Origin of the sequence: Streptomyces sp. NBC_01723 (assembly GCF_036246005.1) — a bacterium.
Taxonomy (GTDB): Bacteria; Actinomycetota; Actinomycetes; order Streptomycetales; family Streptomycetaceae; genus Streptomyces.
In genome coordinates this window covers 1,072,945-1,129,970 of the sequence record NZ_CP109171.1, presented here as the reverse complement: position 1 = coordinate 1,129,970, position 57,026 = coordinate 1,072,945, and the positions used below count along the sequence as shown (strand labels likewise).

Here is a 57,026-nt window from a genome sequence, read left to right as displayed (position 1 = left end):
GAGAGCCCGATCTCCGCGCCGATCTCGGCGAAGGACGTCCTGGCGTTCGTCATCAGGGCGGTGACGATCTTCCGGTCGAGTTCGTCGAACGGAGTGGGCCTGCTGTTCATGCGGGCACTGTATCCAGCGGATACGTCCACGCCCGGCCCGTGTGCAGGCGTACGGATTACTCCTACACTCCAGCCTCATGCTGCGCGCCCTCGCTGTCGACGACGAACGCCCCACGCTCGAAGAACTCGTGTACCTGCTCAACGCCGATCCCCGCATCGGCGCGGCGGAGGGCGCGAGCGACGCGACCGAGGCGCTGCGCCGCATCAACCGGGCCCTGGAGTCGGGCCCCGACGGGCCGGACGCCATCGACGTCGTCTTCCTCGACATACAGATGCCCGGCCTCGACGGACTGGACCTCGCCCGGCTGCTGACCGGATTCGCGCGGCCGCCGCTGATCGTGTTCGTCACCGCGCACGAGGACTTCGCCGTGCAGGCCTTCGACCTGGAGGCGGTCGACTACGTCCTCAAACCCGTGCGCCGGGAACGGCTCGCCGAGGCGGTGCGCCGCGCCGTCGAGCAGCGCGGCGCGACGCTCCCCTCACCGCGGATACCCGTCCACGAACCCGACCCCGACCACATCACCGTGGAACTCGGCGGCGTCGCCCGCTTCGTCCCCGTCGACGACATCACCCACGCCGAGGCCCAGGGCGACTACGCCCGCCTGCACACCGACAAGGGCAGCCACCTCGTCCGCATCCCGCTGTCCACGCTGGAGGAACGCTGGCGGGCCCGCGGCTTCGTCCGCATCCACCGCCGCCACCTCGTCGCCCTGCGCCACATCGGGGAACTCCGCCTGGACGCCGGCACCGTCAGCGTCCTGGTGGGCACCGAGGAACTCCAGGTCAGCCGCCGCCACGCCCGCGAGCTGCGGGACCTGCTCATGCGGAGGCCGTGACCGTGCCCCAGGACCCCGGCGAGCGCCGCGTCACCGTCACCGGCCCGCCCAGGCGCACCCGGCGGGCCTCCGGCTACTACCGCCCGCGCACCGAGATCGACGAGCAGACCACTCTCGGCCACACCTACGTCCGCTCCCTCATGCGCAGCCAGCTGCGGGCCGGCCTCACCGCCCTCGCGGTCCTCGGCCTCCTCGTCGGACCGCTGCCCCTGCTCTTCGCGGCACTGCCCGACGCCCGCCGCCTGGAATGGGCCGTCCTCGGCTTCGGCCTGTACGCCCCGCTGGTCCTCCTCGCCCGCTGGTACGTGCGCCGCGCCGAGCGCAACGAACGGGACTTCGTACGCCTCGTCGAGGACCGATGAACTCCACCTACGCCATACCCGCGGTCGCCCTGGTCGTCGTGGCCACCGTCCTGGTCGGCGCCTTCGGCCTGCGCATCTCCCGCACCACCTCCGACTTCTACGTCGCCTCCCGCACCGTCGGACCGCGCCTGAACGCCGCCGCCATCAGCGGCGAGTACCTCTCCGCCGCCTCCTTCCTCGGCATCGCCGGCCTGGTCCTCGTCCAGGGCCCCGACATGCTCTGGTACCCGGTCGGCTACACGGCCGGCTACCTGGTCCTGCTGCTCTTCGTCGCGGCCCCGCTGCGCCGCTCCGGCGCCTACACCCTGCCCGACTTCGCCGAGGCGCGGCTCGCCTCCCAGGGGGTGCGACGGCTCGCGGGCGCCTTCGTCGTCGGCGTCGGCTGGCTGTACCTGCTGCCCCAGCTCCAGGGCGCCGGGCTGACCCTCACCGTGCTCAGCGGCGCGCCCGACTGGCTCGGCGGGGTGATCGTCGCCGTCGTCGTCACCGGTGTGGTCGCCGCCGGCGGCATGCGCAGCATCACCTTCGTCCAGGCCTTCCAGTACTGGCTGAAACTCACCGCCCTGCTCGTCCCCGCCCTCTTCCTGGTGCTCGCCTGGCAGGGCGACGGCGCGCCCGTCCGCGCCTTCGAGGAACCGGCCACCTTCCGCGAGCAGCGCTCTCTGCGGGTCGACGACAGCCTCACCCTCAAGCTCGACCGCCCGCTGGCCGTCACCGTCGACGGCACCGTGGACGGCCGCGCCCACGACGGCACCCGGCTGAGCCTGCCCACCGGCACCCACCGCATCGAGGCCGGCACCCGCCTCACCTTCGCCAAGGACACCCCGGTCCCGGCCGCCGGACGCGGCGCCGACGACGCCCTGTCGCCCTCCCGCGCCGAGAGCCGCACGGAACGCCCGCTGTACGCCACGTACGGCCTCATCCTCGCCACCTTCCTGGGCACCATGGGCCTGCCGCACGTCGTGGTGCGCTTCTACACCAGCCCGCACGGCGTCGCCGCCCGCCGTACCACCGTCGCCGTGCTCGGCCTGATCGGCGCCTTCTACCTGCTGCCGCCCGTCTACGGCGCCCTCGGCCGCCTCTACGCCCCCGAGCTGACCCTCACCGGCGACGCCGACGCCGCTGTCCTGCTGCTGCCCGACCGGATCATCGGGGGAGTGGGCGGCGACCTGCTCGGCGCGCTGGTCGCGGGCGGCGCCTTCGCCGCGTTCCTGTCCACCGCCTCGGGGCTGACCATGGCCGTCGCGGGTGTCCTCACCCAGGACGTGCTGCCGTCCCGGGCCGTGCCGCACTTCCGCCTCGGCACCCTCCTCGCCATGGCCGTGCCGCTGGCGGCGAGCGCGCTGGTCGGCGGACTGCCCGTCGCCGACGCCGTGGGCCTCGCCTTCGCCGTGTCGGCCTCGTCCTTCTGTCCGCTGCTCGTCCTCGGCATCTGGTGGCGCCGGCTGACCCCGCCCGGCGCCGCGGCCGGGATGCTGGTGGGCGGCGGCTCCGCCCTGCTCGCCGTCGCCGCCACCATGGGCGGCTTCCCGGGCGGCGGCGGGGCGCTGCACGCCCTGCTGGCCTGGCCGGCGCTCTGGTCGGTACCGCTGGGCTTCCTCACCATGGTGCTGGTCTCCCTGGCCACGCCGGGCCGGGTACCGGCCGGGACGGCGGCGATCCTGGCCCGCTTCCACCTGCCGGAGGAGCTGGGCGCGGAGGAGCTGCGCGGGGAGGGCCGCCCGGCGGACCCGCCGACCGCCGGCGGCCTGCCCTCGGGCGGTCATCAGGCGCCGCGCGAGGAGGCGACGCCATGAGCGGCTCCCTGGGCGGGTTCCTGGCGGGCCTCGCCGTGGCCCTGCTGCCCCTGCTGGCGGCGGGCTTCTGGCTGGGGCGGCGCACCGCCCGCCCGCAGAGCCTCGGCGGTCTGGGCACCCCGGTCGAGCACGCCACCTTCCAGACCCTGCACACCGCGTCCCTGGCCACGCCCCCGCTGCGGGCGGGCCTGACCGAGGAGACCGCCGGCAAGTCCGCCCGCAAGCTGCGCTCCCTGCTCGGCACGGACGCGCTGTGCCTGACCGACCTCAAGGAGGTCCTGGTCTGGGACGGTGTGGGCGGCCATCACCGCACGGAGATCATGGAACGCCTCGCCGGGCCGCTGGAGACCGGCCGCGGTGAGGCGTTCCCGCTGACCTGCGACATCCCCGACTGTTCGGTGCGCTGGGCGGTGGTCGCCCCGCTCACCGTCGACGACCGGGTGCACGGCGCCCTGGTCGCCTGCGCGCCCCGCGAGTCCGCCGTCCTGGTCCGGGCCGCCGGGGAGGTCGCCCGCTGGGTCTCCGTCCAGCTGGAGCTGGCCGACCTCGACCAGTCCCGCACCCGGCTCATCGAGGCCGAGATCAAGGCGCTGCGGGCGCAGATCTCCCCGCACTTCATCTTCAACTCGCTCGCGGTGATCGCGTCCTTCGTCCGCACCGATCCGGAGCGCGCCCGGGAGCTGCTGCTGGAGTTCGCCGACTTCACCCGCTACTCGTTCCGGCGGCACGGCGACTTCACCACCCTCGCCGACGAGCTGCACGCCATCGACCACTACCTGGCGCTGGTGCGGGCACGCTTCGGCGACCGGCTCGCCGTCACCCTCCAGGTCGCCCCCGAGGTGCTGCCGGTCGCCCTGCCCTTCCTGTGCCTCCAGCCGCTCGTCGAGAACGCCGTCAAGCACGGTCTGGAGGGCAAGGCGGACCGCTGCCGCATCCAGATCACCGCGCAGGACGCGGGCGCCGAGGCCCTGGTCGTCATCGAGGACGACGGTGCCGGCATGGACCCGGGCCTGCTGCGCCGCATCCTCGCGCGCGAGGTCAGCCCGTCGGGAGGCATCGGTCTTTCCAACGTCGACGACCGTCTCCGCCAGGTCTACGGAGACGACCACGGCCTCGTCATCGAGACGGCCGTCGGCGCGGGCATGAAGATCACCGTCCGGCTGCCGAAGTACCAGCCGGGCGTGCACTCGGCGGGCCGGCTGGGCCGCGAGTGAGGGGGCGGGAGCTCCGCGGGCTCAGGCGCTGCGGGTGGCCACCATCCCCAGGGTGAGCAGTCCCAGCACGACCCAGCCGAACCACAGCCAGCCGTTGCTTCCGAGCGCCACCGTGTAGGCCGTCACCGCGACGAGGCCGCCGATGGTGAGCGCCCCCATCGTCTTCGTCGAACTGTCCGTGGAACCGGGCATCGCAACACCCTCCTCGTGGTCCGTTGCCTTCCATGGTGCCCCGGTTCTGCCTCCATGGAGCACGGACCACGGGATATCGGCCCGATCCCCTTCAGCCGCCGCGTGTGTTCAGCGAGGCCAGATAGGCGTTGTAGGCCGCCAGCTCCTTGTCGCCGTCCCGGTCGGCGGCCCGGTCGGTACGGCGGGCCTGGCGCTGCTCGGAGGCGTACCACTGGAAGACCAGGGCCAGCAGGACCAGCACGGACGGGACCTCGCTGAAGGCCCAGGCGATGCCGCCCGCCGCGTTCTGGTCGGAGAGCGCGTCGATGCCGAGTGACGCGGGCGGGTTCTCGAACGTCTTCACCATCGGCGACGATCCCATCATCAGCGCGATGCCGAAGAACGCGTGGAACGGCATCCCCGCGAACAGCTCCAGCATCCGCATGAGGTAGCCGGGCCGGTGCGGGCCCGGGTCCACGCCCATGATCGGCCAGAAGAACACCAGCCCGACGGCGAGGAAGTGCACCATCATCGCGATGTGCCCGGCCCGGGAGCCCATCAGGAAGTCGAAGAGGGGGGTGAAGTACAGGGCGTACAGGCTGGCGATGAACAGCGGGATGGTGAACGCGGCGTGCGTGATGATCCGCATGTAGCGGCTGTGCAGCAGCATCAGCAGCAGCTCGCGGGGACCCTTGCTGCCGCGGGCCGCCGGCGGCAGCGCCCGCAGGGCCAGCGTGATCGGGGCGCCGAGCAGGATCAGGATCGGCGAGACCATACTGATGATCATGTGCTGCACCATGTGCACGCTGAACATGACCATGCCGTAGTCGTTGAGCCTGGTGCACATCATGAGCACGATGCTCAGCACACCGATGACGAAGGCCACGGTCCGGCCGACCGGCCACTTGTCACCGCGCCGCACCAGCCGCGCCACACCCCAGCCGTACAGCGCCAGTCCCAGCAGGCAGGCGATCAGGAAGAACGGGTCCGCCGACCAGGCGAGCCCTCGCCCCAGCGTGAACGGCGGCAGATCCATCGTCATGCCGTGCCCGCTGTGATCCATCCGCCGGCTCCTGATTCGTGGGGGTTGAACGCCGTCTGTCCGAAGCAAGACTAGAACCGCCCCCGGCGACTTCCGTCACCGGGGGCGGCACAGCAACCCGTCAGGGGCGCGGGGCTGTATCGACATGCGGCTCCGCCGCGTGAGCGCGAGCAACCACACACGACGCGCAGCCCGCGACGAGCCGGCGGACCCGAGCTCTCAGCGGCGCCCGGCAGTCAGAGCACGCACTCCGCCTCCGCGTACCGCGCATCCGGCACCGTCTTCAACGACTCGACCGCGTCAACGAGAGGCACCATCGCGATGTCCGTCCCGCGCAGGGCCGTCATCATCCCGAACTCCCCACGGTGCACGGCCTCCACCGCGTGCCACCCGAACCGCGTCGCCAGCACCCGGTCGTACGCCGTCGGCGTACCCCCGCGCTGCACGTGTCCGAGGATCACCGGCCGGGCCTCCTTGCCGAGCCGCTCCTCCAGCTCGATCGAGAGCTGGCGGGCGATCCCGGCGAAGCGCTCGTGCCCGTAGACGTCCTTGCCGCCCTCGTCGAAGTCCATGGTGCCGGCCTTCGGCTTGGCGCCCTCCGCGGCCACCACGATCGCGAAACGCTTGCCCGCCGAGAACCGCTCGCCGACCTTCGCGGTCAACTCGTCGATGTCGAAGGGCCGCTCCGGGACGACCACGGCGTGGGCGCCGGCCGCCATGCCCGAGTGCAGCGCGATCCAGCCGGTGTGACGGCCCATGACCTCCACGATCAGCACGCGCTGATGGGACTCGGCGGTGGTCTTCAGCCGGTCCAGGGCCTCGGTCGCCACGGTCACGGCGGTGTCGAAGCCGAACGTCACATCGGTGACCGCTATGTCGTTGTCGATGGTCTTGGGCACGCCGACGATGGGCAGGCCGTTGTCCGACAGCAGGCGGGCCGCCTTCAGGGTGCCCTCGCCGCCGATCGGGATGATCGCGTCCAGGCCGAGTTCCTCGACGTGGCCGCGGGCGCGCTCCACGCCGTCCCGCAGGTGCTCGGGGCGGACCCGGGAGGAGCCGAGGATGGTGCCGCCGCGGGCCAGGATGCCGCCCACCGCGTCGAGGTCGAGCTTCAGGTAGTCGCACTCCAGGAGGCCCTTCCAGCCGTCCCGGAAGCCGATGACCTCGTCGCCGTGGTCGACGACGGCGCGGTGCACGACGGACCGGATGACGGCGTTCAGGCCGGGGCAGTCGCCGCCGGACGTGAGGACACCAATGCGCATAGCCCGAAATACCTTCTCAAACGTGGCACGGGTCCGGACCGCGCTGTCCGGCTCGATCCCCGCCACCCTAGCGGCATCGGGGGCCGGGACCGAACCACGCGTCCGCCTACTGGACCTCTCCGCTCACCTGTGCGGACGACCCATCAGACGGGCCCGCCGAGGAGGATCAGGCAGGCTGCTGCGCCGCGGCGATGCGCTCGTTGCGGAGCGCCTCGTACCAGCGGTCGTCCGTCGGCGGCAGCGCGTTCACGTCGAGGGCCAGCTTGAGCAGCAGGTCCGCGATCTGCGGGTTGCGCGCCAGCACCGGGCCGTGCATGTACGTACCGAAGACCGTGTCGTTGTACGCGCCCTCGGTGCCGTCGCCCGTGCCGTTGCCGTTGCCGAAGCGGACCTGGGAGAGCGGGCGCGCGGTGGGGCCGAGGTGGGTGACGCCCTGGTGGTTCTCGAAGCCGGTCAGGGGCGGCAGCCCGAGGCGCGGGTCGATGTCGGCGAGGACGTCGCCGACGCAGCGGGCGCCCTCGCCCCGCGTCGAGACCACGTCGAGCAGTCCGAGGCCCGGCTCCCGCTGGCCCAGGTCGTTGATGAACTCGTGGCCCAGGATCTGGTAGCCGGCGCAGACGGAGAACACGATCGCGCCGTTCTCCACGGCCCGGTGCAGGCCGCCGTCGCGGCGCAGCCGCTCGGCGGCGAGCCGCTGTGGACGGTCCTCGCCGCCGCCGATCAGGTAGATGTCGCCGGAGGTCGGGATCTGCTGGTCGCTGCGCACGTCGAGCCGGGCCACGTCGAGGCCGCGCTGGCGGGCCCGGCGCTCCACCACGAGGGCGTTGCCCTGGTCGCCGTACGTGCTGAGCAGGTCCGGGTAGATCCAGACGATCCGCAGTTGGTTGTCGCTCACGAAAGTCCCCTGAAGTCTCGCGGTCAGTTGCCGACGCGGCGGCGCAGGTCCTGGAAGGCGGTGTAGTTGGCGATGACCTCGATCCGGCCGGGCGGGCACATCTGCACCGCCTGGTCGAGGTCCTCGCACACCTGGAACTGCTGGTTGGCGACCTCAAGGCGCACCGCGAGGTCCAGCTTGCGGTCGCCGATCACGCAGATCGGGTGGCCGGTCAGCCGGGTGTAGTCCACGTCCCACAGCCAGGAGGTGTCGGTGCCGTCGGCCCCGCGCGCGTTCACCGAGAGGATCACCGGCGTGGGCGGCGGGTCGATCAGGGAGAAGGTCTCCAGCCAGCCCGCCGGGTTCTTGGCGAGCAGCAGACGCAGGTCGCGGCCCTGGAACTGCACCACGTCGTAGCGTCCGGCGACCGCCTGCACCTGGTACATGCGCTCCAGGGCGACCTGCGGCGGCACGCCGAAGACGGCGGCGACGGCGGCCGACGAGGCGGCGTTGGCCTTGTTGGCGCGGCCCGGCAGCTGGAGGTGGATCGGCCAGGCGGAGCCGTGCGGGTCGAGGACGTGGTCGCCGGAGAGCGCCCAGCTCGGCGTGGGGCGGCGGAAGCCGCACTCGCCGCAGAACCAGTCGTCGCCGGGACGCTGCATCACGCCGCCGCACGCCGGGCAGGACCAGGCGTCGTCCTTCCACATCTGGCCGGCGGCGACCCAGATCACGTTGGGGGAGGAGGACGCCGCCCACACCACCAGCGGGTCGTCGGCGTTGGCGACGACCACGGCCTTCGAGCCGGTCAGGCCCTCACGCCAGTTCTCGGCGAGCATGCGGGTCTCCGCGGCGCGGTCGAGCTGGTCGCGGGAGAGGTTGAGGAGGGCGATGCACTTCGGCTCGGTGGCCTGGGCGACGCCGACGAGGTACTTCTCGTCGACCTCGATGACGCCGTAGCGGGCGTCCGAGCCGGCCGCGAGGGCCGAGGTGATGCCGGCCGGCATGTTGGCGCCGAGCGCGTTGGAGACGACCGGTCCCGCCGCGCGCAGTGCCTCGGCGATCAGCCGGGTGGTGGTGGTCTTGCCGTTGGTCGCCGAGACCAGGGTCACGTCCAGGTGCTGGGCGAGCCGGGCGAGGAGGTCCGGATCGAGTCTCAGCGCGACCTTGCCGCCGATCACCGAACCACTGCCGCGCCCCGCGGCGCGCGAAGCCGCCGCGACCGCCTTGCCCGCGGTCACGGCGATCTTGGCCCGGGGCGAGAGCGGGTCCGAGTTGCCTGCCATCAGTTCTCGATCCTCCTTGCGTACGCGCCGCGCCTGAAGCCTGACGGCCACGTGGTGTGGACCTCAGCCTATCGAGATCCGTTCGCACTCCCGAATCGCGGCACCGGCCACGGGGCTCCGGCGGTGGGCGCGACCCGCCGGGGGACACAGGGACCTTACTCTTGCCGCCATGCGACACGGCTCCATCCCGGGCGCCCACGGGCGCGTCCGTCCCCTCGGCCTCCTCGGCGATCCCGTCCTGCACGCCCCGTGCGAGGAGGTGACGGACTTCGGTCCGGAACTCGCGGGGCTCGTGGAGGACTTGTTCGCGACCATGTACGCCGCCCACGGCGTGGGCCTGGCCGCGAACCAGATCGGCACGGGGCTGCGCGTCTTCGTCTACGACTGTCCGGACGACGAGGACGAGCGCCACCTCGGCCACCTGGTGAACCCGCGGCTCGTCGAGACCGGCGGGGTGGTGGCGCGCGGCCCGGAGGGCTGTCTGTCGCTGCCGGGGCTGGAGGCCGGGACCGAGCGGCACGACGAGGCCGTCGTGACGGGGCTCACGGTGACCGGGGACCCCGTCACCGTGCGTGGCACCGGTTTCTTCGCGCGGTGCCTCCAGCACGAGTGCGATCACCTGGAGGGGCGGGTGTACTCCGAGCGCCTGTCGGGGTGGCGGCGCCGGAGGCTGGCGCGGCAGGTGGCGCGTGCCACCTGGCACCGCTGAGCGCGCGGGGCCGGGGGAGCGCGGGTCGGGGGGCCGTCAGAAGCCCGGCCCGCCGGCCTTGTCCCCGGCGGCCGCCAGCCGGCCCCACAGCAGGTCGGCCAGGGTGCTCACCAACTCCGCCCGGGAGCAGGGGCGTTCGCCCAGCCACCAGTCGCCCGCGGCGTGCATCATGCCGACGATGCCGTGCCCCCACACCCGGGCCAACTGCTGGGTACCGGGGCCGACGTCGAGGCGTTCCTCGATGACCTGGGCCAGTTCCTCGCCCATCCTGCGCAGCAGCGGGGCCGAGTGCTTGCCGACGTCGAATCCCTGGTCGGCCTGGTCGGCCGGGGTGGCGATGCCCTCCGCCGGATGCATCAGGAAGCGGTACACCTGCGGGCGGGCCTCGATGGCCGCCAGATAGGTGTCCAGGGTGGCCTCGACGCGTTGCCGCCGCTCCGCCGGGGCGTCCAGGGCGGCCCGCAGCGAGGCGAGGAGGGCGTCGGTGTGCCGGACGGCGAGGGCGGCGTACAGTCCGCCCTTGTCCCCGAAGTGGCGGTAGAGGATCGGCTTGGTGATGCCGGCCTCGGCGGCGATGGCGTTCATCGAGGCCTGTGGACCGTCGCGCAGCACCACCCGGTCGGCGGCCTCGAGCAGCTCGCGCCGTCTGCGGTCGGCGGACCGCTGCTGGTCGGTCCGCTGTGTGGTGTCCATGTGCTCTCCCCACCCGTGCTGTTTCGGTGACGCCGTCGCAAACTAACACCCACGGGGCGCCCGGCATCGAACGGGAGGGCGACGGGGCCTCGGGAGTTGACTTTTCCTACCGACCGGTAACAGACTCGGGTTACCGCAAGTAACACGCACGTGGGTCACTGGAGGGGACATGGCCGAGTTCACCATGGAGCTGAGCGACGAACAGAAGGAGGTCCGGGACTGGCTGCACGGCTTCGCGGCCGACGTCATCCGCCCCGCGGCCGCCGAATGGGACGAGCGTGAGGAGACTCCCTGGCCGGTCATCCAGGAGGCCGCCAAGGTCGGCATCTACTCCCTCGACTTCTACGCACAGCAGTACTTCGACTCCACCGGCCTCGGCATCCCCATGGCCATGGAGGAGCTGTTCTGGGGCGACGCCGGCATCGCCCTGTCCATCGTCGGGACCGGTCTCGCCGCCGTCGGTGTCCTCGCCAACGGCACCGAGGAGCAGATCGGCACCTGGATCCCCCAGATGTACGGCGACGTGAACGACGTGAAGGTCGCCGCCTTCTGCTCCTCCGAGCCGGACGCCGGCTCCGACGTGGCCTCCATGCGCACGCGCGCCGTGTACGACGAGGCCAAGGACGAGTGGGTGCTCAACGGCACCAAGACCTGGGCGACCAACGGCGGCATCGCCAACGTCCACGTCGTCGTCGCGGTCGTGGACCCGGAGCTGGGCTCCAAGGGGCACGCCTCCTTCATCGTCCCGCCGGCCACCCCCGGCCTGTCCCAGGGCCAGAAGTTCAAGAAGCACGGCATCCGCGCCTCGCACACCGCCGAGGTGGTCCTGGACAACGTGCGCGTCCCCGGCTCCTGCCTGCTCGGCGGCAAGGAGAAGCTGGACGCCCGGCTGGCCCGCGCGCGGGAGAAGGCCAAGCAGGGCGGTGAGCGCGTCAAGAACGCCGCGATGGCCACGTTCGAGGCCTCGCGACCGGCCGTCGGCGCCATGGCGGTGGGTACCGCCCGCGCCGCGTACGAGGAGGCGCTGGAGTACGCACGCACCCGTGAGCAGTTCGGGCGGCCGATCATCGACAACCAGGGCGTCGCCTTCCAGCTCGCCGACATGCGGACGTCCATCGACGCGGCCCGGCTGCTGGTGTGGCGGGCCTCATGGATGGCGATCAACGGCAAGCCGTTCACGGCGGCCGAGGGGTCGATGTCCAAGCTGTTCGCGAGCGAGACGGCGAAGAAGGTGACCGCGCAGGCGGTCCAGATCCTGGGCGGCAACGGGTACACGCGGGAGTACCCCGTGGAGCGGATGCACCGGGACGCCGCGATCTACACCATCTTCGAGGGGACGAGCGAGATCCAGCGGCTCGTCATCGCGCGGACGCTGGCGGGGGTGCCGATCCGGTAGCGCCCGGGGGGCGGGCCGGAGCCCGGTGATCTCTCGCCGGGCCGGTCCGTTCCGGGGAGCGGCGTCAGGAGGACGGGCCGCTGCTGTGGGCGATGCACGCCACGTCGATCCGGTCGGCCAGCTTGGCCAGCTCGATGGTGAGCGCCGCGACCGTGTCCTCGTCCAGACTCACCTCGCCCGCCTCCACCAGCCGCAGCCACCGCCCGCCCACCGTGCGCAGCAGCTTGCTCACGTCGGACGCGGCGACCTGCAGGGTGCCGCGGTCGTCGACGATCAGAGGCAGGGTCACTTCGCGGTTCACAAAGGGGATCGTAGTCGCGGAAGGCTCACGCTCCGTGCCATACCGTGGTGATGTTGCAGAACTCCCGGATTCCGTGCCCGGACAGCTCACGCCCGTAGCCCGACCGCTTGACCCCGCCGAACGGGAACGCCGGATGGGACGCGGTCATCCCGTTGACGTACACGCCACCCGCCTCCAGGTCCCGTACGAAGCGGTCCACGTCGGCGTCGTCGCGGGTCCAGACGTTGGAACTGAGCCCGAAGTCCGAGTCGTTGGCGATCAGCACCGCCTCGTCCAGGTCCGCCACCCGGTACAGCGTGGCGACGGGGCCGAAGGCCTCCTCGCGGTGGATGCGCATCTCGCGCGTCACGTCGGCCAGCACGGTCGGCGGGTAGTACCAGCCCGGGCCCTCGGGGCGTTCGCCCCCGCACAGCACCGTCGCGCCGGCCCGCTTCGCGTCGTCGACCAGCTCCACCACGTCGTTCAGGCCCTGCTCGCTGGAGAGCGGCCCGACCTCGGTCTCCTCGTCCAGCGGGTCGCCGACCTTCAGCGCCCTCATGCCCGCGGTGAAGCGTTCCACGAACGCGTCGTACACGTCCGTGTGCACGATGAACCGCTTGGCGGCGATGCAGGACTGCCCGGCGTTCTGCGTGCGCGCGGTGACGGCGACCTCGGCGGCCCGGTCCACGTCGGCGGACGGCATGACGACGAAGGGGTCGCTGCCGCCCAGCTCCAGCACCGTCTTCTTGATCATCTCGCCGGCGGTGGCGGCGACCGCGCGGCCGGCCGGCTCGCTGCCGGTGAGGGTGGCGGCCCGCACCCGCTCGTCGCGCAGGACGCCGTCGACGGCCGCGGAGCCGATCAGCAGGGTCTGGAAGCAGCCCTCGGCAAAGCCCGCCCGGTGGAACAGGTCCTCCAGGTACAGGGCGGTCTGCGGCACGTTCGAGGCGTGCTTGAGCAGCCCCACGTTGCCCGCCATCAGCGCGGGCGCCGCGAACCGGATCACCTGCCAGAGCGGGAAGTTCCACGGCATCACCGCGAGCACCGGGCCCAGCGGCCGGTAGCGGACCAGGGCCCGGGAGGCGCCGGAGTCCTTCACGTCGGACTCCGCGGGCTCCTCGTCGGCGAGCAGGGCGGCCGCGTGGTCGGCGTACCAGCGCATCGCCTTGGCGCACTTGGCGGCCTCCGCGCGGGCCTGCTTGACCGGCTTGCCCATCTCGGTCGTGATGACCTTGCCGATCTCCTCCTGGTCCGCCTCCAGGAGATCGGCGGCCCGGTGCATGAGCCGGGCGCGCTCGTCGAGCGCCGTCGTCCGGTACGTGCGGAAGGTGGCCTCCGCGAGCTGGATCCGGCGCTCGATCTCCTCCTCGCCCATGGCCTCGTACGTCCTGAGCGTCTCGCCGTTCGCCGGATTCACCGTCGCGATGGGCATGACCGACCTCCCTGGGTGGTGGCTCGTGCTTCGACCCTGGCGCGTGGCGGGGGGTGCCGCAACGCGGACGGGTCCGGTGCGGGCTTTCCGCACCGCGTCGCCTCTTGTCAGTGCGAGTGCTCAGCCAGCCGGTCGAGAAACGCGGCCTGCGCCGTCACGATCACCTCGCGCGCCCGCTCCACCGGGAACCAGGCGACCCGGTCCAGCTCGGGGAACTCCTGGGTCCGGCCCGACCGCGGCGGCCACTCCATACGGAAGGTGCCGGGTACGACCGTCGCCGGGTCGAGGTCGGCCTCGACGGCCCAGACCGTGACGACCTTCCCGCCCGCCTGCCGCACCTCGCCGAGCGGGACGGCCGCACCGTCGGGCGGCGGCAGCCCCAGCTCCTCCTGGAACTCCCGCCGGGCCGCGTCCCAGGCCGGTTCCGCGGGATCGTACTCGCCCTTGGGGACCGTCCACGCGCCGGTCTCGCGGCGGGCGTAGAACGGGCCGCCCATGTGCCCGAGGAGCACCTGGAGTCCCCCTCCGGGGCCGCGGCGGTGCAGCAGCAGGCCCGCGCTGCGCCTCACGGGGCGACGCCCGGGTGGGCGGCGAGCAGGGTGTCCACGGTGTCCGCCTCCTCGGGGCGCTTGTCCTCGCGGTAGCGGACCACGCGGGCGAAGCGGAGGGTGACGCCGGCCGGGTAGCGGGTGGAGCGCTGGAGGCCGTCGTAGGCGATCTCGACGACGAGTTCGGGGCGTACGGTCACGCCCCAGGGGTGTTCCTCGACGGCCAGCTGCCCGAGGCGCTCGGTCTGCCAGGCCAGCAGCGCGTCCGTCATGCCCTTGAAGGTCTTGCCGAGCATCGCGAACGAGCCGTCGGCCGTGCGGGCGCCCAGGTGGAGGTTGGACAGCTTGCCGGTGCGGCGGCCGTGGCCCCACTCGGCGGCGAGCACGACCAGGTCGAGCGTGTGGACGGGCTTGACCTTCAGCCAGGACGCGCCGCGGCGGCCCGCGCTGTAGGCGGCGTCCAGTCCCTTGACGACGACGCCCTCGTGGCCGCGCCGCAGCGTCTCGGCGAGGAACTCCTCGGCGGCTGGCGCGTCCTCGGGCCCGCCCACCAGCGCGCGCCGCACCCGCGCGGGCTCGGGGACCAGCCGGGCCAGCGCGGCGTGCCGCTCGGTCAGCGGCAGGTCGAGCAGGTCGTGGCCGTCGACGGACAGCGCGTCGAAGAACACCACGGAGACGGGGACCGCCCGCGACGCCGTCGCCACGTCCGTGCGGGAGCCGACCCGTCCGGCGGTCTCCTGGAACGACCGGGGACGTCCGCTCCCGTCCAGGGAGATCACCTCGCCGTCCAGGATGAACCGCTCGCCGGGCAGCGCGAGGGCCGCCCGGGTGACCTCGGGGAGCCGGTCGGTGATGTCGTCCAGGGTGCGGGTGTAGAGGCGGACGGTACCGCCGTCGCGGTGCACCTGGACGCGGATGCCGTCCAGTTTCTCCTCGACCGCGCAGGCGCCCAGCTTGCCGACCGCCTCGGCGGCCGAGGAGGCGCTGTGCGCCAGCATCGGCAGCACGGGTCGGCCGACGGTGAGCCGGAACCCCTCCAGGGCGCCGGGCCCGTCCGCGAGCAGGGCCTCGGCCACCGTCTGCAGGGAGCCCGCGAGCATCACCGCCCGGCGTACGTCCGCCGGGGGCGCGTCCGTCGCCGCGGCCAGGCCCTCGACCGCGGCCGCGTCCAGGGCGCCCTGCCGGACCTCGCCGGTCAGCAGCCCGATCAGGAAGCGCTGCTCGTCCTCCGTGGCCGCGCCCATCAGCTCGCCGACCAGCCGCGCCCGCTCGGCCTGCGAACCGGTGCCGGTCACCGAGGCGAGGTGCGTCAGCCGGGCGTCCACGTCGTGCACGGTGAGCGACGGCTCGGCGGCCGGCGCCACCTCGCGGCCCAGCACCTTCCAGCCGACGCCGATCCTGCCCTGCGGGAGGCGTCCCGCCAGGTAGGGGATGACGACCGGCACGTCCGCCGCCTCCGCCTCCCGGAACAACTCCGCGAGCAGGACGGTCTTCCGGGACCGCGCCGACGTCTCGGCGACCTCCCGGGACACCTGGGCCAACCGGGCAAGCAGCATGCAGTCATGGTGCACCGGAGAGGGCGGGGGCACACCTGGCGGGCTGGACGGGTCCGGCGGGCGCGGGCCGCGCGGCGGGGTCCCGGGCGATCCGCGCCCGCCGGACGGCGCCCCCTCGTGCGCCCCCTCACTCCGCCAGGGTCGCGTCCAGGTCCGACATGATCAGGTCGCCGACGATCGCCGCCGCCGCGCGGTAGCCGCCGCTCGCCGCGTGGACGACCTGCTCGCCGAAGCCCATCGCGTTGCCGGCCGTCCACACGCCGGGGACGGAGGTGCGGCCCGTCGGGTCGACCACCGGGTACGCGCCGAACGGGGTCTCCTGCAGGTCCGCGCCCAGCCGCTCCATCAGGCCGGTCTGCGGTACGGCCCGCGGGGCGACGAACACGACCGAGCGGTCGTGGGCCGAGCCGTCCGCCAGGCGGACCCCGGTGAGCCGGTCGTCCTCGATCCGCAGGGCGGCGACCTCGCCGGGGACCACCTTGACCCCCGCCGCGGCCAGGCGGCGCAGGTCGTCGTCGGCCAGCTCCTGCTCGGCGACGGTGTGCAGGAAGAGCGTCACGTCGTCCGACCAGCCGGACACCATCAGCGCCTGGTGCACGCTGAGCGGGCTGGTGGCGAGCACGCCGAAGTGTCCGTCGCGCACCTCCCAGCCGTGGCAGAACGGGCAGTGCAGCACGTCCCGGCCGAACCGCTCGGCGACCCCCGGCACGGCCGGCAGCTCGTCCTTGAGCCCGGTGGTGACGATCAGCCGGCGGGCCCGCACGGTGTCGCCACCGGCCAGCCGCACGGCGAAGTCCCCGTCCCGGGACACGTCGACCGCCCGGTCGCGGACCAGCTCCACGCCGTAGCGCGCGATCTCCTCCCGGCCGAGCGCCAGGAACTCGGCGGGCGGCATGCCGTCCCGCGTCAGGTAACCCTGCATGTGGTCCGAGGGCGTGTTGCGGGGCTCCCCGGCGTCGACGACCAGCGTGCGCAGCCGTGACCGGCCCAGGACGAGCGCGGCGGACAGCCCGGCGGCACCGCCGCCCACGACGACCACGTCGTAGGTCCCGGCGGGGTCCTCGCTCTGGGTAGGGGTGACGTTCTGGGTCATGGTGACCACCTCCACCCAGAAGGTCGCCCCGTCACCTCGGTATTGACAAATCTTGTTGCCGATTCTGCAATATCCACATGACTGCAGACGACGTCCTCGCCGGTGTCGGCCCCCGGCTCCGCCAGGTCCGCAAGGAGCGCGAGGTGACCCTGGCGGCCCTGTCCGAGATCACCGGCATCTCCGTCAGCACCTTGTCGCGGCTGGAGTCGGGCCTGCGCAAACCGAGCCTCGAACTGCTGCTGCCGATCGCCCAGGCCCACCAGGTGCCGCTGGACGAACTCGTCGGCGCCCCGCCGGTCGGCGACCCCCGCGTGCGGTCCGAGCCGATCGTGCGCCACGGCCGCACGCACTGGCCCCTCACCCGCCAGCCGGGCGGGCTCCAGGCGTTCAAGGTGCTGGAGCCCGCGCGCAAGGAGGAACCGGACCCGCGCACCCACGAGGGGTACGAGTGGCTCTACGTCCTCTCGGGCCGGCTCCGGCTCGTGCTCGGGGACCACGACGTGGTGCTGTCGGCGGGGGAGGCCGCCGAGTTCGACACCCGGGTGCCGCACTGGTTCGGGTCGACGGGGGAGGGGCCCGCCGAGTTCCTCAGCCTCTTCGGCCCGCAGGGCGAGCGGATGCACGTACGGGCGCGGCCCGCCGCCCGCACGTGAGGGCTCGCCCTGCGCGCGGCGGCGGTACGTGACGCACGACAGGGGCCGAGCTGTTCCCCGAACGGCAAGCGACCGCTTAGTATGCGAGTGACCCGGTCGGACGACGCAGTCGGTGGAGGCCCCGCATGCAGGCATGGCAGGTGCACGAGAACGGCGAGCCGGGCGAGGTGATGCGCCTCGAGGACGTGGCGCCGCCCACGCCCGGCGACGGCCAGGTCCTGCTGAGGGTCCGCGCCGCCAACATCAACTTCCCGGACGCCCTGCTCTGCCGGGGCCAGTACCAGATCAGGCCGCCGCTGCCCTTCACGCCGGGCGTGGAGATCTGCGGCGAGACCGAGGACGGGCGCCGCGTCATCGCCAACCCCGCGCTTCCGCACGGCGGCTTCGCCGAGTACGCCCTCGCGGACGCCCGGGGCCTGCTGCCCGCGCCGGACGCGCTGGACGACGCCGAGGCCGCGGCCCTGCACATCGGCTACCAGACCGGCTGGTTCGGCCTGCACCGCCGCGCGCGGCTGGAGGCCGGCGAGACGCTGCTGGTGCACGCCGCCGCCGGAGGTGTCGGCAGTGCGGCCGTACAGCTCGGCAAGGCCGCCGGCGCCACCGTCATCGGTGTCGTGGGCGGCCCGGAGAAGGCGGCCGTCGCCCGGGAACAGGGCTGCGACGTGGTCGTCGACCGGCACGCCGAGGACGTCGTCGCCGCCGTGAAGGAGGCCACCGGCGGCCGGGGCGCGGACGTGATCTACGACCCGGTGGGCGGCCAGGCCTACACCCAGTCCGCCAAGACCGTCGCCTTCGAGGGCCGGATCGTCGTCGTCGGCTTCGCGAGCGGCACCATCCCCAGCCCCGCGCTCAACCACGCCCTGGTGAAGAACTACGCGATCCTCGGCCTGCACTGGGGCCTCTACAACACCAAGGACCCCAAGCTGGTCCAGCACTGCCACGAACAGCTCACCGACCTGGCCGCGCGGGGCGCGATCAAGCCGCTGGTGAGCGAACGGGTCCCGCTCGGCGGGGCGGCGGACGCCGTACAGCGCGTCGCCGACGGCAAAACGACCGGCCGGGTGGCCGTCGTACCCCAGACGCTGGAGAAGGGAGCCACCGCATGACCGACGCGACCGAACTGCGCACCCGAACCAAGGAGTTGCTGGCCGCGCATCCCCCGGCCACCACGGAACGCCTGGACTTCCTGAGGGCCCGCTTCGACGCCGGACTCGCCTGGGTGCACTACCCGCAGGGCCTCGGCGGACTCGGCGTCCCCCGCTCCCTCCAAGCCGTCGTGGACGCCGAGTTGGCGGCGGCGGGCGCTCCCGACAACGACCCCCGGCGGATCGGCATCGGCCTCGGCATGGCCGCCCCGACGATCCTCCAGTACGGCACCGAGGAGCAGAAGCGACGGCTGCTGCGCCCGCTGTGGACCGGCGAGGAGGTGTGGTGCCAGCTGTTCAGCGAACCGGGAGCCGGGTCCGACCTGGCCGCGCTCGGCACCCGGGCCGTTCGTGAGGACGGGGGCTGGGTCGTCGACGGGCAGAAGGTGTGGACCTCCAGCGCGCACCTCGCCCGCTGGGCCATCCTCATCGCCCGCACCGACCCGGACCTGCCCAAGCACCGGGGCATCACCTACTTCGTCTGCGACATGACCGACCCCGGCGTCGAGGTCCGGCCGCTGCGCCAGATCACCGGCGAGGCCGAGTTCAACGAGGTGTTCCTCACCGGAGTCCGCATCCCCGACTCCCGGCGCCTCGGCGAGATCGGCGACGGCTGGCGGGTCGCGCAGACCACGCTGAACAACGAGCGCGTCGCCATCGGCGGTACCCCGATCCCCCGCGAGGGCGGGATGATCGGCAAGATCGCCGGCACCTGGCGCGAACGCCCGGACCTGCGCACCCACGACCTGCACCAGCGGCTCCTCGGCCTGTGGGTCGAGGCCGAGGTCGCCCGGCTCACCGGCGTACGGCTGCGCCAGCAACTGGTGGCCGGCCAGCCCGGACCCGAGGGCGCCGGCATGAAGCTGAACTTCGCCCGGCTCAACCAGGAGATCAGCGGCCTGGAGGTCGAACTCCTCGGCGAGGAGGGCCTGCTGTACGACGACTGGACGATGCGCCGCCCCGAAATGGTGGACTTCACCGGCCGCGAAGCCGGGTACCGCTACCTGCGCTCCAAGGGCAACAGCATCGAGGGCGGGACCAGCGAGGTCCTGCTCAACATCGTCGCCGAACGCGTCCTGGGCCTGCCCGCCGAGCCGCGCACCGACAAGGACGTCGCATGGAAGGACCTCGCCCGATGAGCGCACAGCCGGAACCCGCTCTGCTCTACTCGGAGGAGGAAGAGGCGCTGCGCGCCGCCGTCCGGGACCTGCTCACCGACCACTGCGACCCGGCGGGCGTCATCACCCGCACGGAATCGGCCACCCCGCAGGACCTGTCGCTGTGGAAGGCGCTCGCCGACTCCATGGGCCTCGCCGGCCTGCTGATCCCGGAGGAACTGGGTGGCCAGGGTGCCACCCACCGGGAAACCGCCGTGGTGCTGGAGGAGTTGGGGCGCGCGGTCGCGCCGGTGCCCTACCTGACGAGCGCCGTCGTCGCCACCGAGGCGCTGCTGGCCTGCGCGGCCGACGACCTGCTCACCGAGCTGGCATCCGCGACCTCCGTCGCCGCTCTCGCCGTCGGACTGCACGTCGCACCGGGCGGCTCCGTCCCTGACGTGCGGCTCGAAGGGGGCACCCTGCACGGTGAACTGACCGGCATCGCCGACGCGGCCGTGGCCGACGTCCTGCTGGTGCCCGCGGACGACGGGGGACTGTACGCGGTCCGGGCCGCCGACGTGACCGTCACCCCGCAGACGTCCCTGGACCTCACCCGGCCCCTCGCCCGCGTCACCCTCGACGGCGCCTCCGGGCGCCGGCTCGGCGACTCCGGGCCCGCCGTGCGGCGCGCCCTGCGGGCCGGTGCGGGGCTGCTCGCCTCCGAGCAACTGGGCCTCGCCGACTGGCTGCTCACCGAGACCGTCCGCTACCTGAAGGAACGCAAGCAGTTCAACCGCCAGGTCGGCGGCTTCCAGGCGCTCAAGCACCGGCTCGCCGGGCTGTGGCTGGAGGTGGCCGGGCTGCGCGCCGCGGCCCGCAACGCGGCCGACGCCCTGGCCACCGGCGAGGACACCGACGTGGCCGTCGCCGTGGCCCAGGCGTACGCGGCCCGGGTGGCCGTCCACGCCGCCGAGGAGGCGCTGCAACTGCACGGCGGTATCGGCATGACCTGGGAGCACCCGGTCCACCTCTACCTGAAGCGGGCCAAGGCCGACTCGATCGCCTACGGCGCGGCGGGCACCCACCGGGCGGCCCTGGCCGACCTGGTCGACCTGCGAGCCCCCTGACAGCTGCTCTCCGTCCATAGTGCGTGCCCGTCCCCTCCGGGGGGCGGGCACGTTCCGTGCGACCGGCTCCGTCGAGATGAACGACCGAGGGCGGTCCGGCCAACTCCCCGCACGGCTCTGCTCCCCGAGGGCACCGGGACCGCATACTCACAGGCGTCCCGTACGGCACATCCAGGGAGGCAGAGCATGGCCCTCACCACCCGACGCAGAGCCCTCACCACCCTCGGCGCCGCCCTCGCGGGCGCGGCCGCCCTGCCCGCAGGCAACGCGCTGGCGAGCGAAGGCGGGCGCGGGCCGCGCCCGTTGTGGCGCGCGCACGCCCACAACGACTACGAGCACCCCCGCCCGCTCCTCGACGCCCTCGACCACCGCTTCGGCAGCGTCGAGGCCGACATCTACCTGGTCGACGGCCAACTCCTCGTCGCCCACGACCCCGAGGACCTCGACCCGGCCCGCACCCTGGAATCCCTCTACCTCGAACCCCTCGCCGCCCGGATCCGCGCCAACCACGGCCGTGTCTACCGGCGGGACCGCCGCGCCCTGCAACTCCTCGTGGACATCAAGACCGAGGGGGCGTCGACGTACCTCGAACTCGACCGGCAGCTGCGCCGCCACCGGGACCTGTTCACCACCTACGCCCACGGGCGGGTCCTGCCCGGCGCGGTCACCGCGGTGGTCTCCGGCGACCGGGCGGCCCGCGCCCCCATGGAGGCCCAGCGCACCCGCCGCGCCTTCTACGACGGCCGGCTCACCGACCTCGGCACCACCGCACCCGCCTCCTTCGTCCCGCTGATCAGCGACAACTGGACGCTCAACTTCACCTGGCAGGGCGTGGGCGCCTTCCCGCCCGCCGAACGGCGCAGGCTGCGGGGCATCGTTGGCGCGGCGCACGCCCGCGGGCGGCGGGTCCGGTTCTGGGCCACGCCCGACATCGCGGGCCCCGCGCGGGACGCCGTGTGGACCGAACTGGTCGCCGCCGGTGTCGACCACCTCAACACCGACGACCTCGCGGGCCTGGAGGCGTTCCTCGACGCCCACCGGGGCGCGTAGGACTCCGGCGCGAACACCACTCGTTCGGAGGACAGGTCAGCCGCCCGGACGAACCCTCCGCTACGCCACACTTGCGGCCGAACGCCGCGAAGTGGACGTGGCGGAGGAGGTTGACGATGGCCGTTTCCATCTCTGTGGTGCTGTTGCTGTTCGTCCTCGCGGTGATCTTCCTGCGCAACGGAGGGCTGAAGATCTCGCACGCGCTGGTGTGCCTGCTGCTCGGCTTCTACCTGGCGAGCACGAGCATCGCCCCGACCATCAACAGCGGTCTGACCGCGACGGCGGACATCGTGAGCAGCCTCAGACCGTAGACCGGGCCGCGGGCGGCCTAGGCGTCGACGACTCGCGAGCGGATGAGGAAGCGCACCCCCTCGGGCGCCTCCAGGGAGAAGCCGCTGCCGCGGCCCTCGACGACGTCCACGGTCAGCCGGGTGTGACTCCAGGCCTCGTACTGGCTGCGCGACATCCAGAACTCCACCGGCTCCCCGACACCGTCGACCTCCAGTTCGCCGAGCAGGACGTCCGAACCGCCGGTGCGGAATTCGCCCGCGGGGTAGCACATGGGGGCGCTGCCGTCGCAGCAGCCGCCGGACTGGTGGAACATCAGCGGGCCGTGCGTCTCGCGGAGCCGTCGCAGCAGTACGGCGGCCTCCGCGGTCAGCTCGACGCGGGGGGTCTCCTCGTATGTGTCGCCCATGGGGGCGCATCCCAGCACGGGGAAGGTTGCGAGTGCGTTGCGCCGGTGGTGCCGCGGGCTCGATCTTTGGTCTTTTGACATACCTATATGGCTATACTTATTATCCGCGGGTGACCGACTCCAGTACCCCTCGCCGGGACATCGACCGCGTGGCCTCCGGGCTCGCGGCGTGCCTTCCCGCGCTGCACCGGGCGCTGGACCGGCAGGTCACCGCCGCATACCCGCACCCCAAGCCCCCGGAGGGCCAGCTCGCCCTGCTGCGCTTCGTCGCGCAGCGCGAGGGCGCCACGGTGCGCGAGGCCGCCGAGGCCCTGCTGATGAAGCCGAACAACGTCAGCGCCCTGGTCTCCCAGCTCACCGAGCGGGGTGATCTGGAGCGCCGGCAGGACAGCGCGGACAAGCGGGTCGCCCACCTCCACCTCACGGCCATGGCGCGTCAGCGGGTCTCCGAGGTGCGGGAACTCGAGGCCGCGTTCATCCGCCACGCCCTGACCTCCCTCACCGAGGGGCAGCAGGGCGCGCTCGGCTCCGCCCTGGACGCGCTCGACGCGTTGGCGCGCCACCTCCACCCCACCGCCCGCTGACCGGGCGGAACCCGCGCGTTCTCGCCGGCCGCAGGCGCACCTTCGTGCCCGCGGCCGCTCCGCCGTGCTCCCGCGGACCGCCATGTCTTGGCGCACCACCCTGCCGAACCTGGAAGCGAAGGCCCGTTCATGCCCTCCACCCCCGTGGCCGACCCCACCGCGCCCCCGGCCGAGACCGCCCGACCGGCGGCCGGCCGTCGGCGGTCCAACCCGTGGCTGACCCTGCTCGCCGTCGCGTTCGGACTCTTCATGGTCCAGCTCGACGGCTCCGTCGTCGCCATCGCCAACCCCGCGATCGGCAGCGACCTGCACGCGTCGACCGCCCAACTCCAGTGGGTCACCAACGCCTACCTGCTCGCCCTGGCCGCCACCCTCATCCTGGGCGGCAAGCTCGGCGACCGGTTCGGGCGGCGCACCTACTACCTCGTGGGCGTCGCCGGCTTCACCCTCGCCTCCGTCGCCATCGGCCTCTCCGGCTCGGTCGAGGGCGTGGTCGCCTTCCGCGCGCTCCAGGGCGCCTTCGGCGGACTGCTGATGCCCAACACCCTCGGCCTGCTGCGCTCCGTCTTCCCGCCGAAGAAGTTCGGCATGGCCGTGGGCATCTGGGCCATGGTCTCCGCCGTGGCGACCGCCCTCGGACCCATCGTCGGCGGACTCCTCGTGGAACACGTCGACTGGGAGTCCGTCTTCTACATCAACGCCCCCATAGGCGTCGCCGCCATCGTCTTCGGCGTCCTCGTCCTCCCGGAGAGCCGTGGGGCCGCCGGCCGGGAGCGCTTCGACCTTCCCGGTCTCGTCCTGCTCGCCCTCGGTCTGCTGGCCGTGGTCTTCGGTGTCGTCAAGGGCGAGACCTGGGGCTGGACCTCCGCCGGAACGCTGGGCGCCGTCGCCGCCGGACTGGTCCTGCTGCTCGTGTTCGGGCGGCACGAGACCCGGACCGCGCACCCCTTGCTGCCGATGAGCCTGTTCCGCAGCCGGGCACTGACGATCGGCGCGGTCATCACCGCGCTGAACTTCTTCGTCCTGCTCGGAGTGATCTTCTTCGTGATGCTGTATCTCCAGAACGTGCGCGGCTTCACCCCCGTCGAGGCGGGCGTGCGCACACTTCCGCTCAGTCTCGCCTCGCTGGTCGCCTCACCGCTGGGCGCGGCCCTGACCCAGCGCTTCGGGCCGCGGCTGACCATGCCGGTGGGCATGCTGCTCCAGGCGGCATCCTGCTTCGGCATGCTCACCTGGCAGACCGACTCCGCCTACGCCACGATGTGGCCGCCGTTCATCGCGCTCGGCCTCGGCGTCGGCATGGTGATGTCGGCCTCCTCGGACGCCATCGTGGGCAACGCCCCCGTCCGGTACGCCGGTGTGGCCGGCGGCCTCCAGGCGACCACCCTGCAGATCGGCGGGGCGCTCGGTACGTCCGTCCTGGTCTCGCTGATCAGCGCCAGGGTCGGCTCCACGCTCACCGGGGAACTGACCGGCGCGGGCGTGCCGGCCGCCGTGGCCCACGGGTTGCGGGAGGCCGAGGATGCCGTGGCGATGGGCGTGGCACCCGTCTCCGGGGACCTGCCGGCCGGCCTGCGGGCCGCCGTGGTGGAGGGCAGCGGCCAGGCGTTCATGAACGGCGTCCATCTGGCCGTGGCCGTCACCGGCGTCCTCTGCCTGTTCGGCGCGGTCCTCGCCGCGGCCGGTGTCCGGCGCGCCCCGGAGGGCGGGGCGGACCACTGACATCAGGCCACGGCGGTGTGCCCACGGCCGGGCGCACCGCCGTCGGCGTCCGTCAGACCTCCCCGGCCACCGTGCGGGGCAGCACCGTGACCCGGCGGAAGTTGCACCCCGAGGGCGGGTCGCCGGCCGGACGGGACTGATGGGCCTTGAGCGCGATGCTCACCAGGCTCAGCAACAGGTCGACGTCGGCGTCGCAGTCCAGGTGCACGGTCACCCAGCGCGAGCCGGCGACCAGCCGGATGGCGCTGGAGCCGCTGAGGTCGTACTGGAAGCGCTGGATGGCCCGGTGGGTGAGGTGGAGGTCCACGTCCCGGTCCGAATGGAAATGGACGATCTCGGAGCGGACGGAGCGCAGTGCCCGTCCGGTTCCACAACTGGCCGAACCCGCGGTGAGGTCGGGCCAGGCTTGCAGCCGCTCAAAGGCGTGCTGGGCCGGAGTCATGCCCCCATCGTCGCCCGATCACCGCTTCGCAACCAGAGGTTGAGCGATTCGTAACCGGTACGTGAGGTCGGCGGGGCCCGGGGCGGGGCGCCGCCGACCTCACTCGAAAGGGGTCAGGGCGCGACGCAGCCGATCGTCCCCGCGGGGAAGTTGTTGCCCGTGGACGTGGCCGTGAAGCCGAAGGTCACGCTGGAGTCCGGTGGGATGACGCGGTTGTGGTCCACGTTCCGGACCGTCACCGTGCCGTCGCCGCCGCCGGACACCGAACCGTTCCACACCCCGCCCAGTGTGGTCCCGCTGCCCGGCCGCCACTGCACCGCCCAGCCGTTGAGGGGCTCGCTGCTGTGGTTCATCACCTCCACGGAGCCTTGGAAGCCCCCGCTCCAGGAGTTCTCCACGGTGTAGACCGCCATGCAGGAACCGGAGTGCGTGGGCGGTGTCGTCGGGGTCGGCGTGGGCGTCGGGTCCGGGTCCGGAGTGCTGCCCGAACCGCGGATGCCGGTGACCTCGCCGTTGCCGCCGTCGAAGACGACGTCCGAGCAGGAGAAGAAGTTCTCCTGGCTGTCCGAGCGCACCCACTGCATGAAGATCAGCGCGTCGCCCGAGCGGCCCGAGGGCAGCGCGAGGTCCCAGAAGTAGTGGCCGCCGTCGGTACCCGGCGAGCCCTGCTGCGGCGGATTGGTCACCGTCTCGATCAGCTCCAGGTCGTCCCAGCCCAGTTCGGACGTGGGTGACCAGCCCGGCTTGGTCAGGTAGACCCGGAAGTCACCGGGGTGTGCCGCCCAGTTGCTGTACTGCACCTTGATCGTCTTGCCGGACGTCAGATGCGTCCGGGGCCAGTCCGCGCGGGCCGCGTTGTAGGCGGAGAAATCGTACGGGGAGCGGTCACCGGCGCTGCACAGGGTGCCGTCCGGCACGTATCCCGCGCCGCGTCCGCCCGCGTTGGAGTCGAGTACGGCGAACCAGTTGTACAGCGCCGTCCCGCCGCTCTCGTCGAGGGCGGCCCGGCAGGCCGGGTTCGTCGGGTCGAGGGCGCCTGTGCCGGTCTTGGCGTCCAGTTGGCAGAGGTAGGTGCGGGAGCCGGGCATCATCGCCACGCCGTGCGCCTCGGCGCGCCCCTGCCCGAGCAGGAGGGTCACGCCGAGCGCGCTGAGCAGGGTGGCCAGCACCGCCGCGAGGGAGAGGAGTCTGCTGCGTCGAGCCATGGGGTCTCCTGATTCCGCCGGCTATTCATGATCGGTTCATGACAATCAAGCGAGGTCTGGGGGATGGGGGCAGGGAGGTGGAGCCCCCGCCCGTCCGGGGGGGCGGGGCTTCGACCGGACGGGCGGGGGAGCGCTTACGCCGTGGCGCAGGCGGCGTCGTTCAGGCGGAAGCCGTCCGGCTCGGCGAACGTCCCGCCGTGCGCGCCCTGGAAGCCGAACGACAGGCTGCCGCCGGGAGCGATCCGGGCGTTGTGTGCCACGCCGGTGGCCGTGACCGTGCCCGAGGACGGGGTGAGCGAGGCGTTCCAGGCGTTGGTGATGCGCTGGCCGGCGGGCAGGGTGAAGGCGAGCCGCCAGCCGTCGACGGGTGCCGTTCCGGTGTTGGTGACGGTGACGTCCGCGGTGAAGCCGTTCTGCCAGACGTTCGTGCCGTACGACACCTCGCACGCCGCCTCGCCCGGCTCGCCGGGGTCGGGGTCCGGGCCGGGTCCGGTGCCGGTCTGCACGGTGGAGGTGAACGAGTTCACGGCCAGGCCCGCGCCGTTCTGCCAGGGCTCGAAGCCCGCCTGAACGCTCGTCAGGTACCAGTCGTTCCCGGCGAGACCGCGCGCGACGGTCGCCCGGACGAAGTCCATGACGTCGAAGCTCCAGCTGCTGATCGCCGACGGGGCCACGAAGGACAGCACGTCGTTGGAGCCGTTGCCGCCGCTCCATACCTCCCAGGTCCGGCCGCCGACGGTGGCCGTGCCGACCGGGGAGCCGATGGGCTGGATCGGGCCCACCCGGTTGAACCAGATCATGATCTCGGTCTGGTTGACGCCGTCGGTCCGGGGCGTCGGGTCCAGCCATATGTCGTAGGAGGCGTTGTAGACGGCGTCGCCGACGAAGCCGTACGAGATGCTGGACGGCGCGCTGGACACGGTGTTCAGCCGGGCGGGCAGGCTGGTGCCCGGCGAACAGGTGGTGTAGTGGCAGCCGTTGAAGACCGACGGGTACGACTTCGGTGCCCCGTTGGTCGGCACCGAGCCGTCGGCCTGGGCGACCCGGAAGCCGCTGTCGGTCGCGGTGACGCACTGGGTGGCGCTGGAGCCCCAGCGGTTGTTCTGGACGACGTACCGTCCCTGGATCGTCGCCGTTCCGAAGGGTTCGCAGATCGTGGTGTCCGCCTGGGCCGGCGGCGCCGCGGCCAGCAGGGCCGCGACGGCCGCGACGCTCGCGAGCGTCGCGATCAGGGCCGACAAGAGGCCGCGTAAGGTGCGGACTTGGGGCGGTGGCGTTCGCATGGGGGCCTCTCCGGGAGAGTGCGGGGGGGAAGGGGCCGGAGCGGGAGCGCTCCCAACTCCCCACTGATGGGAGCGCTCCCAACTACCGGTTGACTGGGGACTGTAGAAGCCGTTCATGTTCCTGACAAGACTGTGCGCAACGGAGCCGTCGCACGAATCTCGAAGCCCCAGGTGAGAGCCGGGCCCCCGACGGGAGCGCTCCCGACGACGGCCTAGGTGTATTGACCACGAGCGTTGTTAACAGGGTCGAGATCTTGATCATGGCGAAGACCTCCGGTGTGGTGGAGGTGTCTAGGCTTCACCACACGGAGGTCTTCGTGTCCCACCGTAATGCCCGTCTTACCGTTCACGGCAGACGAATCCTGGTCGAACGCGTCCTGTCCGGCCGTCCCGTCGCGCACGTGGCCGCGGAGATGGGTATATCCCGTCCTACAGCCCACAAGTGGGTCCGCCGCTGGCGGACCGAAGGCGATGCGGGGCTGCACGACCGTTCCAGCAGGCCCCGCACCACTCCACACCGCACGCCGTCTGCGGTCGAGGCCCGGGTCTGCCGACTGCGTTCCGGGCGCAAGCTCGGCCCGGCACGCATCGGACCGATCCTGGGTCTTCACGCCTCGACCGTCCACCGCATCCTGGTCAGGCACGGTCTGAACCGTCTGGCCTGGCTCGACCGGCCCACCGGCGAACCGATCCGCCGCTACGAGCGAGCCAGAGCGGGCGAGCTGGTCCACGTCGACATCAAGAAACTCGGCAACATCCCCGACGGCGGCGGATGGCGAACTGTCGGCCGCGCGGCCGGTGACCGCAACCGCCAGTCCACCACCACCGAGCGCAAGAGCTGCACACCGGTAATCGGCTACAGCTACATCCACTCCGCCGTCGACGACCACTCCCGCCTGGCCTACAGCGAAGTCCTCACCGACGAGCGCAAGGAGACCGCCGCCGGCTTCTGGCAGCGGGCGAACGCCTTCTTCGCTGCTCACGGCATCACCGTCGAACGGGTCCTGACCGACAACGGCTCCTGCTACAAGTCCAGACTGTTCACCCAGACGCTGGCCACCGCGGGCATCACCCACAAGAAGATCCGGCCCTACCGGCCGCAGACCAACGGCAAGGTCGAACGCTTCAACCGCACCCTGCTCGACGAATGGGCCTACCTGCGGCCCTACACCAGCAACACCGAACGAACAGCAGCCCTGGCAGACTTCCTCCACACCTACAACCACCACCGCTGCCACACCGCACTCGGAGGCCAGCCACCAATCAGCCGCGTGAACAACGTTGCGGGTCAATACACCTAGGTCAGGCGGAGTCCCGGAGTACCAGCTCGGTACGGAGGATGACGTGCCGCCAGGCAACGGGCGACTCCTCCATCTCCTCCAGCAACAGCCGCACCATGGCGCGGCCGATCTCCTCCAGTGGCTGCCGGACCGTCGTCAGTGGCGGGTCCGTGGGCCGGGCCGGCTGGAAGTCGTCGAAGCCGATCACCGCCACGTCCTGGGGCACCCGCCGCCCCGCGGCGCGCAGCGCGCCGAGTGCCCCGGCGGCCAGGGTGTCCGAGGCGGCGAAGACCGCGTCCAGCTCCGGGTGACGGCCGATCAGGCTGGTCATCGCCCGGCGCCCGCTCTCCTCCGTGAAGTCGGCGCCCTCGACGACCAGCGAGGGGTCCGGCGTCACCCCGGCCAGCTCCAGAGCCTCCCGGTATCCGCGCAGCCTGCACTGGGCGACGTACATGTCCAGCGGCCCACTGATGGCCCCGATCGCGCTCCGGCCCCGGTCCAGCAGATACGTGACCGCGCCGCGCGCACCCCCGGCGTTGTCGGCGTCGACGTAGGTGACACTCTCGTCGCCGGAACGCCGCCCGAGCATCACGGTGGGCAGCCCCGCCTTGGCCAGCATGTCCGGCAGTGGATCCGCGGCGTGCACGGACATCAGCAGCACACCGTCGACCCGCCCGCCCCGCGCGTACTCCACGAACCGCCGGCGCTCGGTGTCCGTACGGACCAGAGTGAGCAGCAGCTGCACCGGTGTGTCGGTCAGGGCGTCGCCGACGGCATGCACGATCTCAGTGAAGAACGGCTCCCCGAACAGCCGCCAGTCCGTCTCCGTCATCACCAGCGCGACGGCGTCCGCACGGTGCCCCGCCAGCGAGCGCGCCGCGAGATTCGGAACGTACCCCAGCTCCGCGATGGCCCGTTGCACGGCGCGGCGCGTCGAGTCCCGCACGCCGGCCGCGTTGTTGATGACCCTTGAGACGGTGCCCCGCCCCACGCCGGCGAGGGCGGCCACCTCCTCCAGCGTCGGCGTACCGGGACGCTGTCTGCCCATGTCCGCCCGCCTTCCCCCACGAGATCGTCCGATACTACGGCGACCCGCGCCGCTCAGCGGGCGGATCGTGTGGGTGGTGCCGCTGGGCCCCCTACCTCACGGCGGCCCGGGGTGCGGGTTCGTCCGGCCCGGAGAGGTCCGCGGTGAGGTCCGAGGTGGGGTCCGCGGTGAGGTCCGCGCCCCACGCGGCGGCACACAGGGCGCGGTCGAGTGACTCCGTGTAGACGGCGGCGCCGAGCCAGGCGCGGACGAACCGGCCGGTGTCGGCCGGGAGCAGCCGGCCGAAGGGGTCGCGTGCGCGGTCCGCCGCGGTGGTGTGCAGCTCGGCGAGCAACTCACCCGCGGTGGCCAGGCCGTACCGCCGCAACCGTGCGACCTCGGCGGCCCGGTTGCCGGGAAACGCCAGCACGCGGCGCCCTCCGGAAACGGCCTGCATGACCCGGCGTCGCAGCAGGTGGACCGGGGCGTCGTCGATGGTGGGCGGGGGGCCGTGGGGCGGGGTGTTGTGTGGTGGTGGGTGCTGGGGTGACGGCTCGTGCGATGGCTGGTGCGACGGCTGTGTCTGTTGGAGCGGCACGGTGGGCAGGTCGGCGCGGCGGAGGCGGTCCAGGCCGAGATCGACGCGTCTGCCGGGGTCGGTGGGATGGCTCACCGCCAGCAGCGTGGCGCGGGGGAGCGGGCCAGGGGTGAGCCGTGCGACGACACGCAGCCGGGCGCCCGGCACGGAGGCGAGGAGGCGCAGGTTCTCGCGGTGGGCCAGCGCCGGATGGTCGTGGGCGGCGGCGAGCCGGAGCCGGAGTCCGCCGCAGTCAGCGACCAGGCATTCACCCGCCGCCTCGCGGACGGTGCCGACGAGCGTGACGTCGAGGAAGAGCAGATCACGGTCTTCCCGCGCCTCCCTTCCGTCCCGGTCGTCCCTCAGGGCGCGGGAGATCTGTTCCGGCACCGGTACCGCCCACAGGCGGTCCAGGGGTGCGGCGTCCCAGTCGACGCCGGACGCGCGCACGGCCCGTACGCCCGCGCCCGCGCCGAGGCGGCCCGTCGGGGAGACGGTCGCTCCGGACACGGCGAGTCCCGCGCGGGAGAGTTCACGGTGCGTCAGCGCTGTGTCGCCGAGGCGCACAGCTCGGTCCGCCGCACCCGTGGCCCGCTCGGCGCCGCCCGGCGCCACGTCCGAGACCGTGTAGAGGCGGCCCGCCGCATCGGCGGTCCAGGTGACGGCGCCCGCGTAACCGGTCGCGGAGAGGACCGGCTCGGCGAAGACCCCGTACAGGCGCAGGGAGCCGTCCGGGCTGTACGGCTGCCGTACGCTGCCGCGCAGTTCGGCGAGTTCGGGGCCGGTGGTGTCGGGGAGGCGGTGCGCGAGCACCAGGACGTCACGCAGGGCCGCCGTGAGATCGGTGAGTCGGTAGTCGGGGTCGCCGCCGCGCGCCGCCCGCAACGCCGTGACCACGGCGACGGCCCGGCCCGCGGCCCTGGGCAGCCCCGCGAGCCGCGCGGTGTGCGCCGCCCGCAGCAACTCCGCCTGAAGCACGGCACCGGCTCCGTCGGTACCGGCCTCCAGGACGGCGGCGGCCGCGTCGTGCAGAGCGGCCGAGGCGGTGCGCTGGCCGGGGGTGGCCGCTTCGGGAGAGGGGGAGGGACGAGTGGAGGGTGCGGGCTCCTGGAGGTCCGTCGCGGGGGGTGCCGTGGTGGGCGGGACCGTGGGGTCGGCGACCGGGGCCGCGGATGCGACGGCGGCCCGGTGCAGGCAGTCGGGCGCGAGCAGGCACCCGCAGCGGATCCCCTCGGCACTGGTCACGACCCCGTCGGGGGCGTGCAGTTCGAGGTCGGTGTCGTCGTCCAGGGCGATCCGCACCAGGTCGCCCTCCCGGGCCACAGGCCGTGCCGCCACCTTCGCGACACCCGCGTCGAGCCGCTTGCGCAGCCTGGGCGTCAGTGCCGCGACGAGCTGGGCCGTCACCGAGGGGGCGACCTTCGGAAGGTGCGCGTTCATCCGATCTTCTCCCCTACCCATCCGGCGAGTTCGAGAGGGCTGAGGGCGGCGACCGGCATGCCCGCCGCGACCAATTGCCCGGCGACCGCGGTGGAGTACCGGGGCCGGCCGGTGTCGTCGAGGCTCGCGCAGCCCAGGACGTGGCAGCCGCTGCCGGCCAGGGCGCGGACCTCGGCGAGCAGGCCACCCACGGGATAGCCCTCCTCGAAGTCGCTGATGACCACCACGAGTGTGCGGGACGGCACCGTGACGAGTTCGCGGGCGTGCCGCAGCCCCGCGGCGATGTGGGTGCCGCCGCCCACGCTCACCTCGAGCAGCAGGGACAGCGGGTCGTGGACGTGGTCCGTGAGGTCCATGACCTCCGTGGAGAAGGCCAGGAAATGCGTGGACAGTGTGGGCACTCCGGCCAGTACCGACGCGGTGAGGGCGGCCCAGACCGTGGACGCCTCCATCGACCCCGACACGTCCGTCACGAGGATCAGCCGCCAGTCGGCGGCCCTTCTGGCCCGGGTACGGAAGACGGGGTGTTCCGGAACGACCAGCACCTTGCCGTCCGGTCCACGGCGTGCGGAGGCCAGATTGGCCCGCAGGGTGCGGGGCAGGTCGAGGCCTCCTCCCGGACGGCGGCTGGGCCGCGGCAGGACGGCGCCGTGCAGCGCGGGGCGCAGCCGCGTGGCCAACTGCCTGGTCAACGCCTCCACCAGACGCCGGACGAGTGGCCGCAGCGCGGCCAGCCGTGCCTCGGGCAGACCACCCGCGTGCCGCAGGACCGTGCGCAGCAGATCGACGGACGGTCGCACACTGCCCGGGTCGAGTTCGGCCAGGACGTCCGGTCGGCCCGCCGCGGCCGCCGCCGCCAGCACCTCCTCGCGGACCCCCGGGCCGAACAGCGCCCTCAGCTCCTCCGACCATTCCCGCACGCTCGGGTAGGAGGCTTCCCGGCCGCCACCGCCGCCGTCGCGCCCGGGGCCGTTCAGCTCACCCCGGCTGCCCTCGCCCCGCCCGCTGCCGTACAACTCGTCGAGCGCGGTGGCAGGTGCGCCGGCCGACGGGGGCAACTGGTCGGTGCGGCGGCCGAGTACGAGCCGCCAGCGGTCGACGGGGGCGAGGTGGTGAAGCGCGGGGTCGTGGGTCTCGTCCGTTGAGGGATCCGTTGAGGGAGGGGGCGGGGCCGTGGGTCGGATCGAGGGCGGGGTGGAGGTGTGGGTCGGTGTCGAGGCCGGCGCCGAGGGCTGAAGGGAGGGCCGTGCCGAGGGCTGAGAAGAGGGCGGTGCGGGGTCCGCAGGCCGGGTGGGCGAGGGCAGTAGGCCGAGGCCGCCCAGCGTGGCCCGCGCCGTGAGATCCGCGCGGGTCCACACGGCCAGGGCGGCGGGGTCCGTGCGACCCAGGTCGGCCAAGTGGCCCCGCTTCGCCCGAGCGTCCGGACCGCCGATGTCCAGGCGCTCCTCGACGGCCGAGAGAAGCCGGTCGCGGGCGGCCGGGCTCAGCGTGTCGAAGCCGCCGCGCAAGGCCGGCAGCCGGTGCAGGAAGTCCCGGTCGGACAGCCCGGACACCCGGTCGAGCAGCGGCTCCAGTGCCGGTGCCGCAGACTCCAGCAGTGGGCCCGCGGCCGTGAGCAGACCCGTGAGCCGCGCGGTGAGCGCGGAGCGGGACTCGCGGTCGGTCGCCGTGTCGACCCAGGCGGCGACGCGGCGGCCGAGGACGTCCGGGTCCTCGTGCCCCAGGAGGACCCTGACCGCCCCGGCGGCGCCACGCATCAGGGGCGATCCCTCCCGCCCGAGCCGGGCCAGGGCGTCGGTCAGGCGGACGCCGCCGAGGACGTCGGCCCGGTGCGCGAGTTCCAGCAGCGCGTGCGCGTCCGCCGGGTCCTCGGCACCGGCGAGACCGTCCACCTGGCGCACCGCGGCCGCGGTGAGAACGTCGGCCACGGCATCGGCCCGGACCGCACGGTCCTTGTCGAGGCCGAGCCCCGCGACGTGCCCCGCGCGCAAACGGTCCAGCAGGCCCAGCCCGGTGAGGAGTTCGGGCAGCGTGGCCGAGGCGGGCAGCACGTCGGCGGCCTCCGCCAGACGGGCGTCCGCCAGCTCGGGCAGGCCGCACTCCGCCGCCTGCCGAAGTCCGTCCAGCGTCTGCGCCGCCATGGGACCGCCCTCGTCGCGCTCCGTCCGCCGCCGCTCGCGCAGGACACCCTCGGCGGCCTGGGCGGGCGTGACGCCGTGCACACCGACCGCGGACAGCATGGCCTCGGTCGCCGGGGTCCAACGCACCTCCCACCGCGTCGTCAACGCCTCGGCGCCGCCCGCACCGACTACGCCCCTCAGCTCGCCGTACGGCACCCCGCACACCGTCAGGCGCCGCAGCAGCAGGTCGCGGTCACGGTCGAGGTCGGAGCGCAGGGGGTCCAGCCGCAGATCCTTGGCTGTCGCGTTCGGTTCACTTGTCCCACCGGTCGCCCCAGGGGTGGTCCCACTGGGCCTCGGGCCGGGCAGTCCCAGTCTCGACAGCTCGGTCTCGACCGCCGGAGCCAGTCCGCTGCGCGGCGCGCCCGGCGCGGGACGACCGCCGCGGTCGCCGACGAGGACGCGCTCCATCGCGCGGGCGACGGCCCGCCCCCTGCCGTACGGCTCGCCCTGCGCGAGTACCGTCTGGATCGCCTCGACCAGTTCGCCCCGGCCCGCCGCGGGCAGTCCCCGCAACCGGGCAAGGTCCGAGGCCAACCTCGTGATCTCGCGCGCGTCCGCGGGCCCCGACGGATGCCCGAGGCCGCGCAGCTCCGCACACACCCGTACCGCCGTGCGCGTCAGCGCCTCCTCGAGCGCGTCCGGGTCGCCCGCCGCGCGCACCACCAGATGCTGCCACTCGGGGTCCCGGATGCCCGCCGGGTACCCGGACCGTTCGTCCAGGAGGGCGTAGGTGTACGGGATCAGGGAGGTGGTCCACTCGGACGGCTCGGCATCACCGCGAGCACCCGGCATGGCACCGGCCGCACCGGCCACCTCGGCCGCACCGGCCGGGGACAGCAGCGCCGGGGCGTGGAAGGCGCCGACGACCACGGCGGCCCGCGCGCCGTCGACGGTGGCGGCGGCCAGACGGGACCGCATCCAGCCCTCACGCCGCAGATCCAGTTCGGGCACTCCTCCCGAGGACACGGCCTCCTCGCGCAGTGCCCACCCCGTGAGGAGCGCGGCGCGGCGCAGTGCCTCCGGCTCGGATCCCGGAGCGGTGGCCTCGACGAGCCGGTCCCACAGGTCCTCACCGGGGCGGCCGGTGAGCCGGGCCCGGAGGGCGGTGGTGAGCCCGGCGCAGGGGGCCTCCGGTGCCGTGGGCGAGGCAGGTGCCCCCGGCCGCCTCCCCGCACGCCACGCGCGGTCGGCCAACGGCAGGTCGCACGCGACGACCGGGACACCGCGCGGGGCGGCCCAGCGCACGGCCGCCAGTTCGGGGGAGAAGTCGGCGAACGGATAGAAGGCCGGCCCCCCTCCCTCCCGCGGACCGGCGGCGGCGAGGGCCACCGGCGCCCGTGTCTCCTCGTGTCCCAGCCACGGCAGCCAGTCCTGCATCTCGGCGGGCAGCTCGACCAGGAGCACGTCCGGCGCGGCCGCGTCCAGCAGCGCGGGCATGGCCGCGGCCAGCGACGGCGCGTGGTGCCGTACGCCGATGAGGTACGGCGCGGCCGGGTCGGTGAGCGCGGCCACCGCTTCGTCCGGGGACGGCGAAGGAGAGAGCGGGGCGGGCGAAGCAGAGAGCGGCGTGGGCGGAGCAGAGAGCGGCGTGGGCGGAGAGACGGACACCGGTGTCAGCCCTCCAGAACCGTGCGCAGGTCCCACAGGGTGCGCCAGGTGGCCGAACCCTGCTCCGCGCGGCGCCGGACCGGGCCGTCCCAGTAGCCGCGCAGCCGGGCCGCGTCGGCCGGGTCGTCCTTGCGGACCACGCCGAGGAGGTGCCCCGGGAGCAGCCCGAGTACGTCCCGGTCCCCCGGGAAGTAGGCCGCCGCCAACCCGAGCGCACCCGCGACGGACACGGCCTCGGCGGTGCTCATCACGGTGGACGGCCGCTCGACCTCCCAGCCCTCCGCCGAACGGCCCTCACGCAGGTCACGGAAGGCGACGACAAGCGCCTCCAGGACGGCCTCGTCCACCTGGAACGGCGCTCCGGCACGCTCGACCGAGGCCCGCGCCTGACTGCGGACCAGTGCCGTCTCGGCGTCGAGGTCCGGAATGGGGCCGACCGTCTCGAAGTTGAACCGGCGCTTGAGGGCCGCCGACATCTCGGAGACTCCCTTGTCGCGCAGGTTGGCGGTGGCGATCAGGTTGAAACCGGGCGCGGCGTGCGCCAGGGCGTCGTCCGTGCCCGAGAGTTCGGGGACGGCGATGCGACGTTCGGAGAGCAGGGAGACCAGGGCGTCCTGCACCTCCGGCAGGCAGCGGGTCACCTCCTCGACACGGGCGATGCCGCCCCTGGCCATGGCGGTCAGGACGGGGGAGGGGACGAGGGCTGTGCGGCTGGGGCCCTGGGCCAGCAGCAAGGCGTAGTTCCAGCCGTACTTGAGCTGGTCCTCGGTCGTACCCGCCGTGCCCTGCACGACCAGCCCGCTCGTGCCGCAGACGGCCGCCGACAGCAACTCGGACAGCATGGACTTGGCGGTACCGGGCTCGCCCACCAGCAGCAGTCCGCGCTCCCCGGCGAGCGTGACGACGCACCGTTCCACCAGCGCCCGGTCGCCGACGAACTTGCCCTCCACCACCAGTCGGCGGGGTACGCCCACGGGTGCCCGGGCGTCCTCGGGCAGCCGCAGGGCACGGCCGTCGCTGCCCATGACGAAGGTGACCACGGCCCGGGGCGTGAGCCGCCAGGCGGGAGGGCGCGGTCCGTCGTCGTAGGCGGTGAGGAAGGCCAGCTCGGTGGCGTACCGGTCCTCGGGCGGGACGATCTGGCGGATGGTGTCGGGGGATTGGGTGGCGGTCATCGAGGGATCTTCCGGTGGGCTCGGACAGAGGGCGTGGAGCGGTCGCGTGGCGGGCGCGGGCACGCCGCCTCTGCGGGTGCGGGTGCGGGTGCGGGTGCGGGTGCGGATGGGGATGTGGAGGCGAGTGCGGGTGCGGAGGCGAGTGCGGGTGCGAGTGCCTGGCCGGGCGCGTGCACGGTCGTCATCGGCGGCGGCCCTTCCGCGTGGCGCGAGTGGTGAGTTCCTCGTAGGCGGGCGCGTCCTGGGCCCGCACCCGGTCCCAGGCACGGGCGAACAACTCCGGTACCGGGAAAGGCGGAACGGCGCGCAGCCCTTCGCGGACCGGGTAGAGACCCTCCTTCCACGTCTCCACCGGCAGGGCGGGCGCCTTGAGGTCGTGCCAGCCGCACGGCAGGAAGAGGGAACGGCCGGCCCGGGACCGCTTGGCCTCGACCACCAGTTCCGTGGCCGCGAGTTCGGCCCGGGCCTTCTTCATCCGGGCGGGCCGCCACCCGGTCCACCGGGCACAGTTGCGGTCCGTCGGGTCGGGCAGCGCAAGCAGTTGCAGGTACAGCGCCGCCGCGTCCTCGCTCAGGGCGTGCTCCGACGCGACCTCCGCGACGAGCGCCGGAACGCTGACCGTGGGGTCCTGCGCGGGTCCGGCCGGCCCCGCGGGGTCCTGACCGGCGGACAGGGCCCGGGCGAGTTCCTCACCCAGGACGGCCCGCAAGGCCCGCATGCCGGAACCGCGCGCGGCACCCACCAGCCCCTCCAACAGCCCGAACACGGCGTCGTCCGGCCCGGCGAGGCCCGCCGGACGCACCAGCACGGTCTCGTTGTCGCCGTGCCAGGGGCGCAGGAGGAGTGCGTCACCGACTCGGACCGTCCCGTCCGCGTCGGCGCCCCCGGAGGTGGGCAGACCATAGGCCTTCCGCAGCTCGGCGGCGGTGGTGCCGCCCTTCTCCGTCCACCCGACGTCCAGGTCGAGCAGCAGCCCCGGGTCGGCGAGGCGGCGGCGCAGCGCGGCCAGGCCCTCCGGCAGGGCCGCGCGCAGGGGATGGCCGTAGGGCAGGGCGTAGGCGAGTGAGGCGAGGGTGGCGACCGCGCCGGTCAGAGCGTGGCGTCCGGGCACCGCGGCGGGGTCCTCCGCGACGAGCCGGCCGTCGTTGTCGGGGCGCTGGACCGTGGTACGGCTGAGCCACGCGGTGCGTGCCGGGTTGAGGACCGCCTCCGCGGACCCGGCCGGCAGGCCGTCGAGCGCGGGAGCCAGGTCCTCGGGCACTCGGACGAGAGAACCGAGGCGCGCGGCCCACGTCCGGCCCGCGGCACCCGTGTCCGGCCCGGTCGTCCACAGCTCGGCCGGGTCGTCGGGCAGCAGAGCGCCGACGAGCGCGGCCCGCTCCGTGGCGGGGAGCGTGTTCAGCATGGCGTTGCCCGCGTCCAGTTGACGGGGCTTGAGCCCCAGCGAGGCCAGGGTCTCGGCGTCGAGCTTCTCCGGCTGTCCGGCGAGGAGGATCGTGGCCTGGAGCGGTCCCACCCCGGCGTGCGTCGACGCCGCGAGTGCGGTGGGCGCCTCAGGCTGCCAGGGCGCGGCCCCCTTGTCCCGCACCAACCGGGTGACGGCGGCGAGGGTGTCGGCGGGTAGCGCCGGGGTGTGCCGTGTCTCGCGCTCCAGCGTGAAGTGGGCGACGGCCCCGAACACGCCCGTCGGATCGTGGTCGAGAGCCAGCCAGTTGACCCGCTCACGCCCGTAGTCGATGTTCTGGCAGCCGAGGACGACCACGGTCCGGCCGTCCCGGCGCAGTACCTGCCCGGCCCGCTCCCGCTGGCTGCGCTTGTCGTGCGGCTCGCTCAGGACGACCTCCCGGAGTCCGTGCCCGGGTGCGGCGAGCGGCCCTTCGCCGAGGGCCTCGAACAGCAGGAGCAGCGCCTGCCTTTCGACCGCGGGGACGGTGGGCGCCGCCGCGCGGTAGGCCAGCGGTCGCAGCACGGTCAGCAGGGACGGCCACACCAGGCCGATGCGCGGGATGGTGTGCTCGTCGCTGTGCCAGCCGTCGCCGAGGGCGTCCAGACGGGTGCGGTCGGGCAACTGCCGGCCGTCGGCGGGATGTCCCGAGAGCACATGGTTCACGGCGCGGATCTGGCGTAGTGCCGTCCACTGGTGGTCGCCGCCCCAGGCCCCCCACATGTGGGCCAGACCGCGGGTCGCCGTGCGCAGGGTGTGGTCGTCGCCGTGCTCGGGGCGGTAGTCCGCGAACATGCCCTCGGCCCGCTTCCGTTCCCGCTTCGGCTGCTCGACGGGCGGCGTCACGAACCGGGCGACCGTGTCGGCGATCTGGAGAGTCGTGCGGACCAGGGCCGCCACACCGGCCAGGATCCGCTGGTCCGTGAGGCCGGGCAGAGACCGGGACACGGCCTGCCGCACGACCTCCTCGGCGGACGGCACGGTGGGCTTGACCGCGGTGGCGCCGCCGTCCGACCCGTCGCCCTCGCCCGCGGCCTTCACCAGCGCCTGCCGGTCGGCGAGTGCACGCGCCGCCTCGCTCAGTACCTGGGCGGCCTGCTCGTCGGTGCAGGCCCGCAGCACCGCCGACGCGCTCTCGTCCCGCGGCCGCAGGGCGTGCCAGAAGGCGACCGGCGGTACCAGCGGGGTACCGGCGGCGAACTCGCCGCCGCGCTCGTGCGGTGTCACCCGGCCGAGTTCACCGGCCCGCGTGCCGTCGTCCTGCGCGAACAGCGTGATCTGGCGTCGAGTCCGGGCGACGACGGGGGCGGCACCGCCGGGCAGCCGGAGCGCACCGAGCGGGACGAGACGTTCGCCGTGCCGGGCGGCGGTGAGCGTGACGGTGCGGCCGTCGGGTGTCCCCGTGGTCGTGCGCGCTTCTTCGGCCTCGTCCTCGGCACGCACCCAGCGGCCGAGCACGGCGCCGTCGGTGCCGAACGGACTCTGCTCCAACCCGGGTTGCAGGGGCAGCACCTCGCACCGGTCCTGCAACAGCGTCGCGCCGTCCCGGATGCCGGAGCGCAGGAAGACGGGCAGGGACGCGCGCCCGTGCGAGCCCGTCGCCGGGTCGTACTCCAGCCACACGTGCTGCCGCCCGTGCCGGCCCTGCCGCCAGTACAAGGTGCCGTCCCCGATCACCGGACGGGTGGTGGGCAGGACGGTGTCGCCGGCGTGCAGGGTGCGACCGCCGGTGGCCCGGCCCCCGTCGGGCAACGGGATGGACGGGGCCGCGTCGTCGTTGCGCCACCAGTGCGAGATCCGCTCACCGGTGAGTGTGACCACCTCGGACGGCCGGTTGGACCAGTACCCGCGCTGTTTGCCGTCGTGCCACCACACCACCAGCAGCTCGCCGTCGCTGTAGCGGAACTGCGGGCGCTGCCAGCGGTCCAGGTCGGCCGGGAGGCGCAAGTCGTGTTCGAGGGAAATCGCGTCCGGGCCCACGACGACCGCCTTGTGTCCGCGGCTGAGGATCAGGCAAGGCCACGCCTCGTTCACGATGAGCGTGTTGTCGCGGTCCTTGCTCTGGCGGGTCTCGGTGTCGAGGATCCGCAGGGCTTCTTCGAGGGCGGGCCAGCCGAGTTCGTCGAGGATGCCGGCCCGCAGGGTGCGGGCGAGCAGCGGGGCCGTCTCGTAGGCGGCGGCTCGGGCGACGGCTGCCGGGTTGACCCGGGGCGCGACCGGCCGGAAGGGGCTCAGCCGGTGCAGCGCCTCGCGGGCGCCGGGCAGTCCCCTCGCTTCGGCCAGCTGCCCGACCGCGCCGTCCAGCCACTCCCGCAGTACGTCGCGGAGTACGGGGTGGTCGGCGAGGTGCTCCAGTACCGAACCCGACTGCCGGTTCTGGCTCGTGGCACCGACGGCCCTCAGCAGGAGGGGCCGCAGCCGCGAGTCCGCCGCGAGGGCCGCCAGATCGCGTCGTTCGGGATCGGTGTCGCCCACCCAGCGGTCCAGCCCGAGGTGGACCTCGGTGCCGGGATCCGGCAGCGCGAGGGGGATGTTCAACGCCACGCACAGGTCCAGCAGGCCGATGTCGGCACCCACCTGCCGACGGCCGGTGAAGAGGTCGACGGTCCGCCCGTCGGCCCGTAGCCGGGCCGCCATCCGGGAGACGAGAGCGAGCGTGGCGGGGGAGCTGTCGCACGTCGTGGCACCGTGCTTGCGGTGGGCGGCCCAACGGCCGAGCCAGTCCGCGGCGTCGACGGCGACCGTCGTGTCCTCCCCGGTGAGGAGCCGGTCGGCGCCGCACTCGGTCAGCAGTGCCAGCCAGAACTCGTCGCTCTTGACCTGGCGATCGAGCCCGGCCGGCATGATCTCCAGCAGCCGCTCACGGACGGCCGGCCGCCGCTCGGCCAGGACGGTCAGGGTCGCCCGGTAGGCGGTCCAGAAGGAGGCGGGCGCCCGGACCGCGGCGGGCGAGGCGACCAGGTCGGCGACGAGATCGCCCTCCGTCTCCACCTTGGGCAGTCCGGCCGCCTTGATCAGCACACGCGCGTCCTGCGGGAGAGACGCGTAGGGCGGCATGCCGGCCGCGCAGCGCTCCACCGCCAACTGCCGGAACTGGGCCCACGCCTCGGCGGCGTCCAGCCGGTCGGCGAGATCCTTCACATGCTGCTTCAGCGCCTTGACCGTCAGCGCCCCGGCGAAGGCGAATTCCAGGAAGACCGCCCGCTGCCGGTCCTCGTCAACGGTGAGCGCGTGCACCCGCTCGGCGTCACGGGCCTTGCCGAAGAAAGCCGCGGCGTACGTGGTGTTGTCGTACTGGAGGAAGATCCGCGCGGCCTGCTCGTAGAAGGTGGGCAGGAAGTGCGGCACGGCTCGGCCCAGCCGTTCGCCGAGCTGCTCGAAGCCCTCCTTGGCGGTGCCGGGGCGGGACTTGGCCTGGCGCGCGAGCCGCTCGACGTCCTTGACCAGGGCGAGCGCGTGGTGCCCGTTGGCCGGGTCGTTGACCAGCGCCCAGGCGGGGAAGCCCAGGGTCTCCCGCCTGATCTGCCCGACCTCCTCGGTCTCCGCGTCCCGCACGAGTCCGAGGAAGTCCAGGGCGAGGTCCTCCGCCTCACCGAGGGTGCCGGGCACGAGCCGGACGACGCTGCGGTCGCCGAGTGCGGCATGGCTGTAGGTGCGCACGGTGAGGGTGTCGGCGTCCTCCCGCCCCGTACTGCCCGGCGGCAGGAGGGCCCCGGCGTCGAGCAGGGCGGCGACGGTGGCGTCGTCCTGGGCGGTGCTCCCACCTGTGGCAGTGCCCCCGCGTGCGGTGGTGCGGGCGTCGGCCGCGCCTGTGGCGTTCACGGTGCTCATGCGGCGCGCTCCTCGTCCTCGATGTCGCGGCCCGCGTACAGCGCGGCGGCCATGCGCATGCCCTCCGACCAGGCCACCGGCCCGACCCGGCCCAGCCTCAGCTCCCGTCCCGCGGCGTCGGCCCAGGTCAGCGGGCCCGTCTCGGTCTCCTCGTAGCCGTCGTAGTCGCCGACCCACACCCGGGCCTCCACGCTCCGCCCGTCCTCCCAGGCGGAGCAGACGGCGTACCCGCCACGCACGCGGTGGCCGAGCTGGGTGACCCGCCCGTGCAGGAAGCGCAGTTCCTTGAACGTGCCGCCCGCGTACTCCTCGACGGACGTGGCGTCGGCGTCCAGCGCCGCAGGGCGGTGCCACACCTCGCGGAAGAGCTGCTGGGCCCGCTGCTCGACGCCGAGTTCGACGGCGAACTCCCGCAGATCCTCCAGGTCTTCGAGGAGCACGGGGTGCGGAAGGTGGACGAGCGAGGGAGAGATGCGCACCGTGTCCCCGTCGAGGTCGACGAGGCCGAGACCGCGCTCGGGATCGGCGTCCCGCAGGAAGCCGGCGACCTCGCCGTCGGCGCCGGTGACGACGAGATCGCGCAGCGCCGACCGCCAGGCGGGGTCGGCCCACACCCGGGTGAGAACGTCGAGAGGGACGGGCAGTGACCGCACCATCCACCGCTCGACGTCGGTGAGGCACTGGCGTTCGTGCCGCTCCAGCCACTCGACGAGCTGCCGCAGCCCGACCACGGCCGGATCGTCCGCGAGCTTCGCCGGGACCGACTTCAGCCGTCGCCCCGCCGCGTTGCGGCAGACCACCTTCCCGTCGTCCAGGGCGACCTCGTAGTCCCCGGCCGTCACCCACCCCATGAGTGCCTCCCCGCACCGCAGTGATCAACTGCTGAAAACTGTAGGCGAGACCACTGACAACGCCGTCGGCGCAAGGGACGGCCGGGAGGGAGAGACCCCTGAGCCGCCCTCAGTTGTCCAGGCGGACCGGCATCAGCAGCGAGAACGTGGCCTCGTCGTCGGTCCGCCGGATCGCGACCGGCGCCGTGGGGGCGCCCAGCTCCAGGACCAGTCGGTCCCGCCCCGCGGCGGCGAGCGCGTCCAGCAGGAACCCCCGGTCGACGGCGACGACGTCCCGGTCCTCGTCGCCCTCCCCGCACACGGCCACGGTGCCGTCGTCCGTCACGCCGAGCACGCTCATCTCCTGCGCGGTCCCGCCCTCTTCGCGCACCTCACCGGCGCGGACGGGCCCGTCCGTCAGGGCCGTCCGGAAGGCGGCCACGTCGACCACGGCGCGCCGTCCGGCCGGCAGTCGCACCAGACGCCGGTAGTCGGGGAAGTCGTACGCGAGGCGCGGCCCGGCCGCCTGGCGGTCCCCGGCCTCCAGCATCACACGGTCACCCTCCACACCCAGGTGGACGGGCCCGTCGCCGCCCAGCAGGGCGCGCATGGCGTCCACGAGCGGGGCGGGCACGATGACCTGGTCACGTGGCCCGCCGTGCCCGGTGGCAGTCGTACGCGCGACGGCCATCCGGTACCGGTCGGTGGCCACGACGTGCAGCGTGTCGCCCTCCACGTCGAACAGGACCCCGCCGAGCATCGGCAGCTCGGGGTCGGCGCCGACGGCGAAACGGACCGCGTCCAGCGCGGCGGCCAGTCCGTCGGCGGGCACGGACAGCCGGACGGCGTCGGTACGGGGCGAAGCGGTCATGGGACTCTCCCTCTGGTCGAGCAGGACTCGGAGTGCGGAGAACTCGCTGCGGGCATCGGCCAGCCCACGTTCGAGCCGGCGCAGGTGCGCCTGGAGGAGACCGCGCACGAGGTCCGTGTCCGAGCCGGACCAGCCGGCCAGCACCAGCCGGATGTCCGCCAAAGGCATCCCGGCCCGCCGCAGCCGCGCCAGCAGCCGGGCCTCGTCCAGCTGCCCCGGCGCGTACCAGCGGTAGCCGCTCACCGGATCCACCCAGGCCGGCACCAGCACACCGGCGCGGTCGTAGAACCGCAGGGCGCTCACGCCCAGTCCGCTGTCGCGGGCCATCTCCCCAATGCTGCGCATCTCGCTCTCCACGTCCGGAACTCTGGGCCCTTGACCAGGTCGAGGGTCAATCCCGATCCGGCTGCACCGGACCCGCCGGAGGACGCGCCCTCGCGTCTGCCATCCTTGCGCCGTGCAGAAGCCCAGCGCCGTCACTCCCGACGCCCCCGCGCCGATACGCATGCCACTCCTCACCCAGGAGTGGCTCGACCTCGCCTTCGTCCACTGGGCCGTGGACCCCGCCGACGTGGCGGGACTCATGCCGCGCGGCACCGTCCCCGACACCCACGACGGCCTCACGTACGTCGGGCTGGTCGCCTTCCGGATGCACAGGGTCGGCTGGTTCCGGCTGCCCGGGGTTCCGTACTTCGGTTCGTTCCCGGAGACCAACGTCCGCCTCTACAGCGTGGACGCCCATGGCCGCCGTGGCGTGGTCTTCCGGTCGATGGACGCCTCGCGGCTGATCCCGGTGGTGATGGGGCGCGTCGGTTTCCGGCTGCCCTACCTGTGGTCCCGCATGAGCGTCCGCACCGCCGGCGACACCGTGACCTACACCAGCTCCCGCCGCTGGCCCGGCCCGCGCGGCGCCTACAGCCGCATCACCGTGCGGCCCGGCGAGCGCATCCACGAGCCGACCGCCCTGGAGCACTTCCTCACCGCCCGCTGGGGCATGCACAACATGTTCTTCGGCGGGGCGGCGTACCTGCCCAACCACCATCCCCGCTGGCCTCTGCACCGGGCCCAGCTCGTCACGTGTGACGAGGACCTGGTCGCGGGCGCCGGGATCGAGGCCCCCACCGGTGCCCCGGTGAGCGTCCTGTACTCGCCCGGCGTCCCCGTCCGCCTCGGCCGCCCCGCCCTCGCGGCGTCATGGTGATCTTCGAGATCGCCCACCGGCCTCCGGGCAACCGGCCTGAACCCCGGAAGCCCGTTCCCATCCCCTGCCGAGTCCTACGTCGACGTGGTCGGGCCCGGGGAGCGGAGCACCAGCAGGGTGATCTCGCTGGGGGCGAAGACGCGGAACGGCGGGCCCCAGAATCCGGTGCCGCGGCTGGTGTAGAGGAGCGTGCGGGAGCCGTGCTCGCTGAGGCCGGCGAGGGCGGGCTGGTCGAGGCGGACGAGGTGGTGGAAGGGCCAGATCTGGCCGCCGTGGGTGTGGCCGGAGAGCTGGAGGTCGATGCCGGCGGCCGCCGCGCGGTCGACGAACTTGGGCTGGTGTGCCAGGAGCAGGACGGGCAGGCCGGGGTCGGCGCCGTCCAGGGCCCCGGCGAGGTGGGCGCGGTGGCCCGCCAGGCCGGAGGACTCGGCGGTGACGTCGTCCACGCCCGCGACCACGAGGGTGTCGCCTCCGCGTTCGAGCAGCACATGGCGGTTGCGCAGCGGCTCCCAGCCCAGCTCGTCCATCAGGTCGACCCAGCCCTGGGCCTCGCTGTAGTACTCGTGGTTGCCGGTGACGTAGACCCGGGCATGGGTGGCCCGGACGGTCCCGAGCGGGGCGGCCTGGGCGCGGCGTCGTTCGGCCGTGCCGTCCGCGATGTCGCCGGTGTGGCAGACCAGGTCGGCCTCCAGGGTGTTCACCGTCTCGCACACCCGCGCCGACCAGCGGGCGCGATCGAGGGGACCGTAGTGGGTGTCGGTGATGAGGGCGACGCGAGTGCCGTCCAACCCGGCCCCCAGCCGGGGGAGGTGCACGTCGAGCCGGCGCACGCGTGGCACGCGGCGGGCCTCGGCGTACCCCCAGGCGAGCAGTACGGCGGTCACGCCGAGGACGGCCCAGGTGACGATGCGGGCCCGGTCCTGCCCGTCGCCGACGCCGGCCACGCTCAGGGCGAGCCGCAGAAGGGCCCCGAGCAGGACGGACCACGTGAACAGAACCCAGCCGGCGCCCAGCAGGGTGTCTCCGACGATCGCCGCCCGGTCCTGCTGACGCCGGCCGTGGCCGCGCGCCATCGCGAGCGGCATCCCGACGAGGCCGAGCACGAACAGCGCGCTGGCGACCAGCGTGACGGACAGCGGCCAGTGCTGCCCGGCGTACAGGAGCACCCAGCAGGGCACGGCCCACAGGAGTACGGGGGCGACCAGGGGGAGGTAGCGCATCAGGCGGTGCAGTCGGCTCTGCCGCGGAGTTCGCGCTTCGCTGTCGGCGGGTCGGGTGTCGCGGGTGTCGGTCACGCTGCCCCTCTCTGACCAAGGCGGCCGTCTCGCGCACTGTATCCGGTAGCCCTCGGGCAGGCCGGACCGGCAGTGAGGGGCACCGCACCCGGGAACCCGACCCCGGGCTCTAGAAGAAGCCGAGTGTCCGAGGGCTGTAGGAACAGAGAAGGTTCTTCGTCTGCTGGTAGTGCTCCAGCATCATCTTGTGGTTCTCCCGGCCGATGCCGGACTGCTTGTACCCTCCGAAGGCGGCGTGCGCCGGGTACGCGTGGTAGCAGTTGGTCCACACGCGTCCCGCCTGGATCGCGCGTCCCGCGCGGTAGGCGGTGTTCATGTCGCGGGTCCACACCCCGGCGCCGAGGCCGTACAGCGTGTCGTTGGCGGTCTTGATCGCGTCGTCGAAGTCGTCGAAGGACGTGACCGACACGACCGGGCCGAAGATCTCCTCCTGGAAGATCCGCATGCGGTTGTGGCCCTCGAAGATGGTCGGCTGGACGTAGTAGCCGCCCTTCAGCTCGCCGTCGTGCTCGATGCGCTCGCCGCCGGTGAGTACCTTGGCGCCCTCCTGCCGGCCGACGTCCAGGTAGGAAAGGATCTTCTCCAACTGGTCGTTGGAGGCCTGCGCGCCGATCATCGTGTCGGTGTCCAGCGGGTGACCCGGCTTGATCGACCGGGTGCGGGCGACGGCGGCCTCCATGAATTCGGCGTAGTTGCCGCGCTGGATCAGGGCCCGGGACGGGCAGGTGCAGACCTCGCCCTGGTTGAGCGCGAACATCGTGAAGCCCTCGAGCGCCTTGTCGCGGAAGTCGTCGTCCCGCGCCCAGACGTCGTCGAAGAAGACGTTCGGCGACTTGCCGCCCAGCTCCAGCGTGACCGGCTTGATGTTCTCCGAGGCGTACTGCATGATCAGCCGCCCGGTGGTGGTCTCGCCGGTGAACGCCACCTTCGCCACCCGAGGGCTGGACGCGAGCGGTTTGCCCGCCTCCACGCCGAACCCGTTGACGACGTTGAGGACACCGGGCGGCAGCAGGTCCGCGACCAGGCTCAGCCAGTAGTGGATCGATGCCGGGGTCTGCTCGGCGGGCTTGAGCACCACCGCGTTCCCGGCCGCGAGTGCGGGAGCGAGCTTCCAGGCCGCCATCAGGATCGGGAAGTTCCACGGGATGATCTGGGCGACGACACCGAGTGGCTCGTGGAAGTGGTACGCCACGGTGTCGTCGTCGACCTCGCTGAGCGAGCCCTCCTGGGCGCGGACCGCTCCGGCGAAGTAGCGGAAGTGGTCGACGGCCAGCGGGATGTCGGCCGCCAGCGTCTCGCGCACCGGCTTGCCGTTCTCCCAGCTCTCGGCGACCGCCAGGCGCTCCAGGTTCGCCTCCATACGGTCGGCGATCTTCAGCAGGATGTCGGAGCGGTCGGTCACCGAGGTGCGGCCCCAGCCCGGGGCGGCCTCGTGTGCCGCGTCGAGCGCCCGCTCCACGTCCTCCGCCGTTCCCCGCGCGATCTCCGTGAACGGCTGACCGTTCACCGGTGACGGGTTCTCGAAGTACTGCCCGCGGGCCGGAGGCACGTACTCGCCGCCGATGAAGTGGTCGTAGCGCGACTGGTAGGAGACGATCGCGCCCTCGGTGCCGGGCGCCGTGTAACGGGTCATCCTGAATGCCTCCTCGTCGAGCGCTGCCCGCCGTTGGACAGCTCTGCGCGTGAGGCTAGGCAGCGGGACGTTGCAGACACGTTGCGTCGGCGACGGTTACCACGGGCCCGGCGCCGTCAGTTCCGACTCCAGCGCGGCGAGCCGGGACCGAGTCGCCGCAGTGGGCCGGACCGTGGCGAGCGCGCGCCAGACGTCGAGGTCGTCCTCACCCCACGGCGCGTGCGCCCAGTCGGCCAGCAGGTCGGGATCACGGCGGGCGATCAGCGCGGCCCGCAGCCCGTCGGCGAGGCGGCGCCGGAGCCGCACCACCGCCGGGGCCTGGGACCCTGGCAGCAGCGGACCGGCGTACGCCGTCGCCGCCCCGGTGACCGCTCCCGCCCGCAGACGACGCTCGACGACGGCGGCGTCGGACTCCACGGGCATAGTGAGCCGGTACGGCCGGGATGCCAGCCGGCCCGGCCCCACGATGGCGCGCAGCCGGGCCAGCTCGGCCCGCAGGGTCACCGGCGGTACCGTCTCGCCCTCGTACAGCGCGCACAGCAACTCGTCGCCGGTCAGGCCCTCCGGATGCTGGGCCAGCAGCACGACGATCTCGCTGTGCCGTCGGCTCAGCCTGACCCTGCGACCGTCCGCGCTCAGCAGGGCCTCGTCACGGCCCAGCGCGGTCAGTTCGGCGGCCTCGCCCGCGGGTGCCTCCGGAGCGAGCAGGGCCAGCTGTGACTCGGCGGCACGCGCCACCGCCTGTACGAACCCCAGGCTGTGCGGGTGTGCCAGCCCGTCCCCGCCGGTGATGTCCACGGCGCCCAGCACCCGCCCGGTGCGCGGATCGTGCACCGGAGCCGCCGCGCACGTCCACGGCTGCACCCGGCGTATGAAGTGCTCCGCCGTGAAGACCTGGACCGGACGGCCGACCGATATCGCCGTGCCCGGCGCGTTCGTCCCGACCGCGGACTCCGCCCACCGGGCACCCGGCACGAAGTTCATCCGTCCCGCCCGGCGCCGGGTGGCCGGATGCCCCTCCACCCAGAGCAGTCTGCCGTGCGCGTCGCACACGGCGAGCAGATGCTCGCCGTCGGCGGCGAAGGTGCCCAGGAGCTCCCGGACGAGTGGCATCACGCGCGCCAGCGGATGTTCGGCACGGTAGGCACCGAGGTCGCCGTCCATCAGCTCCACGCTCGCCGTGCCGTCCGGTCCCACCCCCGCCCGGACCGACCGCCGCCAGGACTCCGCCACCACGGCGCGCACGGGTCGCGACACCGTGCCCGCCGCGGTGAACGTCTCGTGCGCGCGGCGCAGTGTCCGGGCACGTTCGGCGGGGTCGGCCCCCGGTTCCAGAGCCAGCCATGAATCAGTCAACTCGGCCTCCCCGGACAGTGGTGGGATGGGAGACATCGTCACTCCGCCGATACGCGCGGACAACCTCTTCGACCAGCCGGATCAGCGCGACGTGGGATCTGCCGAGGCCGAGGCCAGGTTGACCAGTCTGATGTAGCGGGTCCAGTCCCAGTAGGGCCCCGGGTCCGTGTGGTCGCTGCCGGGCACCTCGTGGTGCGCGATGATGTGCGTGCGGTCCATGGGGATGCCGTACGTGGTGCAGATCGCCGCGGTGAGGCGGGCCGACTGCTCGTACATCGCGTCCGTGAAGTACGCCGGCTGGTCCACCCACCCCTCGTGTTCGATGCCGATGCTGCGGGTGTTGTAGTCCCAGTTGCCCGCGTGCCAGGCGATGTCCACCTCACGGACGCACTGCGCCACGTGTCCGTCGGCGGACCGGACGACGTAGTGCGCGGACACCTGCCTCTCGGGGTCGCGGAAGATGGAGAGGGTGTCCGCGTACGTTTCCTGCGTGACGTGGATGACCACGTGGTCGACGGGATAGGCCGTGGGCCTGCTGGACCGGCTGTAGTTGGACGTCGTGGCGGGCTGCCACTCGGCGGAGGGATAGTCGACCGCCCGGGGCCGTGCGGCGGCCGGCGTACCGGAGAGCAGGGTGAACGGGACGGTGGCGAGCGCGGCGCCCAACAGAATCCGCCGCCTGGTCGGAACCGGAGCTGTCCTTTCCCTGTCCATGGGACTGCCCTTTCGTCGGTGGGCCCTGGAGCCCGGTGGGGGGAGTGGGTGCTCAGCTGTTCGGTCTTGCTGAGGAGAAGTCCGGCCCTGCCGAGGAGAGCAACGCCGGCGGTCCGTACACCCTGCCTGCGGGGTGCGGCCGCGCAATCACCGTACGGGGGACGGGGATTGCGCAGAAGAACGCCGCGCCGTTCCGTGGACGGCCACCGCCTTGTGGACATCACGCTCACTCGATCGAGTGAAAGAGAGGCGTGAGTGGACCCTTCGTCGAGCCCCTGAACGGCTCAGGCGCGCTCCGCCACCACCGCCGGGTCGTCCAGGACCGCCCGCACCACCGAGTGCGCCGCGCCGAGCAGCGGCCCCTGCGGGCCCAGGTCCGACACCGAGACCGGGCAGGCCGGGCCGGCCGTGCGCCGGGCCAGTTCGTCGCGCAACGACGGCAGCAGCCAGGGCGCGAGTCCGGCCAGCGCGCCGCCCAGCACCACGCTCTCCGGATCCAGCAGGTTGACCGCCCCGGTCAGCGCGATGCCGAGCGCCGTGCCCGCCTCGCGCAGGGCGCGCCGCACGTCCTCGTCGCCCTCCGCGGCCCGTCCGGCGAGCAGCCCGACGCGGTCCTCGCCCGGCTCCACGCCGGCGGCGCGCAGCACCGCCTTCTCACCCGCGTACTGCTCCAGGCACCCGCGCCCGCCGCAGGGGCACTCCGGGCCGTCGGGCCGGACCGGCACATGACCCAGCTCGCCCGCGAATCCGCGCGTGCCGCGCAGCAGCCGTCCGTCGAAGACCACGCCGGCGCCGATGCCGATCTCGGCCGAGACGTGCAGGAAGTCCCGGGGCGTCCCGTCGCCGAGCCAGAGTTCGGCGAGTGCCCCGAAGTTGGCCTCGTTGTCCACGGTCAGCGGCAGGTCCGCGGGCAGCAGCGCGCCGAGGTCGGCGTCGTGCCAGTCCAGGTTCGGTGCGCGTACGACGGTGCGGCCGTCGCGCGCCACGAGACCCGGCACGGCCACCGCCAGCCCCGCCGGCCACAGCCCATCGGACTCGGCCTCCGCGACGACCTGCCGCACCACAGCGGTGAGCCGTTCGATCACCGGCTCGATGGAGCTGTCCCGGTTGCTGCCGTACCGCACGGCACGGGACCGCACCCGGCCGCGCAGATCGACCGCGCAGACCGCGAGGTGGTCCACGCCGACCTCCGCGCCGATGCCCGCCGGGCCCCGCGCGCTGACGGCGAGCGCCGACCCGGGCCGCCCCACCCGGCCCGGCCGCTCGGGACCCAGCTCCTCCAGCAGGCCCGAGCGGACGAGTTCGTCGACGAGGGTCGAGACCGCCGCGCGTGTCAGCCCGATCCGTGAGGCGACGGCGGCCCGGGACAGCGGTCCTTCCGCGCTGACGGTGTGCATCACCCGGGCGAGATTCCGGCGGCGCATCCCCTGCTGGGTGTCCGGAAGCGTGCGCCCGTGCCGGGCCGGTTCGGCTTCGTGCGGCGGTGCGGTCATGCCTCCGTCATTCCTCGGTCGGTCGTCGCCCGGGTCACCGCGTCCTCAGCGGGATTCCGTGGACCGCTCCAGCAGCGGTGCCGCGTCGGAGAGTACCCCGGTGATCCTCGCCAGCGTCGCCTCGTCCCGCTCCACGGCGTCGAGTACCGGTCCGGCCGCCGTGTTCCAGCGCCGGGCGACCGCGGCGGCGTCCTCGCCGGTCAGCAGGCCGGCGGCCTGTGCCGCGGCGCCGAGCGCGACCAGCTCCTTCGCCTCGGGGATCTGGACGGGACGCCCCGACAGCCGACGTACCGTCTCCTGCCAGGCGCCCCCACGTGCCCCGCCGCCGATCAGGAGCAGCGGCGCCGACGTGTCGGCGTCGGCGTCGAGCACCAGGTCGAGTGCGTTGAGCAGCGAGTGGACGGCGCCGTCGTACGCGGACTGGAGCAGCTGACCGGCGGTCGTGTCGTGCCGCAGTCCGTGCAGGAGGCCGGAGGAGTGCGGGAGATTCGGGGTGCGTTCGCCGTCCAGGAAGGGCAGGAGCGTCGCCTCGGTGCCGGGTTCGACGGCCTCCCGGTCCAGGCCCAGCAGGGTCGCCACGCGGTCCACGGCGAGCGTGCAGTTCAGGGTGCAGGCGAGCGGCAGCCAGTCACCGCGCGCGTCGGCGAATCCCGCCACCGTGCCGGTCGGGTCGGCGGGGCGCAGCCGCGAGACGGCGTACACGGTCCCGGACGTGCCGAGGCTCATCACCGGCACGCCGGGACGGAGCCCGAGTCCCAGAGCGGCGGCCGCGTTGTCACCGGTGCCCGCGGCGACCAGGGTGCCCTTCGTGAACGGCAGGCCGTGGCCGTCGCGCACGGTGCCGGCCACCTCGCCGGGCCGGACCACCCGGGGCAGCAGTGCCGGGTCGAGTCCCACGCGCGCGAGGATGTCCTCGTCGTACGCCTCCGTGCCGGACGCCCACCAGCCGGTGCCGGACGCGTCGCCCCGGTCGGTGGTCCCCTCGCCGGTGAGGCGCTCCGTGAGGTAGTCGTGCGGGAGGCGTACGGCCTTCGCCGCGCGGACCGCGTCCGGCTCGTGTTCGGCCAGCCAGGCCCACTTGGTGACCGTGAAGGACGCGCTGGGCACGCTGCCCGTGCGCTCCGCCCAGGACTTGGGCCCGCCCAGCTCCTCGATCAGACGCCGGGCCTGCGGGGCGGAACGCACGTCGTTCCACAACAATGCCGGGCGCACCGGCTCGCCCTGGGCGTCCAGGGTGACGAGCCCGTGCTGCTGCCCGCCGATCGACACCGCGGCCGCCTCGCGGGCGGCGTCGCCGCACTGGCTCAGCGCCTCGCCCAGCGCGTCCCACCACTGGCGCGGATCGCTCTCCCGGCCGGCCCCGGAGGACACGGTGTGGGGGGCTTGGCCGCTCGCGACGACCCGGCCGGTGGCCGCGTCGACGACCAGCGCCTTCGTGGACTGAGTGGATGTGTCCACACCGACGACGAGCGGACCCTCGGCTGCTGACATCGGTCTACTCCCTCTTCCCGGACTTCACTGCTTCGGGCACTGGCACACCTTGTCCCTTCCCAGGACCGTGTGTGCATACTAATTTGTAAAGCGCCATGACGAAATAGTCGGCAGCGAGTGATCGGCAGCGAGTGAGGAGCCGCGGAATGAACTACCAGCCCACTCCCGAGGACAGGTTCACGTTCGGTTTGTGGACGGTCGGCTGGCAGGGCCGTGATCCGTTCGGCGACGCCACCCGGCGGGCCCTGGACCCGGCGGAATCGGTGCGTCGCCTGGCCGAGCTGGGCGCCCACGGCGTCACGTTCCACGACGACGACCTGATCCCGTTCGGGTCGAGCGACTCGGAGCGGGAGGCGCACGTCAAGCGTTTCCGGCAGGCCCTGGACGCCACCGGCATGAAGGTGCCGATGGCGACGACGAACCTGTTCACGCACCCGGTGTTCAAGGACGGCGCCTTCACGGCGAACGACCGGGACGTGCGCCGGTACGCACTGCGCAAGACCATCCGCAACATCGACCTCGCGGTCGAGCTGGGCGCGAGCGTGTACGTCGCCTGGGGCGGCCGGGAGGGCGCGGAGTCCGGTGCGGCCAAGGACGTACGGGACGCTCTCGAGCGGATGAAGGAGGCCTTCGACCTGCTGGGCGAGTACGTCACCGAGCAGGGCTACGACTTGAGGTTCGCGATCGAACCGAAGCCGAACGAGCCGCGCGGTGACATCCTGCTGCCGACGGTGGGCCACGCGCTGGCGTTCATCGAGCGCCTCGAGCGGCCGGAGCTGTACGGCGTCAACCCGGAGGTCGGCCACGAGCAGATGGCGGGGCTGAACTTCCCGCACGGGATCGCGCAGGCACTGTGGGCGGGCAAGCTGTTCCACATCGACCTCAACGGCCAGTCCGGCATCAAGTACGACCAGGACCTGCGGTTCGGCGCGGGCGACCTGCGGGCGGCGTTCTGGCTCGTCGACCTGCTGGAGCGGGCCGGATACGCGGGCCCGCGGCACTTCGACTTCAAGCCGCCCCGCACCGAGGACCTCGACGGCGTGTGGGCGTCCGCGGCCGGCTGCATGCGCAACTACCTGATCCTCAAGGACCGCGCGGCCTCCTTCCGCGCCGACCCGCAGGTGCGGGAGGCCCTGGCCGCGGCCCGCCTGGACGAACTGGCCCGACCGACCGCCGAGGACGGCCTGGCGGCACTGCTGGCCGACCCGACCGCGTACGACACCTTCGACGTGGACGCGGCCGCCGCGCGCGGTATGGCGTTCGAGCACCTCGACCAGCTCGCCATGGATCACCTCCTCGGCGCCCGCTGAGGCCCCACGGAGGGGCCGTCGCGGGCCGGTCGGCTCCGGCCTCCCTCCGTGTGCCGGAAGGAGGCCGGAGCCCCCGCGCGGGAAGTGCCCTGCCGCGCGGGGGCCGGGACGTCAGGGCTGGTCCACCGTCCCCAGGGAGGCCGAGGCAAGCGCCGTGGCCGGGTCCTGGACCGGCCCGCCCACGGGCACCCAACGGCCGCGCTCCTTGCGGTACGGCCACCAACGGCCGTCGTGGTCGAGGCGGAGCTGCCGCGGTTCCCCGACGACGGTCCACCGGTTGGCCCGCGCCCGCAACGACGGGCGTTCGTCGTCCTCCCAGGCCGACTCCAGCGCGGCACGCGCGCGTGCGAGCGCCTCGCCCTCCGGCGCCCACTCCTCCTCGAGCGCGGACAGGGCGGTCACGCCGCCGAGCCGCCACGCGCCCACGGCAACGGCCAGCGCCTCGAGTGTGCGCCCCGAACCCTCGCCGAGGCGTCGCAGCACATCGGGGCCGGGCTCGCCCGCGGCCAGTCGTACCGCGTCCTGCGACGCCGTCGCCTCCCTGCCCGCGGCCAGCTGCTCGTGCCCGTCGCGCAGGGCTTCGGCGAGCAGGCGGTGCGCTTCCGCGGCCGCCCTGGCGGCCAGGTGGGCCACGGCGGAGGGATCGACGCCGTAAGGGGGTGCCGTCTCGGTGTCCAGGGACGGCGGCACACCGGGGCCGTCCCCGAGTTCGGGCGGCGCGGGCAGCGGAGGCAGCACGTCCCCGGCCGCGTACGCCTCGCCGGCGTCCACGCCCTCCCGGCGGGACGCGGACTCCCGCGCGGGTGCGCTGCCCTGTGCCTGGAGTGCCTCGAGCAGGGTGCCCTCCGCGCGGCCTCGCATCAGCAGCAGGATGAAGGGGTCCTGGTCCAGCAGCCTGGCCACCTGGTAGCAGAGGGCGGCGGTGTGCCCGCAGTGGTCCCAGGCGCCGCAGTCGCACTCCGGCTCCAAGTCACCCATGCCGGGCAGCAGATCGATGCCGGCGGTCGCCGCGTCCTCCACCAGGTGCGGAGGCATGTCCCGGTCCAGCAGCGCCGCGACGTGCCCGGAACGCTCGATCGCCATGTCGACAAAACGATCCCACTGTGCGTCGGACAGCTGCTCCAGCAGGACGTCGGCCCGATGTGCCGTGCGATCGCGGTCCTGGACGACGGCCGTGATGCGTCCCGGCCGCACCGACACGGCGCCGACCGCTCCCGCGCGTGCGAGACGGCGGCCCGACTTCACCTGGGCCGTGTCCATCGCCGCGTCCTCCAGCGCCTTCAGCCAGGCCAGGCCCCACCAGGTCTGGGCGAAGCCCCGTCCGTGCGCCGGTGGCAGCGCGGTGAACGTCTGCTCCGTGTCGTCGTCGTGCCGGGTCATCGGGTACCCCCTCGCAGTTCGACCAGGTCGGCCAGTTGCGCGTCCGTCAGCTCCGTGAACGCCGCCTCGCCGGTGCCCAGTACCGCCTCGGCGAGTTCCCTCTTGCGGTGCAGCAGAGCGGCGATGCGGTCCTCGATCGTTCCCTCGGCGACCAGTCGGTGCACCTGTACGGGGCGGGTCTGGCCGATGCGGTAGGCGCGATCGGTGGCCTGCGCTTCGACCGCCGGATTCCACCAGCGGTCGTAGTGCACGACGTGCTCCGCGCGTGTGAGGTTCAGCCCGGTGCCCGCCGCCTTCAGCGACAGCAGGAAGACCGGCACCTCCCCCTCCTGGAACCGGCGGACCATCGACTCGCGTGCCGTGACGGACGTGCCGCCGTGCAGGAAGAGCGACGCCACGCCACGAGCGGCCAGGTGCCGTTCGAGGAGACGGGCCATCTGCACGTACTGCGTGAAGACCAGCACGCTCGCCTCTTCGGCGAGGATCGTGTCGAGCAGCTCGTCGAGCAGTTCCAGCTTCCCCGAGCGGCCCCCGATCCTCGGCCGGTCCTCCTTGAGGAACTGCGCCGGGTGGTTGCAGATCTGCTTGAGGCTCGTCAGCAGCTTCACGATCATGCCGCGTCGCGCCATGCTGTCGGCTCGGGCGATCTCCGCGAGCGCCTCGCGCACCACCGCCTCGTACAGGCCCGTCTGTTCCGCCGTCAGCGACACGGGACGGTCGGTCTCGGTCTTCGGCGGCAGCTCGGGTGCGATCCCCGGATCCGACTTGCGGCGTCGCAGCAGGAAGGGCCCTACGAGCCGCGCGAGTCGCTCCGCCGCGGCAGGGTCCTCGCCGCTCTCGACGGCCTGGGCGTACTGACGGCGGAAGGTGCCGAGCCGGCCCAGCAGGCCCGGGGTGGCCCAGTCGAGGACGGCCCACAACTCCGAGAGGTTGTTCTCCACCGGAGTACCGGTGAGCGCCACACGCGCGCGTGCGCCGAGGGAGCGCAGTTGGCGCGCGGTCTCCGAGTACGGGTTCTTCACGTGCTGGGCCTCGTCCGCCACGACCATGCCCCACGGCACGGCGGAGAGACGTTCGGTGTCCAGGCGCATGGTCCCGTAGGTGGTCAGCACGAACTCGCCGTCCGTGAGTCCGTTCAGGTCACGTCGGGTGCCGTGGAAGCGGCGAACCGGTGTGCCGGGCGCGAACCGCTCGATCTCCCGCTGCCAGTTGCCCATCAGGGAGG

General features: G+C 73.2%; 48 protein-coding genes (2 of these 48 only partly in view). 17 read left to right on the top strand and 31 right to left on the bottom strand.

The genetic code is table 11. The features are described 5' to 3' along the window. On the bottom strand, positions 1-110 hold the beginning of the coding sequence (locus tag OIE75_RS05345; RefSeq protein WP_122620898.1) for an Lrp/AsnC family transcriptional regulator. 394 nt of this gene lie to the left of the window's left edge; the window shows 110 of its 504 coding nt (coding positions 1-110); it begins with the start codon at positions 108-110; its stop codon lies off the left edge, out of view. Between the two features lie 77 nt (positions 111-187). Here OIE75_RS05345 and OIE75_RS05340 point away from each other — a divergent pair, with 77 nt between their 5' ends. The 4 genes from OIE75_RS05340 to OIE75_RS05325 are packed head-to-tail and all read left to right on the top strand — an operon-like array spanning position 188 to position 4,318. Continuing rightward, positions 188-946, top strand: coding sequence for a LytR/AlgR family response regulator transcription factor (locus OIE75_RS05340; RefSeq protein ID WP_122620897.1), 759 nt, complete (start codon positions 188-190; stop codon positions 944-946). A gap of 2 nt (positions 947-948) precedes the next feature. Further along, positions 949-1,308, top strand: a complete 360-nt coding sequence (locus OIE75_RS05335) for a hypothetical protein (RefSeq protein WP_161332471.1) — start codon at positions 949-951, stop codon at positions 1,306-1,308. Next, positions 1,305-3,104: a sodium/solute symporter gene (locus tag OIE75_RS05330; protein WP_329469745.1), complete on the top strand. Its 1,800-nt coding sequence runs from the start codon at positions 1,305-1,307 to the stop codon at positions 3,102-3,104. Before OIE75_RS05335 ends, OIE75_RS05330 begins: the two co-directional genes overlap by 4 nt. 8 nt (positions 3,105-3,112) lie before the next feature. Next, on the top strand, positions 3,113-4,318 hold the full coding sequence (locus OIE75_RS05325; RefSeq protein WP_163016393.1) for a sensor histidine kinase: 1,206 nt from the start codon (positions 3,113-3,115) through the stop codon (positions 4,316-4,318). Between the two features lie 21 nt (positions 4,319-4,339). On the opposite strand, the gene OIE75_RS05320 is transcribed toward OIE75_RS05325, so the two are convergent. The 5 genes from OIE75_RS05320 to OIE75_RS05300 form a co-directional block, all read right to left on the bottom strand. Further along, positions 4,340-4,510 carry a hypothetical protein gene (locus OIE75_RS05320; RefSeq protein WP_307010093.1) on the bottom strand — a complete coding sequence of 57 codons (171 nt, stop codon included), beginning with the start codon at positions 4,508-4,510 and terminating at the stop codon, positions 4,340-4,342. 91 nt (positions 4,511-4,601) lie between these two features. Continuing rightward, complete coding sequence (locus OIE75_RS05315; protein WP_307010091.1) at positions 4,602-5,552, bottom strand: cytochrome c oxidase assembly protein; 951 nt, start codon at positions 5,550-5,552, stop codon at positions 4,602-4,604. Positions 5,553-5,767: 215 nt separating this feature from the next. After that, complete coding sequence (locus OIE75_RS05310; protein WP_307010089.1) at positions 5,768-6,793, bottom strand: 6-phosphofructokinase; 1,026 nt, start codon at positions 6,791-6,793, stop codon at positions 5,768-5,770. 166 nt (positions 6,794-6,959) lie between these two features. Continuing rightward, positions 6,960-7,688 carry a type 1 glutamine amidotransferase gene (locus tag OIE75_RS05305; protein WP_122620892.1) on the bottom strand — a complete coding sequence of 243 codons (729 nt, stop codon included), beginning with the start codon at positions 7,686-7,688 and terminating at the stop codon, positions 6,960-6,962. Positions 7,689-7,711: 23 nt separating this feature from the next. Beyond that, complete coding sequence (locus OIE75_RS05300) at positions 7,712-8,950, bottom strand: Mur ligase family protein (protein WP_122620891.1); 1,239 nt, start codon at positions 8,948-8,950, stop codon at positions 7,712-7,714. A gap of 169 nt (positions 8,951-9,119) precedes the next feature. Here OIE75_RS05300 and def point away from each other — a divergent pair, with 169 nt between their 5' ends. Further along, positions 9,120-9,659, top strand: coding sequence for a peptide deformylase (gene def, locus OIE75_RS05295; RefSeq protein ID WP_329469744.1), 540 nt, complete (start codon positions 9,120-9,122; stop codon positions 9,657-9,659). Positions 9,660-9,695: 36 nt separating this feature from the next. Here def and OIE75_RS05290 read toward each other — a convergent pair whose 3' ends face one another. After that, positions 9,696-10,352 (bottom strand): TetR family transcriptional regulator, encoded by a 657-nt coding sequence (locus tag OIE75_RS05290; RefSeq protein ID WP_122620889.1) that lies wholly within the window; start codon positions 10,350-10,352, stop codon positions 9,696-9,698. A 169-nt stretch (positions 10,353-10,521) separates the two neighbouring features. On the opposite strand from OIE75_RS05290, the gene OIE75_RS05285 reads away from it, so the two are divergent. After that, positions 10,522-11,748 carry an acyl-CoA dehydrogenase family protein gene (locus OIE75_RS05285; protein WP_307010085.1) on the top strand — a complete coding sequence of 409 codons (1,227 nt, stop codon included), beginning with the start codon at positions 10,522-10,524 and terminating at the stop codon, positions 11,746-11,748. A gap of 64 nt (positions 11,749-11,812) precedes the next feature. On the opposite strand, the gene OIE75_RS05280 is transcribed toward OIE75_RS05285, so the two are convergent. The 5 genes from OIE75_RS05280 to OIE75_RS05260 all read right to left on the bottom strand — a co-directional run bounded on the left by OIE75_RS05280 (position 11,813) and on the right by OIE75_RS05260 (position 16,657). Then, positions 11,813-12,049 carry a DUF6213 family protein gene (locus tag OIE75_RS05280; RefSeq protein ID WP_064726681.1) on the bottom strand — a complete coding sequence of 79 codons (237 nt, stop codon included), beginning with the start codon at positions 12,047-12,049 and terminating at the stop codon, positions 11,813-11,815. A gap of 25 nt (positions 12,050-12,074) precedes the next feature. Continuing rightward, entirely contained in the window at positions 12,075-13,460 is a 1,386-nt protein-coding gene (locus OIE75_RS05275) for an NADP-dependent succinic semialdehyde dehydrogenase (protein WP_307010084.1), read from the bottom strand. Between the two features lie 107 nt (positions 13,461-13,567). Further along, the gene (locus OIE75_RS05270) at positions 13,568-14,029 is read right to left on the bottom strand and encodes an NUDIX domain-containing protein (RefSeq protein ID WP_307010082.1); all 462 of its coding nucleotides are present in this window, start codon (positions 14,027-14,029) and stop codon (positions 13,568-13,570) included. After that, positions 14,026-15,564: an ATP-dependent DNA ligase gene (locus OIE75_RS05265; protein ID WP_329469743.1), complete on the bottom strand. Its 1,539-nt coding sequence runs from the start codon at positions 15,562-15,564 to the stop codon at positions 14,026-14,028. The genes OIE75_RS05270 and OIE75_RS05265 overlap by 4 nt, the downstream gene beginning before the upstream one ends. Before the next feature lie 127 nt (positions 15,565-15,691). Further along, positions 15,692-16,657, bottom strand: coding sequence for an NAD(P)/FAD-dependent oxidoreductase (locus tag OIE75_RS05260; protein ID WP_307010080.1), 966 nt, complete (start codon positions 16,655-16,657; stop codon positions 15,692-15,694). 77 nt (positions 16,658-16,734) lie between these two features. Here OIE75_RS05260 and OIE75_RS05255 point away from each other — a divergent pair, with 77 nt between their 5' ends. The 6 genes from OIE75_RS05255 to OIE75_RS05230 all read left to right on the top strand — a co-directional run bounded on the left by OIE75_RS05255 (position 16,735) and on the right by OIE75_RS05230 (position 22,040). Further along, the gene (locus OIE75_RS05255; RefSeq protein WP_307010078.1) at positions 16,735-17,310 is read left to right on the top strand and encodes a helix-turn-helix domain-containing protein; all 576 of its coding nucleotides are present in this window, start codon (positions 16,735-16,737) and stop codon (positions 17,308-17,310) included. A 125-nt stretch (positions 17,311-17,435) separates the two neighbouring features. Beyond that, entirely contained in the window at positions 17,436-18,416 is a 981-nt protein-coding gene (locus OIE75_RS05250) for an NADPH:quinone oxidoreductase family protein (RefSeq protein ID WP_307010076.1), read from the top strand. Continuing rightward, a complete protein-coding gene (locus OIE75_RS05245; protein ID WP_307010074.1) occupies positions 18,413-19,594 on the top strand; it encodes an acyl-CoA dehydrogenase family protein in 1,182 nt (393 codons plus the stop codon). The genes OIE75_RS05250 and OIE75_RS05245 overlap by 4 nt, the downstream gene beginning before the upstream one ends. Then, the gene (locus OIE75_RS05240; RefSeq protein WP_307010073.1) at positions 19,591-20,679 is read left to right on the top strand and encodes an acyl-CoA dehydrogenase family protein; all 1,089 of its coding nucleotides are present in this window, start codon (positions 19,591-19,593) and stop codon (positions 20,677-20,679) included. Before OIE75_RS05245 ends, OIE75_RS05240 begins: the two co-directional genes overlap by 4 nt. Positions 20,680-20,865: 186 nt before the next feature. Beyond that, the gene (locus tag OIE75_RS05235) at positions 20,866-21,729 is read left to right on the top strand and encodes a phosphatidylinositol-specific phospholipase C/glycerophosphodiester phosphodiesterase family protein (protein ID WP_329469742.1); all 864 of its coding nucleotides are present in this window, start codon (positions 20,866-20,868) and stop codon (positions 21,727-21,729) included. 116 nt (positions 21,730-21,845) lie between these two features. After that, a complete protein-coding gene (locus tag OIE75_RS05230; protein WP_122620880.1) occupies positions 21,846-22,040 on the top strand; it encodes a hypothetical protein in 195 nt (64 codons plus the stop codon). A 17-nt stretch (positions 22,041-22,057) separates the two neighbouring features. Here OIE75_RS05230 and OIE75_RS05225 read toward each other — a convergent pair whose 3' ends face one another. Continuing rightward, positions 22,058-22,426 (bottom strand): DUF779 domain-containing protein, encoded by a 369-nt coding sequence (locus OIE75_RS05225; protein ID WP_307010069.1) that lies wholly within the window; start codon positions 22,424-22,426, stop codon positions 22,058-22,060. Between the two features lie 110 nt (positions 22,427-22,536). On the opposite strand from OIE75_RS05225, the gene OIE75_RS05220 reads away from it, so the two are divergent. Both OIE75_RS05220 and OIE75_RS05215 read left to right on the top strand, forming a co-directional pair. Then, a complete protein-coding gene (locus OIE75_RS05220; protein ID WP_307010067.1) occupies positions 22,537-23,010 on the top strand; it encodes a MarR family winged helix-turn-helix transcriptional regulator in 474 nt (157 codons plus the stop codon). 129 nt (positions 23,011-23,139) lie between these two features. Beyond that, positions 23,140-24,732 (top strand): MFS transporter, encoded by a 1,593-nt coding sequence (locus tag OIE75_RS05215; protein ID WP_329469741.1) that lies wholly within the window; start codon positions 23,140-23,142, stop codon positions 24,730-24,732. 52 nt (positions 24,733-24,784) lie between these two features. Here the strand turns inward: OIE75_RS05215 and OIE75_RS05210 are convergent, their stop codons facing one another. The 3 genes from OIE75_RS05210 to OIE75_RS05200 all read right to left on the bottom strand — a co-directional run bounded on the left by OIE75_RS05210 (position 24,785) and on the right by OIE75_RS05200 (position 27,662). Beyond that, positions 24,785-25,174: a luciferase domain-containing protein gene (locus OIE75_RS05210; RefSeq protein ID WP_329469740.1), complete on the bottom strand. Its 390-nt coding sequence runs from the start codon at positions 25,172-25,174 to the stop codon at positions 24,785-24,787. 113 nt (positions 25,175-25,287) lie between these two features. Then, positions 25,288-26,379 carry a lytic polysaccharide monooxygenase gene (locus tag OIE75_RS05205; RefSeq protein ID WP_307010063.1) on the bottom strand — a complete coding sequence of 364 codons (1,092 nt, stop codon included), beginning with the start codon at positions 26,377-26,379 and terminating at the stop codon, positions 25,288-25,290. Between the two features lie 134 nt (positions 26,380-26,513). Then, complete coding sequence (locus OIE75_RS05200) at positions 26,514-27,662, bottom strand: GH12 family glycosyl hydrolase domain-containing protein (protein WP_329469739.1); 1,149 nt, start codon at positions 27,660-27,662, stop codon at positions 26,514-26,516. Between the two features lie 317 nt (positions 27,663-27,979). Here OIE75_RS05200 and OIE75_RS05195 point away from each other — a divergent pair, with 317 nt between their 5' ends. Next, entirely contained in the window at positions 27,980-28,963 is a 984-nt protein-coding gene (locus tag OIE75_RS05195; RefSeq protein ID WP_307017759.1) for an IS481 family transposase, read from the top strand. 1 nt (position 28,964) lies between these two features. On the opposite strand, the gene OIE75_RS05190 is transcribed toward OIE75_RS05195, so the two are convergent. The 7 genes from OIE75_RS05190 to OIE75_RS05160 all read right to left on the bottom strand — a co-directional run bounded on the left by OIE75_RS05190 (position 28,965) and on the right by OIE75_RS05160 (position 44,273). Continuing rightward, the gene (locus OIE75_RS05190; RefSeq protein WP_307010060.1) at positions 28,965-29,990 is read right to left on the bottom strand and encodes a LacI family DNA-binding transcriptional regulator; all 1,026 of its coding nucleotides are present in this window, start codon (positions 29,988-29,990) and stop codon (positions 28,965-28,967) included. Positions 29,991-30,081: 91 nt separating this feature from the next. Continuing rightward, positions 30,082-31,986, bottom strand: a complete 1,905-nt coding sequence (locus tag OIE75_RS05185; protein WP_329469738.1) for a hypothetical protein — start codon at positions 31,984-31,986, stop codon at positions 30,082-30,084. Beyond that, a complete protein-coding gene (locus OIE75_RS05180; protein ID WP_329469737.1) occupies positions 31,983-35,681 on the bottom strand; it encodes a DUF5682 family protein in 3,699 nt (1,232 codons plus the stop codon). Before OIE75_RS05180 ends, OIE75_RS05185 begins: the two co-directional genes overlap by 4 nt. A 101-nt stretch (positions 35,682-35,782) precedes the next feature. Then, on the bottom strand, positions 35,783-36,952 hold the full coding sequence (locus OIE75_RS05175; protein ID WP_329469736.1) for an ATP-binding protein: 1,170 nt from the start codon (positions 36,950-36,952) through the stop codon (positions 35,783-35,785). 181 nt (positions 36,953-37,133) lie between these two features. Beyond that, on the bottom strand, positions 37,134-42,227 hold the full coding sequence (locus OIE75_RS05170; RefSeq protein WP_329469735.1) for a hypothetical protein: 5,094 nt from the start codon (positions 42,225-42,227) through the stop codon (positions 37,134-37,136). After that, positions 42,224-43,078: a DUF4132 domain-containing protein gene (locus OIE75_RS05165; RefSeq protein ID WP_307010053.1), complete on the bottom strand. Its 855-nt coding sequence runs from the start codon at positions 43,076-43,078 to the stop codon at positions 42,224-42,226. Before OIE75_RS05165 ends, OIE75_RS05170 begins: the two co-directional genes overlap by 4 nt. Before the next feature lie 109 nt (positions 43,079-43,187). Next, positions 43,188-44,273 carry a DNA polymerase III subunit beta family protein gene (locus tag OIE75_RS05160; RefSeq protein ID WP_329469734.1) on the bottom strand — a complete coding sequence of 362 codons (1,086 nt, stop codon included), beginning with the start codon at positions 44,271-44,273 and terminating at the stop codon, positions 43,188-43,190. Between the two features lie 160 nt (positions 44,274-44,433). Between OIE75_RS05160 and OIE75_RS05155 the strand changes: the two genes are divergently transcribed. Next, a complete protein-coding gene (locus OIE75_RS05155; protein ID WP_373463067.1) occupies positions 44,434-45,129 on the top strand; it encodes a YqjF family protein in 696 nt (231 codons plus the stop codon). A gap of 74 nt (positions 45,130-45,203) precedes the next feature. Here the strand turns inward: OIE75_RS05155 and OIE75_RS05150 are convergent, their stop codons facing one another. From OIE75_RS05150 to xylB, 6 genes are all read right to left on the bottom strand, one after another. After that, entirely contained in the window at positions 45,204-46,424 is a 1,221-nt protein-coding gene (locus tag OIE75_RS05150) for a metallophosphoesterase (RefSeq protein ID WP_329469733.1), read from the bottom strand. Between the two features lie 109 nt (positions 46,425-46,533). Continuing rightward, positions 46,534-48,057 carry an acetaldehyde dehydrogenase ExaC gene (gene exaC, locus OIE75_RS05145; protein WP_329469732.1) on the bottom strand — a complete coding sequence of 508 codons (1,524 nt, stop codon included), beginning with the start codon at positions 48,055-48,057 and terminating at the stop codon, positions 46,534-46,536. A gap of 96 nt (positions 48,058-48,153) precedes the next feature. After that, complete coding sequence (locus tag OIE75_RS05140) at positions 48,154-49,413, bottom strand: helix-turn-helix domain-containing protein (RefSeq protein WP_307010046.1); 1,260 nt, start codon at positions 49,411-49,413, stop codon at positions 48,154-48,156. 81 nt (positions 49,414-49,494) lie between these two features. Next, entirely contained in the window at positions 49,495-50,127 is a 633-nt protein-coding gene (locus OIE75_RS05135) for an N-acetylmuramoyl-L-alanine amidase (RefSeq protein WP_329469731.1), read from the bottom strand. 284 nt (positions 50,128-50,411) lie between these two features. Beyond that, the gene (locus OIE75_RS05130; RefSeq protein WP_329469730.1) at positions 50,412-51,620 is read right to left on the bottom strand and encodes an ROK family transcriptional regulator; all 1,209 of its coding nucleotides are present in this window, start codon (positions 51,618-51,620) and stop codon (positions 50,412-50,414) included. Positions 51,621-51,665: 45 nt separating this feature from the next. Next, on the bottom strand, positions 51,666-53,111 hold the full coding sequence (xylB, locus tag OIE75_RS05125; protein ID WP_307010041.1) for a xylulokinase: 1,446 nt from the start codon (positions 53,109-53,111) through the stop codon (positions 51,666-51,668). Between the two features lie 146 nt (positions 53,112-53,257). On the opposite strand from xylB, the gene xylA reads away from it, so the two are divergent. Further along, entirely contained in the window at positions 53,258-54,421 is a 1,164-nt protein-coding gene (xylA, locus tag OIE75_RS05120; RefSeq protein ID WP_122620858.1) for a xylose isomerase, read from the top strand. Between the two features lie 111 nt (positions 54,422-54,532). On the opposite strand, the gene OIE75_RS05115 is transcribed toward xylA, so the two are convergent. Further along, positions 54,533-55,801 carry an SWIM zinc finger family protein gene (locus OIE75_RS05115; RefSeq protein WP_329469729.1) on the bottom strand — a complete coding sequence of 423 codons (1,269 nt, stop codon included), beginning with the start codon at positions 55,799-55,801 and terminating at the stop codon, positions 54,533-54,535. Further along, positions 55,798-57,026: the final stretch of a DEAD/DEAH box helicase gene (locus OIE75_RS05110; RefSeq protein WP_443078442.1), read on the bottom strand. Its footprint extends 1,651 nt past the window's final position; the window shows 1,229 of its 2,880 coding nt (coding positions 1,652-2,880); its start codon lies off the right edge, out of view; it ends in the stop codon at positions 55,798-55,800. The genes OIE75_RS05115 and OIE75_RS05110 overlap by 4 nt, the downstream gene beginning before the upstream one ends.

Bases quoted from the DNA above. Each gene is read 5' to 3' on its own strand.
- OIE75_RS05275 (WP_307010084.1), bottom strand. From the start codon at position 13,460: ATGCCCATCGCGACGGTGAATCCGGCGAACGGCGAGACGCTCAGGACG.
- OIE75_RS05330 (WP_329469745.1), top strand. From the start codon at position 1,305: ATGAACTCCACCTACGCCATACCCGCGGTCGCCCTGGTCGTCGTGGCC.
- OIE75_RS05130 (WP_329469730.1), bottom strand. From the start codon at position 51,620: ATGACCGCACCGCCGCACGAAGCCGAACCGGCCCGGCACGGGCGCACG.
- OIE75_RS05310 (WP_307010089.1), bottom strand. From the start codon at position 6,793: ATGCGCATTGGTGTCCTCACGTCCGGCGGCGACTGCCCCGGCCTGAAC.
- OIE75_RS05315 (WP_307010091.1), bottom strand. From the start codon at position 5,552: ATGGATCACAGCGGGCACGGCATGACGATGGATCTGCCGCCGTTCACG.
- OIE75_RS05320 (WP_307010093.1), bottom strand. From the start codon at position 4,510: ATGCCCGGTTCCACGGACAGTTCGACGAAGACGATGGGGGCGCTCACC.
- OIE75_RS05160 (WP_329469734.1), bottom strand. From the start codon at position 44,273: ATGCGCAGCATTGGGGAGATGGCCCGCGACAGCGGACTGGGCGTGAGC.
- OIE75_RS05205 (WP_307010063.1), bottom strand. From the start codon at position 26,379: ATGGCTCGACGCAGCAGACTCCTCTCCCTCGCGGCGGTGCTGGCCACC.
- OIE75_RS05215 (WP_329469741.1), top strand. From the start codon at position 23,140: ATGCCCTCCACCCCCGTGGCCGACCCCACCGCGCCCCCGGCCGAGACC.
- OIE75_RS05285 (WP_307010085.1), top strand. From the start codon at position 10,522: ATGGCCGAGTTCACCATGGAGCTGAGCGACGAACAGAAGGAGGTCCGG.
- def (WP_329469744.1), top strand. From the start codon at position 9,120: ATGCGACACGGCTCCATCCCGGGCGCCCACGGGCGCGTCCGTCCCCTC.
- OIE75_RS05175 (WP_329469736.1), bottom strand. From the start codon at position 36,952: ATGACCGCCACCCAATCCCCCGACACCATCCGCCAGATCGTCCCGCCC.
- OIE75_RS05255 (WP_307010078.1), top strand. From the start codon at position 16,735: ATGACTGCAGACGACGTCCTCGCCGGTGTCGGCCCCCGGCTCCGCCAG.
- exaC (WP_329469732.1), bottom strand. From the start codon at position 48,057: ATGACCCGTTACACGGCGCCCGGCACCGAGGGCGCGATCGTCTCCTAC.
- OIE75_RS05240 (WP_307010073.1), top strand. From the start codon at position 19,591: ATGAGCGCACAGCCGGAACCCGCTCTGCTCTACTCGGAGGAGGAAGAG.
- OIE75_RS05235 (WP_329469742.1), top strand. From the start codon at position 20,866: ATGGCCCTCACCACCCGACGCAGAGCCCTCACCACCCTCGGCGCCGCC.
- OIE75_RS05210 (WP_329469740.1), bottom strand. From the start codon at position 25,174: ATGACTCCGGCCCAGCACGCCTTTGAGCGGCTGCAAGCCTGGCCCGAC.
- OIE75_RS05170 (WP_329469735.1), bottom strand. From the start codon at position 42,227: ATGAGCACCGTGAACGCCACAGGCGCGGCCGACGCCCGCACCACCGCA.
- xylA (WP_122620858.1), top strand. From the start codon at position 53,258: ATGAACTACCAGCCCACTCCCGAGGACAGGTTCACGTTCGGTTTGTGG.
- OIE75_RS05290 (WP_122620889.1), bottom strand. From the start codon at position 10,352: ATGGACACCACACAGCGGACCGACCAGCAGCGGTCCGCCGACCGCAGA.
- OIE75_RS05250 (WP_307010076.1), top strand. From the start codon at position 17,436: ATGCAGGCATGGCAGGTGCACGAGAACGGCGAGCCGGGCGAGGTGATG.
- OIE75_RS05265 (WP_329469743.1), bottom strand. From the start codon at position 15,564: ATGCTGCTTGCCCGGTTGGCCCAGGTGTCCCGGGAGGTCGCCGAGACG.
- OIE75_RS05225 (WP_307010069.1), bottom strand. From the start codon at position 22,426: ATGGGCGACACATACGAGGAGACCCCCCGCGTCGAGCTGACCGCGGAG.
- OIE75_RS05245 (WP_307010074.1), top strand. From the start codon at position 18,413: ATGACCGACGCGACCGAACTGCGCACCCGAACCAAGGAGTTGCTGGCC.
- OIE75_RS05115 (WP_329469729.1), bottom strand. From the start codon at position 55,801: ATGACCCGGCACGACGACGACACGGAGCAGACGTTCACCGCGCTGCCA.
- OIE75_RS05230 (WP_122620880.1), top strand. From the start codon at position 21,846: ATGGCCGTTTCCATCTCTGTGGTGCTGTTGCTGTTCGTCCTCGCGGTG.
- OIE75_RS05185 (WP_329469738.1), bottom strand. From the start codon at position 31,986: ATGAACGCGCACCTTCCGAAGGTCGCCCCCTCGGTGACGGCCCAGCTC.
- OIE75_RS05155 (WP_373463067.1), top strand. From the start codon at position 44,434: ATGCCACTCCTCACCCAGGAGTGGCTCGACCTCGCCTTCGTCCACTGG.
- OIE75_RS05135 (WP_329469731.1), bottom strand. From the start codon at position 50,127: ATGGACAGGGAAAGGACAGCTCCGGTTCCGACCAGGCGGCGGATTCTG.
- OIE75_RS05200 (WP_329469739.1), bottom strand. From the start codon at position 27,662: ATGCGAACGCCACCGCCCCAAGTCCGCACCTTACGCGGCCTCTTGTCG.
- OIE75_RS05340 (WP_122620897.1), top strand. From the start codon at position 188: ATGCTGCGCGCCCTCGCTGTCGACGACGAACGCCCCACGCTCGAAGAA.
- xylB (WP_307010041.1), bottom strand. From the start codon at position 53,111: ATGTCAGCAGCCGAGGGTCCGCTCGTCGTCGGTGTGGACACATCCACT.
- OIE75_RS05165 (WP_307010053.1), bottom strand. From the start codon at position 43,078: ATGGGGTGGGTGACGGCCGGGGACTACGAGGTCGCCCTGGACGACGGG.
- OIE75_RS05190 (WP_307010060.1), bottom strand. From the start codon at position 29,990: ATGGGCAGACAGCGTCCCGGTACGCCGACGCTGGAGGAGGTGGCCGCC.
- OIE75_RS05260 (WP_307010080.1), bottom strand. From the start codon at position 16,657: ATGACCCAGAACGTCACCCCTACCCAGAGCGAGGACCCCGCCGGGACC.
- OIE75_RS05300 (WP_122620891.1), bottom strand. From the start codon at position 8,950: ATGGCAGGCAACTCGGACCCGCTCTCGCCCCGGGCCAAGATCGCCGTG.